The sequence below is a fragment of the Niastella caeni genome (genome assembly GCF_004834005.1).
GTDB lineage: Bacteria > Bacteroidota > Bacteroidia > Chitinophagales > Chitinophagaceae > Niastella > Niastella caeni.
In genome coordinates, this window is the sequence record NZ_STFF01000004.1 from 519,042 (window position 1) to 576,712 (window position 57,671).

The following is a 57,671-nucleotide window of genomic DNA, read 5'->3' on the forward strand; positions in this document are numbered from 1 at the left end:
TCGTCAGGTGGTTGTCATAATTCTTTATATTTTGTACCAGGCGTTCTGCTGCCTGCGGTCGTAATGATTCGGGAAGCATATCAAATTGCAGCGCCAGTACATAGGCTGTCTGGGTGCCCGATACCAGGCGGCCATTGGGCGTAAGGTATTCTTTTGCAAAGGCCGATTTTATTTTTTCCAGTAGGGTCGTATAAGTGGAAACGTCTTCTGTGTTTCCCAATACTTTGGCGGCATTGATAAGTAATTGCACGGAATTGGCGTAGAAACACTGTGCAATTAAATATTTGTCGGTAACGGCGGCTTTGCCGTCATTGTCGTCAAAAGGCCGGTAAAAAAGCCAGTCGCCAAAATGAAAACCGGTTTGCCACAGATCGTTCCGGCTTTTGTTTTGCATAAAACCTACCCAGGCCTTCATGCTTTTATACTGTTCTTCCAATATTCTTTTGTCGCCATATGCCAGGTACAGGTTCCAGGGTAGAATGGTAATTACATCGGCCCAGCCGGTGGAGGCGCCGGCATCGGGGCCTAGTACATTGGGAACTACAAATGGTACTACACCATCGGCACGCTGATCGGCCGCTACATCGTGCAGCCATTTGGCAAAAAAATTATTGACGCCGAAATTAAAGGTGGCGGTTCGGGAGAACGCCTGTGCGTCGCCTGTCCAGCCGAGGCGTTCATCACGTTGTGGGCAGTCGGTTGGTACATCCAGGAAATTGCCGCGTTGTCCCCATTGAATATTATGTTGTAACTGATTGAGCAGTGTATTGGAGCATTCGAAGTTACCGGTTGGCGCCATGTCTGAATAAAGCGCAACGGCCGTGAAATTCTCAGGTTTTATTTCGCCGGGATAGTCTTCTACCTGAATGTACCGGAACCCAAAGAAGGTAAAATGTGGTTCTAGAACCTGTTCCTCCTTTCCGTTGAGTATGTACGTAGCGGTTGCTTTGGCAGTGCGCAGGTTTTCCGTATAGAAATAGCCATATTTATCCATCACTTCTGCATGCCGGATAATGACCGAGTCGCCGGCCTGTCCTTTGGCTTTTACCATTACCCAGCCTACGAGGTTCTGTCCAAAGTCAAGCACGGTTTGTCCACCGGGCGTGGTGAGTACTTTAACGGGCTTGAAGGTTTCATGTTTCCTTACTGGTTCATTGTACGTGGCTATTAGCACCTCTTTTGAATAATTGCCCGTCTGTACTCCACTCCATGCGGCATCATTGTATCCGGCCTTCGTCCAGCCGGTTTTTTCCTGCCTGGTATCGATTATTTCTCCATGGTATATTTCGGTATAACGGATAGACCCGGTTGAAGATTTCCAGCTTTCATCAGTCACTACAAGCTCGGTAGTTCCGTCGGTATAAGTAATGGCTAACTGAAACAACAGGGCTATATCGCTGCCAAACGAATTTTTATTGTTCGACCAGGCTAGGTAACCACGGTACCAGCCATTACCAACGGAGACGCCTACTGCATTTTGCCCGTTCGCCAGCAGCGATGTAACATCATACACCTGGTATTGCAGGCGTTTTTTGTAGCTCGTCCAGCCAGGCGTGAGGTATGCGTCCCCTACCCGCTGCCCGTTTATCTGCGCTTCATACATGCCATGTGAGGTAATGTAGGCAGTGGCCGATTTTATTCTTTTGCTTACACCAAATGCTTTTCGAAAAAGAACGGCCGGCCGGTTTTCTGCATCTTCCGTAAAACCGGGGGTGATCCATTGGGCTTTCCATGCATTGGCGTTTTGCAAAGCTGTCTGAAAAAATGCCGGGCTGCTCCAGGGCGTTACGCGCCCGTTGTTATCCCAGGCGCGTACCTGCCAGGTATACCTGGTGGCGGGCTGCAAGGTTTTACCGCCATACGGCACCTGCACCGATTGGTTGGCGACCACCTTTCCGCTGTTCCATACCAAGTTCTTTCCTTCCGTTACTTTTATTTCCCAGGCGGATTGTTGTACGTTGCGTTGACTGCTTTCAAGCTGCCAACTGAAACGGGGTGGTGTGGTAACGTCGATACCTATGGGGTTTACCAAATTTTCCGTGAGCAGGTGTTGTAAGGTCATTTGTGCTACTGCTCCCAGTGTGCTTAACAGGATGCAGCAACCAGCTATCATCAATTCCTTTTTCATTGGCAGAATTTTATTTAGGCCAATTAAGGTAAGGAAAACCGGGGATGATCTGTCCTGCTTAATCCTGCTCACGGAAATTCATGCTGTTTTATTTACCGCTAAGCGTTCTTGTATAGGTACCCTCTGTTTCATGAGAGAAGGTTGTGGTAACTGTTTTTTCGCCATCGATAAGACCGTTTAGTTTTAATGAAACAGTAACTGTAACCTTAAATTTCGCTTTTACCGTTTCTGCTTTAACATTATCACTAATACTAACAGCCTGATTGCCCGAATTGGTAACGGAAGTACCTACATTAAATTCTGCCTCCGCCGAAACGCCATCCTTTTCTACCCCTCCTTTTGTGGATACCCCTTTACTTTTATCGACTTCCTGGTCAGCGTCTGTATTTGTTGATACGCCTCTATCTGATTCATACAATACTTTTTCCGAGCCTTCCAATACCTCCGTATGAATGTCCACTGTCAAACCATCATCTTTACCCAGGAGGCCATCAGATAAAACATACTCTACAATGCCGTTTCCGGATCCCTGCAATGTTGTTTTTGCAAAATTATCCAGGCTTTTTTTCTCCTGTACCTCTTTGCCGTGGTTCTTAACAATCTTTATCACTTCTCTTGTTACAGTAGTACCATTTACATCATTTAAGTTCAATGAGTTTGTAGAGGAAGGTAATTCTTTGAATTTTGGATCCGGCTTATCCTGGTTTACTGGTTTGCCCTCCATTCCATCAGGGTCAATAAATCTGATGGGGTTATCATAAGCATATGTATATGGGCTCCAGCGGCGGCTTTTCTCAGAAAGCGGATCAACCACGCTCCACCTTCCAATTTGCGCATCATACATTCTGGCGCCATAATCGTACCACTCCAACCCACTGCCATCGCTGAATTCCTGCTGCTGTTTTTCCTTACCATTATACAGGTACCTGTTGCTTTGTTTACCGGCGGCTTTTGAGCTGATCGCTGCCATGGTTAATCCGAACGGATAATAGTGCGTTTCTTCCAGCACCGGCCCGGTATAATGTTTTATGGCCAGGTTATCGAAGAACACATCCCTGCCTTGTGTTTCGTTACTTACATACACATACAAATAACCGTTTTTAGTGATGTTGATCCCTGTATAGGCCAGGGTATTTAAAACATCTGCCACGCCTACCGGCAATGCACCGCTTTGCGGATAACTGCTTACATAATGAAACTGGTCATCGAGCAATATCCAGTTTAAGAAAGCTTTTGGCTTGCCACTGATATCGGGGTTCTTGTCGGTGCGGAAAAGATTCAATGGGCCCAGCAACGGACTGGTGCTGCTATTGCTTAACTGGGGAAGCGTTCCTTTTATATCGCCTGAAACGGTTACAATACCACCTGCCAGCGAAGTCAGGATATCAGTGAGGGCGCTGCTATTCCCGGTACTGGTTTGTGAGCGGTAAAACGATCTTATGGCTACATCAATAACATCGCCCGACATTACTTTCAGTACAATGGAGGGTCCTACTTTCTGGCCACTGCCATTTAGCCTGGCTACGTAATTATTAGGGTTGGTCAGCGAGGTATCAGTAGGGTAACCCCCGGGCACACTTGCTGCTGCATAAGCACTTGCTTCTATGTTATTGAACAGTGCTTTTTCTTTATTGCGGATGCCATTTCCCGTACCCAATTCCATAGTAGCGTAGTAGCCGGAAGTATCTTTTTGTTCAGTCAATACCATTCGCGTATTGCCCAGATGATCTTTTATAAAGTAGTCGTAGAAAAATGCATAGGTGCTGTCGCCGTTAAAGAAATATTTTTTCGAGTACCGCAGCCTGCCTTCTTCATGAGCAATGAACTGGAGCGTATCGTTTTCATAAACAGCGTTGCCCATATATAATGTGGTCTTGTTGGGCTTGCCTGTTTCCCGTACGATCTTTTTAAGTTTGTTACCTGCCGCATCGTATATATACATTATGCTGCCTTTATTCTTTATGCGTACAACAGCAGGCAGGTTCAAATGATTGTACTCAATGGCAGCGCCGGTTGTATCTATATCCTTGTTCAGGTCTTTTATCATGTTTCCGTTGGCATCGTAGGTATAATCAACGGCTGCTGCGGTTTTTGTTCCCCCCAGCGTTGTCATATAGGTTGATGAACTTCTGAAATCGCCTAACTGGGTTGCCGTGTCATTCACTGCATCAATTACATTTTTGAGTTGGTTGCTGTTCGTATTATAATTGTAGGTCAGGTTGTCAATGGTAATATTGCTGCCGGCCTTCCACCCTTTTTGTTGCATCGTCAATATATTGCCATTGGCATCGTAACTGATATTGCTTACGCTGAAATCGAGCTGGGTATTGTTCCAGGTAGTACCGCTCGTGTTCTCTACATAACCGGCGGCTGTTAACCGGCTTATATTGTCATAACTATAATCGTATTTACGATTAATGCCATCGCCCTTACTTTTCCAGATAGCGCCTGCAATATTGCCATTATACTGTGGATTCAGAAACGTAGTGGAGCCTGCTGCTGTGGTGGTGTTATCATACCCAAGTTCCAGTCCAAAATATCCGGCAGCAGTACCTGCAACAAAATTCTTATTGATTCCGGTTATCCAGTTCCTGATATTATAATCATATACCAGACTGTCGAGATTGTTCCCGATGCTTTTCTTTTTTAATTGTCCCAACTCATTATACTGAAGTGTTGCCAGTGTTTTTTCCGGTGTTGTTATCGTTTTTCCATTGATCACGCTGTTGGTTGTTTGCGTTACAGATAACAGTCTGTCTGCATGATCATAGTTCATTTTCGTGAGTATCGTATGCGTTTGCGCATTTGGTGTGTTCTTTTTAAAGATGCCTAATTTGCGCAGCACCTGCCCGCTGAAATCGTATTGCATGGTAACGATATCTTTTTCTCCGCTCACATTTACCGTTTGCGTTTGAATAACTCTTGACCGGTCGTCATAGAACTGAACGGTATAAATATATTGAGCGGGGTTGCTGCCCAGCACCTTTACTTTTGAACCGGTAGGTAAACCTCGTACCAGGTAACTGGGTGCAATAGCGACCGCATATACAGGTGCACTGTTATAGGTGGTAATAAAATAACTGCTATTGGCTGCATTGGTAAGGTCCATTGTGCTGCCCAGGGTAGTTCCACTGCCGGCAACCCAACTGTAATTATCGTAATAATTTTCTGTTAGTATTTCGTATCCGCTGCTCGTAGCGGGATAAATTATTGAGGAAACGGCCAGGCCCTGATGATAGGCGCGATTGTTGGCGTTTGTTAACAGTCCGGTCCTGCGTAAACGGTTCTGGTTATTTTCATATTCCATTACCTGCCATTTTCCGGCTGCCCGAAGCAGGGAATCCTGTGTCATAACAAGCCTGTCGCGCGCATCATATACCAGATGCGTTTCTCCGGCGCCCGGTACTTTTTTGATGATCATATGGTTTTCATCATCGTATTCATACCGGAAACACAATGCAGCGGCGATGGCGGTAGTGATCGTCCAGTTAGACCTGATAAGTTCCGTAGCGCGTGGTTGTATTACAAAGCGGAGCCGGTTGCGGGTATCATAGATATAGTAGGTGCATAACCAACCGCTATGCCCGGCTGCAGGTGCGTTTGACAGTTGTGCTTTCTTCAAAATGATCTGTCCTTCCTTATCCTTATACTCAATAACCTGTTTGCCGTGTTCATCTGCCGTTACGTTCTTAAACAATACACCGGCGGCATAAGCGGTTGTAGATACCGGTATACTGCCGATGGCATCGGCAACCGTCCATATTCTTACGCTGTCGGTTAGTGCATTGAAAAGATACTGCTGCGTAACAGCGCGGTTGCTGCCCATCCAGTTATTGCCAGGCGCTGTTTGCGAAAGCGCCCGGTTCAATGGCGATGCTTCGTAATTAGTTTGTGCATAATAAAATTTTTCTGCCGGAAAAGCACTGCTGTTAAAACTGTTCTGACCATTTAAAGGGTTCATCTGGTAATGTCCTGTATTAATTCCGGCTACATAGGGCAGGTATTTAATGACCTCCCTGCCAAATTCATCGTATGCTACAGGCTGCACCAGATCATATTGCGAGGAGCTTGCTTTTTTGCTGACTGTTTGCGTAAGGTTACCCAAACCATCGAAATACTGTGCGGTTTGTTTTACGGCATAAACATTACTTACGGTATCGGCAACAGCGATCGTGGTTACTCCGGCACGCGTTATATCGCGTACCCGTACAAGATTCAGATCACCTGTATTGATAGCGCTTAAAACTTTAACCAATGACGGTTCTGTATAAGAGGTGTCTGTACCACAAATAACCCGGCGACGGTACCAGGTGGTGGCGGTAAGACTATTGACTGCATATTGCAATCCCGTTGCGCCCACGATGTTGCTGTAAGTAATTCCATTGGTTGATGATTGCCATTGATAGGTAAAGCTACCGGCACATACTCCACCGCTGGCCGGGCCGGCGGTTATTACACCGGGGCTGCCACCGGAAACCACTGCATATGCCACCGGTGAAACAATACCGGTTGCTACATATGGATTTACTGTCACTGTAACAACTGGTGTATAGGCTATTTCAGCGCCGCAGGTTGTTTTCCGCCGGAAATACGTTTTTACGCCCAGATTACCGGGCAAATAGCTTTGGGAAGATGCATTCAGAATATCAGTATAAGTTGAATTGTTGGTACTTATTTGCCATTGATATGTATAATTGGTGCAAAGTCCACCGGTGGCAGCGGTGGCTGTTAATGTACCAGGCGACCTGTTATAATTTACCGTTATTGTTACCGGGCTCACCGTACCACCGCCGAGCGCCGGCTTTACTGTAATGGTGATCACACTGGTATTTGCTGTATCACTACTGCAGGCAACCTGCCGGCGGAAATAGGTAGTAGCCGTAAGTGCGCCGGGTGTATAATTGGCCGCCGTAGCGCCGCTGACATTATTAAAGGTTACATTATCAGTACTGCTTTGCCACTGGTAAGTATAGTTGCCGTTGCAATTACCTCCGGTTGCCGTTCCGCCTGAAAGCGCTCCGGGTGATGTATTATATGCTATTGTTTTAGACGTGGATGGTGTTCCGGGTTGCAGAGCGGGGTTCGTATTCGGTTGTACAGTTACCGTAACCGAATTGCTATAAGCCGATTCTGATCCGCAGTTTACCCGGAGCCGGAAATAGGTGGTGGTGGTTAAAGGCGCCGGTGTGTAGTTTTGCGTTGTAGCATTAGGAATGTCACTAAAAATGCCTGCCGAAGTGCCGCTTTGCCACTGATAACTATAGCTGGTGCAGATGCCTCCGGTTGGATTCGTACTTGTTAATATGGCTGGTGATGTATTATAAGGTATGGTTTGCGTGCCGGGTGATACCGTGCCGGGTGCCAAATGCTCAAATACACTTTTGGTTACCACATTCGAATTGTTTATTTCTGTTCCGCATTTTACCTGGCGCCGGTAATAAGTGGTGGCATACAACGGCCCCGGCGTATAGTTAAGGGTGGTTGCATTGGTAATATTATACCAGCCCACATTGTCGGGTGAATTCTGCCATTGGTAAGTATAGCTGGTGCAGTTACCGCCTGAGGGAACCGGGCCACTTAACTGACTGGGCGTATTGCCGGAAAAAATGCTCTGGTTGCCAAAAATCATATTCCCCTGGATCTGGGCTTTACCTGGTATTGCTGTAGCCAATACAAACAGAACAAATATTGCTTTTATCAATTTTTTTGGGAAAGGCATAAGAAAGATGTTAGGTTCAATCAATCAGACTTACTAAAATACTGGCGTACCCGGTTGTCCGGTACCGGACGTATAGTTATAGTCAATTGTTTTAATGATGTTTTTATCCTGGTCGCGAACCAGCTTCAACCGGTTGTAACCATCGTATTCGTAGTAAACGATGTAATTGTTGGCATCACAACGGCTCGTCATGCCGATCAATGGTACATACGTATACGTGGTCATTTGCGCTTCAATGGGATAAACTCTTAATTCATCAATAGATTTGGCAGTTGCCGTGATCGTTACCAGAGAAACACCTGTAACGGTATGTTCGAAATACGTCCAGCCGCTAACTGTTTTACCCTTAACTGCTGTACCCTGTGTGCCCGTAATGGTAAGTGGCGTAGTAGCATTGTTTTTTTGCCAGTAGCTAACAATATAAGTTTTGGAAGCAGTGAGTCCTTGCTTTACGATATTATTGCTACCGGTAAGTGCGTAACACCGGTTGCCTGTAGGGGCTGTATTATCAACCGTAGTAGTTCCCGTAAAACTGAAATTACCCTGGCCATCGCCCTCAAATGATGTATAAGCAATGTCATTTACGGCGGCGGCTGTTACTTCAGCAACAGGATATTTTTTTTGATAATCCCACAAATAAGCTACTGGTATATGATTGTTGTGGTGCATTTGGCGAAGCCGTGCTGTTTCATCATACTGATCGAATATAATTTCATTCTTCCAGCCGGAGTTTTTATAATATTTCTGAACCATAGCCGGCAGGTACATAGCGCCCCCCTGCCCTGTATATTGATTGAATTGCGTATAGGTTCCCTTGTTATCTGTTCCGTTGAATTTTTCCACTTCTCTTACCACAGTACTCTTTATGTTGTTTTGCAACATGCTGTCATATACAGCTGTACCCGTAAAATCGCGTGGATATTGCAATTGCTTTGCAATAGAATCGCCGCGGCTGTTTACAATTACCTGCCTTGTAAGCAACAAATGCGGGTTTGTGGCTGCATTAACAGCATCATAGTCGAATTTTGTAATTTGGTTTAACGTTAACCCATTGGCATAATCTGTTACAGTTGTTTGCCTTAGCTTTTTTGACCAGGTATTGGTAATAACATCGAAATATTGAAACCGGAACCTCGCTTCTGCAGCACTGGATGCTGAATGTTCTAATAAAGGGTAGCTGAAATTTTTAAAGACATTAATGCCCGTGATAACGGTTTGCGGTTTATAAAACTGGTAGGTGTTGACTGTTTTTTTAATGAGTGTAAAATCACCGTTCGGTTCACGGCGGTACACCCTGCTTTCTTTTAATGGCCCGCGCGACCAGCTTCTGCTAGCTGAATAGTACCCATATCTTGGATAAGTAAAGGTGACGGGATAATTATAGGTATTATCCGGTGTAGGCAATTTAACATTGGTGGCATAAACACTATCTTCTTCGGCTTCAAAATCATATTCCGTTTTGCCAGTATTTTTTTCGCTGGTTCCGTTATATTCAATTACATTTTTATAAAACACCGTATTGCTGTTATAGGAAAGCGGCAGTGTAGGCGAAGAAACATAAAAATTCCTAACAACCAACTCATACACAGCCGTAACATAAACTTTTGCTTTCGTGTATACGTAGTTATTCGGCGAATATTGGTAACCGGAATAACCGGTGGTATAACAACCCCCGTATGCATAACTTTTTGTTACCGGAGGTGCAATGGAGTCAACATAATTGTCAATTTGTTTTATGCGTAAGCCGCCCATCGGGCTTCCACAGGCATTGGATTCGTACGTAAAAACAGTTCTGCCGCCGGTAGGGAACCTGATCTCCTGCAAGATGCCTGCCTGGGCATGAGTTGTAGAAACACTCCGGTTGGCAGGTGCAGAAATACAGGGTGCGGTATAATGTAATAACCTGCTGTTTGTAAAAACCCCATTATAATATCCCCAGAGGTCCTGGCCAAAATAATAAGTGGCGTTGGGGTTCGTTGCTGCGTAATAGGCCGGCAGTACCGTATTGTTGTAGTGCAACGACCAGGCGGCTGCTAACTTGCCGGTTTGATCTAACATTTTTACACTATCAAGGCGTAACCGATATGCATGATTTTCATAATTGACGGTATCGATGCTGGCAGGCGTAAAGGAAGTGTAATTACCATGTGCCAGCTGGATCCAGTTTTTTAATCCCTGATTGTTGTCATATACTTTAATATCTGATAACCGGTACTTTCTCTTGTCTATTCTGTCGCCTTTACAAATAAAAGATACATAGCCACCGGCAAAGGTTATCTTCTGCAAGATACGCGTACTTCTGTTTGCGTTTACATCGAGTGTAATTCCACCCTCATCATCACAATTGGTAAATTCACTCAACGATACATCACCATATTGCCGTCCGTCGGTAAAGTATTCAAAATAAATGGTGTCGGTTTTGTCGGCAGAGATCATTTTGCTTAAATAAAAAGCGGTATTAACCGGATGCTGGTCATTGTGCCAGGAGCTTTCGGCAACGTCGAAAATATAGGTGGTACCATTGTCGGAAATGATGGTATAATTATTACCCGGGTTGTCGATTATTTTATTATCGGTAAGCGGCACCTGCAGTAACTGTTGATCCTTTGTATACATAAATGTTCCGCTTATGCCATTGGCGTTATAGGTATACATATCGGATTCACTATCAATTATGCCTTTACTCCTTGGGTCCAGGTAACTGTACACAGAATCAGGGCTGGTACTGAGATCGACTTGCCGCGTTGTCATAAAAAAGTTCAGGTAGCCGCCTAATTCATCGGCCCTGCCGCGCACAGTACGGGTTACAACGCCGGTGGCATTCAGCACCCAGCCTAGTCCTACCCAACTGGCAATATCATCTATCTTATTACCTCCGGCATGATATGACAAACTAATTGGAAGTTCTAATGATCTTGATTTGATGGTATACAAAGGGATCTCAATTTTAGTGAGCCCATTGCTTAGGTCGGTTGGAAACTCACCATATTTTCCAAGTGCAGCGGCATCTGGTGATGGTGGAATGATTTGCGGAGCTGCAATGTCAGCCTGGGAGAAAACGGTATTGCTCCAGGCAATTGCCAGTAAAACAGTAATTAAACAATTTCTCATCGGTAAATATTTATTGCTTAAGGCCAAATGGTAATCTGGCCGGAGAAAAGCCATATATATACATGCGTAATTGCGTTCGCACATTGCGAACGGAACGAATGATAAATCGGCAGGTGATTACGCTTACGCTAGTAACAGCTATAAGTGGATCGTGAACTGATAAATAATTGGAATGTTGTTAGGGATGCAGTATTAATTGGCCCTCGGAAAATCGGAGCGATTACCAGGATGCGGTTCTTTCTCATGAACAAAGTTTGGTTGTTGGTAAAGATTTGCGTTCTAAAAGTAAAGAATTCTATAAATAAGTATGCTACCAAAATAAAAAAAGCTATCTCCCGGGCAGGAAGATAGCTATTATACCCATTTACATTGATCGATCTGAATTTAAAAGCAATGCCGGCCAGGTAATTTACGTTCGGGCATTTTTTTTTAGTTCCTGTTTCTTCCCTCGCGATAATTACGTCGCAAGGATCTTCTACAACTCAACCAATTGATCCTCTATGGATGCATCATTTTTGGTATAAGTAACGCCGTCAACTTTCTGATTTGAAATTATACCGTCCGTATTTTTACCTTTTTTGATTACGTTTTTGTTATTAAAGCCTTATCACACTTCCAGCCCATTGGTATCGGTAGTAAGCACTTCGCTCATATAATCAAAGAAGGGGCGCATATTTTTAAACGTTTGGTTGGCTTCTTTCAAAAACGAGTCGCTTAAAACTTCTTTGTCTGAAAAATGCCTGATAAGCAGGAATTGTTTATAGCGCAACAGGTCAATGGCTTCGTGATCACCCTCGAAGCCTTTAGGCGCTGTTTTTAATTGTTCGCCTTTTAAAGTGCCGAAAGTAGTGGTGAATGTCTTTTGCTTTAAGATCTTTCGCAGTGGTGTGGCGTCAAAAGCAATGTCGTCCCTGATGCGTTTCAGGTCTTGTGGGTTTGGCGCCCAGAAACCGCCGGCAATATAGCTGTTACCTGGCTCCAGGTGAAAATAATAGCCACCCCGGCGGTATTTGGTTGCGCGTTTAAAATTTCCGCTCCAGTTTGTTTTATAGGGCGTTTTATCGCTCGAAAAACGGATGTCGCGGTAAATGCGGTGCAGACTTTTTTTACCGGAAGGTGTTTCAATTTCATCGTGCCTGTTGAGCTCGCGCAGTAATGCTTCTGCAAAATGCTCAACCAACTCCAGTTCCTGCTGATAAATGGCCTTATTGGCATTGAACCAGTCGCGGTGATTGTTCTTTTTTAACTTCTGTAAAAACCCGAAACCCGATTTTGTGATGGTGGGTATTGCCTGTTGTTGTTTTGCCATGCGGCAATTTAGCAATTGCGGATCAATTGGCGTTATCGGTTTTATACTCCTTCACCTGGTTCAGTAATTCAATTGATTTAAGCACGGGCGTCCATTCTTTGCCATCAAAGATCAGCCGGAACCATTTTTTATCCTTGTTCTCATATTTAATGTTCCTGAAAAGCCATATGGCTACTAAAGTGAAGGAAAGGGTAATTACAATTTGAATAAGGTACAGGGCCATATTCCCATTCTCCAACATGCTTTTGTTCCAGTAAAAGGTTGTCCATACCGGCAATTGTAAAAACAGGATACGGGTAACTAAAATGGTGGTCGATTTTAACCGGGCCAATTTGTGTTGGGTTTCCAATACCGGTTCACTAATATCAGCCTTGTAAATAAGGATCAACTGGTACAGGTAGATGATGATCGCCAGTTTGGTAAGTAATACCTGGATACCTGCGGAAATGATAAAGAACCAATTGGCTGCCGGAAAAGCTTTGATGATCATCAGGTCTATCGCCCCTACCCATATAATGCCTGCTGCAATGGTAAAGATCTTTAATGGCTTCATAGAGGCGAGGAACGACTTTACTTTTAACCGGGTGATATCTTCTGCATTTTTCCGGTTGAGCTGCAGGTTTTCTTCCAGCTTTTGACCGTATGATCTCCAAAGATTGATGATTTCATTGTCTTCCATGGCTATACTTTTAAGGTTGAAAATTTTTGTTTTAATATTTTTTTGATCCGTCCTATCCTGGTCGATACATTGGTTTCTGAAATGCCGGTGATCTCGGCAATTTCTTTATAGCTTTTTTCTTCAAGATATAATAGCATCAGTGCTTTATCCAACTCTTTTAACCCCGCAATGAATTGCTTTAAATAACCGATGTTCTTATCGGTTTCAAGAGCGGCATTTTCATCAACCAGTTCCAGGATGTTATCCGATAATGGATCTGTAAATTGTTTGCGGCGATTTTCCTTGCGATAAAAAGAGATGGCGACATTCAGCGAAATGCGGTACATCCAGGTGGTATATTTATACTGATCGTTATACCCATCGAACGATTTCCACAATTGTACAATGATCTCCTGTATAAGGTCTTTTCTGTCTTCTGCATGCAGGCAGTAAGCATTAGCTACCTTATAGATAATGCCTTTATTTGTTTCAATTACTGAAAGGAATATGTCTGACTTATCTGTTTGCATTTGAATAATAATAAGGAACCGGCTTTTCTTATTATTCGCAGCAAGTTCAAAAAAATCACACTTTAAGCGGGAAATTTTTTAGGAAGAGTTCGTTTTATATGTTTTCTGACGGCTGATTTTTCAAAAAATCGCCATCAATGATCAAAAGTTTAACGCCATTTTCAGAGACAGAACGATGCGAGCTAAGGTCGTCAGACACGATATACGTCATGCCTTTGCTTAATTGGAATGATTCACCATTTTTGAGCTCACTTACAAAAGCCCCTTCCAGGCAATGCACAATATGGCCCTTTTCGCACCAATGATCAGCCAAATAGCCTTTAGAATATTCTACCACACGCACCCGCAGTCCACTGAATTGTAAGGTTTGCCACCAGGCCATGCCTGATTCCCCGGTGTGTTCGGTTTTTTTAATGGTTGTCCAGTCGATTGTTTGAAATGGAATATTGCTCATAGATCAGGTTGTAAGACAAATGTAATTACAAAATACTTCTGCTTTGCCTATTTTTATATTACACATTCCCAAGAACCATATGGCAAAAAAATACAGACAAGGGGCAATTGGTGCATTGCTGGATATATATGAAAACGCTATTTCAGAACTAAAAGTGACAGTCAAAAATATTCCTGACAGTGCATTAACAGTTATTGTTGACCCGCATACTAAAGACGACAATTGCAGGTCGCTACAAACCGTTTTATCACACGTGGTAAGTTCGGGTTATGGGTATGCTACCAGTATTCATAATTTAAAAGGCAATAAGGCGCGGCCCGAAAAAACATTTCATTTGACTATGGCGGAATACCTACATGATCTGGACGATGTATTTTATTTTACTGAAAATGTATTTGCAGCATTTACAGATCACGAACTGGAACAATTTGACAACACATTAAAGATAAAAGCCGGTTGGGGTCAGTTATACGATATAGAACAAATGACAGAACATGCCATTGTTCATATCCTGCGCCACCGGCGGCAAATTGAGAAGTTCAAAATGCAGTTGGGATATTAAATTATAAATGATTTAACAAGGATTGTTATCTATATATTTTTGAAAAATAAGGTTTTGCAATAATAAAGGTTTCTGGGTAAACTTGGTTGTATGCTGAATTTATTTAATTGTTTGTAATACATATATTATAAAAAATAATAAATTTGCGCTTTTTTTAATTCGAAGAAAACCCCCAACCAAAACCCCCAAACCAATTGAATGTGAAAATGCAACCATTTTTTACACGAGCATTCCTGTCATCTGTCTTTCTGCTCTCTTTGTTCACCGATTCTTACAGCCAATGCGGAGTAGCGCCAACGAGCGGCACTACTACCATTGCATCAGCTAACCAGATCGTAAACTCATATTATCCCGGTACAGGCAATCCTATCATTGGTGCTACCACATTAACAGTAGGTACTCTCGATGCCAGAGGAAGCGCTACAGCCCTGGCTAATGGCGATATGGTACTGATCATTCAAATGCAGGGCGCTGATTACAATAGCACCAATAGCGATTCTTATGGCGATGGTATTTCCGGTGGCAATGCCAGCGGTTATTTAACCAGCAACCTGGTAGCCGGCCGGTATGAATACAATATTGTATCCAATTTCAACAGTGGAACCGGTGATATAACTTTTTCTTATACCCTGGCCAATAATTATTACACACAAGCTTATTCTGCCTCTACCGGCATCCGTACTTACCAGGTAATTCGGGTTCCGCGCTATTATGATCTAACCATCAATGCGGGCGGTTCAATTACTGCGCCTACGTGGAATGGAAGCACCGGTGGAGTTATTGTGCTGGAAGCAGCCAATGTAATTACCATAAATGGTTCTGTAACAGCCAATGCCCTGGGTTTCAGAGGTGGCGGTGGCAAACGTTTCATTGGTGTTACTGCCGGAAATACCAATGGAACCGGTGCAATAACAAATACTGATTTCCGCTGGGCATCTCCTGTTACTGTAGCTGCCAATACTACAGGCGGTGCAAAAGGGGAAGGTATTGCCGGAACGCCAATTTATACTTTAACCAATGGCGCAACCAACGCCACTACAAATGCCGTGGAAGGATATATTGATGGCACCATGGGAAGAGGCGCACCTGGTAATGCCGGCGGCGGCGGCACCGATGGTGATCCTGGTCAAAATCGATTCAATCCCGGAGGCGGTGGCGGCGGTAATGGCGGCGCTGGCGGAAAAGGCGGAAGTGGTTGGGACAATGGCGCTGCTAACCCCAATACCTATCCTACAGGCGGATACGGTGGTGCTGCTTTTGCTCAAGGTTCTTTGCAAAGATTTGTTTTAGGTGGCGGTGGTGGCGCCGGAACCAGTAATAATAGTACAGCCGGTACAACCGACTATTTATCCAGTGGGGCTTGTGGCGGGGGTATCATTATTATACGAGGCAGATCTTTCAGTGGCAACGGTTCAGTTACAGCCAATGGCGCTGGTTCTAATAACGTGTCAGCAGCCGGTGTAACAGATGCGGCCGGCGGTGGTGGTGCTGGTGGTACCATTTTAGTGGCAACCAACCAGACCGGCAGTGTAGGTACACATACTATTACTGCATCGGCCAATGGTGGTAAAGGCGGCGATATGAGCAGCCATTGGGCGCATGGTCCCGGTGGTGGCGGCGGTGGCGGTTTGGTGATCTCTAATGTAATACCATCGGGTTCTATCACGGTTACCGGAGGCGCTAACGGACTTACCCGTTCTGCCAGTGGAGTTGCGGTTCCTGATATTCCTTATGGAGCTGTTGCCGGATCAAATGGTGTTATCGGAGTCTTAATCGGTCCAGTAGGCCTGGTGAATTCCAGTAATGGTACTTCACAATGTGGTGTATTGCCAATTACGCTGCATACGTGGAATGGCGTATATAAAAACAACAAAACATATCTTACCTGGCAAACCGACCAGGGTTCTAACTTTTCCCATTTTGTAATAGAGCATAGTACAGATGGAATTCATTTTTCATCACTCGGCCAGGTAGCTGCTTCGACTTCCACCGCTTCTACCCTTCAGTATTCCTTTGTGGATGCTTTCCCAGCCAGCGGCGTGAATTATTATCGCCTGAAAATGGTAGATATCGACGGACAATATAAATACAGTGGTATCATTACCCTTCGCCCTGATGCAAAAGGGGTCCGAGTTTCCGCTACACCGAACCCTTTCACCGATCATGTAGTGATCACCATTGAAAGTGCTACCGATGAAGCTGTACAACTTCGGGTATTCAACAGCGATGGAAAGCTGGTTTGGCGTAAAGCAAGTTTTGTTACTGCCGGAACCAATGCTCAATACTATAATGATCTGCAATCATTGCCCAAAGGCATTTACTTTATAAAAGTCAATAAACAGAATACGGTTGCTGAGATAAAAATCATAAAACAGTAAACTGAATCATTTCGATCGCATTCGAAAAAGACCGTTTCCAGTTTCGGAAACGGTCTTTTTGTTTCGCTTTTGCAGGTTTATGCGGCATATATATGCGAAAATTAAACAATGCAATCGTTTGCGTAATATAATTAAAGAAAACTGACTTAAAAAAACTTAAACATTTAGTAAAACAACTTCTTTTCAAATAGTACATTTGGTTGCTAAGTTTGCACCATATGAATATTCAGCCAATTGTTCCCGAAGACGGCGAATTATTGCTGCAATTGAAAAAGGGGGACAGAATTGCTTTTGATGAAATTTTTAACCGGTTCGCCGATCCCATTCACACGTATATACGTTTACGACTGAATGGATCGGAAGAGGCCGATGATGTGCTGCAGGAGGTATTCTTCCGACTGTGGAACAAACGCCAGTCTATTGTGATCCATTCTTCTTTCCGTAATTATTTATATACCATTGTTCAACATTGCATCAGTGATCACCATCGGGCATCCAAAAGAAAAAGGTACACGTTGACGGCGGAAATGCCCGAGCACACCGAAGAAAGGCCCCTCCCCGATGAACAATACCAATACAAACAGGTATATCATATCTGGAAAAACGCCACCCGGAAGTTGCCCGGACAAATGCGCAGGATCTATGCCATGAAGAACGAAGAACAGCTTTCCGTAAAAGAAATTGCCTCTGAATTACAGTTGAGCGAACAAACAGTCAAGAACCAGTTGCATACGGCCGGCCAGCGCATTGTGAAAATGTTGCGGCAGGTACAGTTGTTCTTTTGAACGTTACCAGTTACCGGGTAAAAAAATTCGGAACTCCCGATTATTTGCAGGCTGCACGAAATTTAAGTCCTGGTAACCGGAAACCGGTAACCGGTACTCCTCCTGCCCGGTATGACCAAATTGTTAACTCCCACATTTTTCTAAATTTGCTCTAGTACCACTTTCTATTAACAACCGTCTATAACCTAAAGCTGTTTGCATGCCCCGTAAATCAAGGCGCAATAAGGATCATAATAATAACAACCCCGATGAGCAATGGCTTCAGGCATGGAGTAAGCCTTCAGCCATCGGCATGCAAAAAAAACAGATCTTATTGAATAGCATCAATGACCGCATTGACAACCGGCGACGCAGGAAAAAGCAAATGTTTTTTATTGGGTTAAGCGCTGCCGCTGCTATTCTGGTAGCGGTATTCATTAAGATACCTGGCAATAGTTCGGCTGTATCTGCCAACCCCTGGCAGGAACTGGCTACCGCAGACAGCTCAAAAAAGATCTTATTGGAAGATGGTTCAATAGTATGGTTAGCACCCTGGTCAACAGTGAAAGTGCACACTGATTTTTCAAAACAGCGCAGTACCGTGCTGTCAAAAGGAATGGCTTTTTTTAGCGTGGCAAAAGATGCGCAGCATCCTTTTACCATTGGCGTTAACCAGCAACGGATCACTGTGATCGGAACGGCTTTCACCATTCGTAAACTGGATCCGGTTGACCTGCAACTGACTGTAAAAGAAGGCAGGGTTGCGCTGAATAATACCGGCGGCAACCAACTGTTAACGGCCGGACAGCAGGTACAAACAGCACAAGCGGTCACCGGCATGGTACAGGTTATTGATCCGAATGCAGCAGACTGGTGGTTGCAACAACAGGTACGGTTACAAAATATTACATTGGAAGAGTTGCTCAATCGCATAGAGACATATTACCAGGTTAAGCTAACGCACGGCACTATCAATAAAAAATTCAAGGTATCGCTTACCTGGGACCTGACGATTTCTTTAAAAGAGAATTTAACGGTGCTGAATTCATTGACTGGCTACAATATTCACTAAGAATTCCTTATCAACAAACTTGTATTGTTCTGCTAAAAAAGCGGATGGCTATTGTATTGTTTATAATGTAAAGAATATATGGAATACGCAAAACTAACTAAAACACTTACTGCGCTTTTAATGTTGCTGTTGACAGGTGTCATTAACCTGCATGCGCAATCGAGCCAATTAAAATACCGGCATGGAGCAGGCGACCTCGCCACTATTGCCGAGAATTTTGGCCGCACATTCAACTTGCAACTGGCTTATGCGAATGATGAGTTGGCCGGGGCTAAAGTACCGGCTGCCTCTTATGAAGCAGGCAGTGTGGGTGAACTATTAAATAAAGTATTAGCTCCTGGTGGTTTTATTGCCACTGCCAGCGGTAATAGTTATGTGATCAAAAAAAGTGAGTCGCCAACTAAGAAAACACCCACTATAGTTTTGAAGGGTACGGTAAAAGAAGGCATGCTTCCTGTTGCCGGAGCTTCGGTAATTATTAAACAGGCCGGACAAAAAAGCGTGATCGCGATCGCTGATGATAATGGCAGGTTCAGTAAAACCATTGCCGCTGTAGATGGAACCGTTGAGATCTCTGCTGTAGGTTTCCTGCCCATGAAAAAGAATTTCAATGCAGAATCACAACAGGAGTTGAACATCAGTTTGGTGAAAGATGATCAGCAAATGCAGAATGTGGTGGTAACAGCGCTGGGTATAAAACGCGCAGAAAAATCGTTGGGTTACGCAACCACTACCATTAATAATGAACAACTAACCGATGCGGTTTCCAATAACTGGACAGATGCCTTATCTGGTAAAGTAGCTGGTTTGAACCTGGTAAGATCAAATGCGGGACCAACCGGAAGTAATAAGATCATATTGCGTGGTGAAAATAACCTGACCGATAATAATGAAGCCCTCATTGTAGTTGACGGCGTAGTAATTAATACGGGCAGCGGCCGCAGGACCGCTGTAGGTGGCGAAGCAACGTATGGAACCGGTTCTGATAATATGCCGGCCGATTATGGCACCAGTTTAAATGACCTGAACCCGGAAGATATTGAATCGGTTACCGTGTTAAAGGGACCAGGCGCCGCAGCCTTGTATGGGCAACGGGCCGCTAACGGCGCGATCATTATCACTACCAAATCAGGTGGTAATAAGAAAAAAAGCCTGGGTGTTAATTTCAATTCCAATGCTAATATTGAACAGGCTAACCGCTGGCCCGATATGCAATTTGAATATGGCCTGGGCCTGGATGGCCAGGCAGATTACGATTATGGCCGGTCTGCCAACTCAGCCAGCAGCTCCGCTTATGGTCCGCGTTTTGATGGACAAATGTTCTATCAGTTAGACCCGGTTACCCAGGCCCGTGCTACAGTACCAACTGAATGGAAGCCGTATAAAAATAAATTGCGTAAATTCTTTACAACGGGTAATACCATTACCAATACAGTGAGTGTTGATGGGGGTTCTGATAAAACCACGGCCCGTTTTTCGTTGACGAACGTGCAGAACAAATGGATCATTCCGAATACCGGCTATAAACGGAATACGGCTTCATTAGCTGTAAACTCCAAAGTGAATGATCATTTACAGATCTCTTCCAAAATAAACTATACCAATAAATGGAGCGATAACCTGCCCGGCGCCGGTTATGGTAACCAGAGTATCATGTACTGGTTCATTTTCTGGCAACCCAATGCAGATCTTGACTGGTTAAAAAATTACTGGAAGAATGGCCAGGAACAAAAAGGGATCTTTTATCCATACAGTTCCTTCCCCGAAAATCCGTATGCGGTAGCTTATGAATTCCTGAATGCCTCCAACCGGCATGTAGTAACGGGTAATGTACAGGCTACTTATACATTCAATAAAGAATTAAGCCTGCAGGTAAGAACATCGTTAGACCTGAGTAACGAACAACGTTCACAAAGGCGGCCCTATGATGCCGGTACAAAATTTGCGAAGGGAAGCTATCGCACACAAAGTATATTTACCCAGGAAGCTACTACCGATTTCCTGTTGAAATATGCCAAAAAAGTAAATGCTGATTTTGACTTCTCCATTACAGCCGGTGGTAGTGCGTTGAGAAACACTTATAATAAGGATGAAAATCGCGCCGACTCGCTTATTTATGCCGGTGTATATACATTGCCAAATGCAGCCGGCCCGCTGGCGACTGTTCCTTATAAAAGCAAATACGCTATTAACAGCTTTTATGGATTGATCACCGCTGGTTATAAAGATTTCCTGTTTGCAGATGTAACAGCAAGGCAAGACTGGAACAGCGTGCTGGCTACGCCCGAACGTACAGATAATACCGGGTTCTTTTATCCTTCTGCCAACGTTAGCTTTATAGCCTCTGAAGTATTTAAATTACCCGTAGTAATAAACTATGCCAAATTAAGATTCTCGGCATCAGGTGTCGGTAGCGGTCAAACCACCCCTTATCGTACGGCATCTAACAATTATCAATCTCCGGGCAGTTTCTGGAGCGGCGCCTTGCAAAATCCTACCACGCTTACCAATCCCAACCTGCGGGCTTTGCGCACTGTAACATATGAAGCCGGGATTAACGCTAAAATGTTTAAAAACCGGTTAGGTTTTGATGTAGCGATGTATACAGGTAATACCAGGGACCAGATCCTGGAGCGCGTAGTAGACAGAGCATCTGGTTATGCCCGGCAAATAATTAACCTCGGTAGTGTAGTTAATAAAGGTATTGAAGTAGCGCTGAATGGAACTCCGATCGTTACGAAAAGTGGTTTTAAATGGAATGCCAATATCGTATTCTCCGCCAATAAAAATACAATTAAAGAACTGGCCGATAGTTCAGTGGTATTGCAATATGGCCCTGTTGGTGGCGGACAGATAGTTGCCAAAGTGGGTGGCAGCATGGGCGACCTGTATGGAAGAGGTTATGTGCGTTCTCCTGAAGGTGAAATAGTGTATGATGCCAATACCGGTGTAGCATTCATCTCCCCGGAAGTTCAATACCTGGGCAATACCATTCCCAAGTGGAGGCTGGGTTTCGGCAATGATTTCAGTTATAAACAATTCCGGTTAAATGTATTGTTCGATGTGCAGTATGGCGGTGTGGCACATTCGCTGATGCATTATAAAATGGCCGAACAGGGAAAATTGACAAAGACACTTCCCGGCAGATATAATGGTATCATTGGTAATGGTGTTATTCTGGAAGCTGATGGTAAATACAGAAAGAATGATGTCACTGCTACAGACATCGATGAGTATTACCGTTCACATTTTGGTGTAGACAACGCGGAAGGCAGCACTTTCCGCACCGACTATATCAAATTCAGAGAGGCCCGGCTGGATTATACCCTCCATCCGAAGATTACCAAAAAACTCGGATTGCAAAGAGCCACATTCGGTATCTATGGCCGTAACCTGTTCATCTGGTCGCCATGGCCCATGTTCGATCCTGAATTCGGGACCATTATGGGAAGCGATATTTTGCAAGGTTTTGAGATCGGTCAATTTCCCTCGACCCGTACTATCGGATGTAACCTGGTTGTTGGACTTTAATTAATTGAAAATATGAAGCTGATCATAAATAAATTCACAATTGTTATAGTGTCATTCAGTTTGGCTGTATCATCCTGTACAAAGGATTTCACGGAGATCAATACCAACCCGAACACAACGCCCAACGCGCAGCCGCGACAGTTGCTGGCCCCCGCGCTCACCAATACACTTGCGTATAATATGATACGGAACCGCAACTTTAATAATGAGCTCATGCAGGTGACGGTAGATATGGGTGATGGAGAAGGAAAAGTATTCCGGTACGATTACCGTTCTACCTGGGCCGATTATCTTTACAATGGCTGGTACACAGAGCTTACCAATTTTAAAGATATCTACAAGATCGCGAGTGGCGACCTGAACTATAATAAATCCTATATGGGCATCTCGCTGATCTGTCAGTCATGGATATACTCTCTGCTTACTGATACTTACGGCGATGTACCTTACTTTGAATCTAATAAGGCGAAACCTGAAGATGGCAGCATCATTGAACCTGCTTTTGATCGCCAGAAGGATATTTACCTGGATATTTTCAAAAAGCTGGAAGAAGCCAATACATTATTAAACGGAGGGCCAAATATTGAAGCAGGCAGCGATCCGGTGTATGGCGGTAATGCTTCCAGATGGCGCAAGTTTGGCAATTCGCTGTATTTACGGTTGTTGCTGAGGATCTCGGGAAAAACGGAAGTAGCACAACTGTGCATAGACAAAATAAAAGAGATCGCTGAAACCAATAAAGCCAATTACCCGATCATAGCAACCAACGATGAGTCTGCTATTTTACGCTGGACCGGTGTTGCTCCTTATATCTCCCCTTATGTTACCTCTGTACGGGAACAGGACTGGAGAGCGCCAGGCCTTGCCAGTTTTTTTATCGATAACCTGGTTGAATGGTCAGACCCGCGCATTGATATAAATACTTATGGTACCAATGGAGTGAACAGATGGCGTATTGTTCCCTCCTCCGCCGGTTTTGCCGGTGTGCCCAGTGGCTATGCTCCGGGAGAAAATCCAACAAAGAGATCTTATTTCTACTCAAATGCCCAAACCGTAAATAATGTTACGGCTGCCAATTTAATGACCGAGCCAATGACCGGTATGATGATGAACTATGCAGAAGTTAATTTAATTCTGGCTGAGGCTGCTTTGAAAGGCTGGATCAGCGGGTCAGCAGAAACTTATTATAATGAAGGTGCTAAAACAAGTATCACCCTCTGGTTACCTGCCTGGAGTGTTAACGTAGTTACCTGGCTTACCGCAGCCGGTATAAACTGGAATAACAGTTTTACGCCGGACCAGAAGATGGAACTTATCCATTTGCAAAAATACTATGCCCTGTTCCTGGTAGATATGCAGCAATGGTTTGAATACCGCCGTACCGGCCACCCGGTATTGCCCAAGGGTGCTGGTTTAAGGAACAATGGTGTAATGCCGGCCAGGATGACGTATCCTGTATATGTTCAGTCGACCAACCCAACGAATTACCAATTGGCTGTTGATGCGCAGGGCACTGATGTTATATCAACGCAGGTTTGGTGGCAGAAACAATAAAAGAGATTGTTGATTTAGAGATTTTGTGATTTGGGGATTTCTTAAACTACAGATTTAATAATAACAAAATGAAAAAGTCATTAGCATATACTTTCTCTCTTTTATCATTGGTTGTTTTATGGGCCTGCAAAAAGGATAATTATCCCGGTGGGGAAATAAGTCCTTACCTCGCTATATACGATGTGAGGAACCTATTTAAAGGTAATGACGTAGTTCTTTCAAAGGACAATATGTTTGGTTCAACGTCTATAACAGGCGTTGTGGTTTCGGATCACTCTGGTAATAACCTGCCGAATGGATTGCTGATCTTACAGGACAGTCGCCGCCTATCGCTGTTGCGTGGCATTTCAGTTGCCATTGGCGATGCGGCTGCCAGTTATAAGCCAGGTGATTCTGTAGTTATAAATGTAGAAGGCGGTACGTTGACCAGAGTAGATGGCATTTTGCAGATCACCAATCTTACCAATGATGTGGTTACAAAAGTATCTTCCGGTAATGTAATTCCACCCAATCGCATACCGATCAATCTCATTATTCAAAATCCGGATAATTATGAAAGCACTTTAGGGATCATTGTAAAAGCGAATTTCAGTCCATTGTCAACACCTGCCGATGTGCTAGCTGGCGATAAAACTGTAGATGATACATTTGGCCAACTTACATTGCATACAGAATCAAACGCCACATTTGCCAACAATGAAGCGCCTTTTTATTCCAATTTTTGCGGAATTCTTTTTAATAAGACCGCTAAAGATGGTAATCGCGTGCCCCAGTTCCGCTTGCGTACCGGAACAGATGTAGTGAAATTAAGCTCCGCAGTTAACGTAACGCCAGTTTTGATCACCGGCTTTATTAGTGATGTAATAGGTACCGATGCCGACTACGAGTACATGCAATTTATGGCCACCAGAGATATTGATTTTGCCGTTACTCCTTTTTCTGTAGTTACAACCAACAACGCCGGCGCTTCCACGCCAGCCGGCTTTCCTGCCAATGGATGGGCTACCGGTGGTTTGCGTACGTATAAATTCAATCTTACTGCAGGTAAGGCTACCAAAGGCTCTTTCTTTTATGTAGGGGGAACTAAAAAACTGATCAATGGGGCCAGTTCTACCAACATAAGCTCTTCCAACTGGATAAGAGCATACGCATACGGGGGAACCGGTGAAGGCTTTGGGACTGGTACCACCAACCTACTGGCCAACAGCGGAAATGCATTTGGGATGGCAATATTTGAAGGCACGAACGTTACTGCAGCTTCTGTTCCCGTAGATGTGGTGTTCATTGGAACCGGTGGCAGTTTATACAGTGCCGGTAAAGGTTACCCCATTTGTAACAGTGATTATTACGATATCAAAAATCCTATCACCCTTGCTGATCAACCGTATTATCAGAATGGTACCAATACCCTGGCTTTTAGCTATTATGGGGCAGACCTGGGTATTTTTAACAAACTGAGTGGTACATACGATCTTACATTAGGCAGGTGGACAAAGGCCAGAACACAGGTGCCTGATACCTTAACAAAAACATCGCCCGTGTCACAGATAGAAAGCAACAATGTGACAATACTTAAATAAACGATCTGTACTGTATAATTCAAAAGGCTGTCCATATTTCGGGACAGCCTTTTTTAATCATGTAGCTACCTGTATTATTTAATAAGGAGCAACAGAAAAGACGCTGATGGCATTGGTACCGGTTACTCCTGTGAGCCCTTTTATGACCAGGGTATGGTTATGAAAGCGCGTATACGACAAGGTAAAGCTGGTGAGCAGCGTGCTGGTTGCAGCATCCCTCACTTCAAATTGATAGTTCGGGTTCGTGGTCTTTGCTGCATATTGTTTAAACGCGGTGATCTGCTTATAACCAAGATTGTTCGCTTCAAGCTGTGTTGCATTGCCTTTAATATTAACTTTTATTGCATTGCTGTTAGGCGATAAGTTAACAAACCTGATCCCGATCAGGCTATCGGTGTAATTACTCATCTCTTCACGCACCCAAACTGTATCCGCCTGCGGATATTGACCCGTCAGGTACAAGGAATACATTTCGCCGGCGCTGGTAAATAATTCAGCGTTGAATAAAGGTTTGGTTGTATCGGAGGAAGCTACGATCGATAACGGCGTAGCGTCGCTGGCAACCAGGGAATACAATTTAAAAGCACCGAACCTGATGGAATCGGTATAACTGGTATAGGTTATGTTGGAACCGGTTGTATTTACCTTGATCGCAGATGCATTGATCACCGCATGCACCACATTTACCGAAGTGAGCTGCGGAATGACGGCGTCATTTTTTTCGCAGGAGGATGTAATTGTCAGGGTTATGGTGAACAAAATAAATAGCTGTAAATATTTCATAACGTTAGTTTTTTTGAATATATAGTAATGCACTTACGCATTGCCAATTGCCTATTGTCTATTGCCTGTTGGTTAACACCTGTTCCAGCTTTTTGGCTACCTCCTCTCCTCTTAAATTACGCGCAATGATCTTTGCATTGGGATCAATTAATAAATTGGTAGGAACGGTGGGCACATAATAGCCATGCAGTACCCCATTTGACCTGTTCACGGCCGGGTCGATCAAATTTGTCCATTGCATATCGTCCTTGCGAACCGCTTGCAACCATTTCGAGGTATCGTTGTCTATTGATACACTTATAATAGTAAAGTTCTTGTTGCCGTAGTGCTGCAAGGCTTGTTGTAAGAATGGGGTTTCTTCACGGCAGGGTAAACACCAGCTAGCCCAGAAATCGAGCAGCACATATTTACCCTTGAAATCCTGTAAGGCTACCGGTTTGCCGGCGGTATCGGTCAATGACAGGTTGGGCGCTGTTTTTCCAATGCCATTAAGATCATTGATCATTACCTGCTCCTGCATTTTCTTTCCGATGGCATTGTTGATGGCGGTTGGCAATAACTTTTTAAACAATGCTTCGTGCTTTTCTATCCTGTTATAAAAATAACGGGTCGATAACAACCACACGCTGATGGGCGATGACCGGTGCGACAGGATCCATTGATCGGTCATTTGGCGGTTCACAGAATCTGTTTCGCGCAATTGAGCATACAGTTGTTTTAAAGCAATGCTGTCCTGTTTATTGCGGGCCTCCTGTGCCTGTTTGCTTAAAGCGGCAGTAGCTGTTGCGTTGGCTTTTATATATTGATGGAAATGGTTCCAGTCGTTAATAAAAGACGGGCCTGTTAAACGCACATTTTTGAAAAGCGGACCATTCCCTTTGATGAGAACGGTCCCTTTATCGAGGTACAAATGAAGCGTGGTATTATCCATGCCGTTTGCTTTGCCTATCTGCAACAGGTAAGTGCTACCCTCTCCTTCTGCTATATGGAAGTTGAATGCAAAGCCATTTACCGTTGATTCAGTGGAATCGATCGCCTGATAACGGCTGTCTTTGAGATAGATCTTTTTCCCGGCTTCCATGCCGGCTATCGTAGCTTTTATATGTGTATTGTTGGTCTGCGCCTGCAGGCCCAGCGGAAAAATACAAGCTGCTATGATAAGTTGTTTCATGTTCTTTGGTTTAGTCTTTTCTTTCCAGCGCCTGCTTAATTCTGTGCGACAGGTCTATCAAATGGTCCTTGCTTAATTTATCAGCCATGGTTGGCAGCGCCGCATCGATCTCTCTTTTTAACTGCGATAAATGCGCGCGTACAGCAGTTGGTGCATCTGATCCGGAAAAATCGATTGAAATACCAGATCCCGGGCCCCCTATCGGTACTTTTAACTGCATATATTCTACCAGTTCCTTTATGAATTGTTTTTGGGATGCACGACGCCAGTAGGTGATGCTTTTTTTACTTGTAAGTTCAGAAAAGATGCCGGTCTTCAGATCGGTCATCATTTCTCCCATGGTGTAATTATTCGCTTCAGGAAACCGGTTCTCCATTGTCTCCAGCGTCATTAAAAGACTACTAGTGCCATCACGGCCCAATAATTCATGCATGGTCTTTGAAATAGTTGTCCATATAGTGGCATGAAGGGGATACCTGACCTTATTGGCGATGTTTTTATCCAATAACCATTCAGGTGTTTCAAAAACATTTTTATTTATAAAGGCAATAGCTTCTTTTTGAAGCGCCTTTGGAGCTGGTGTGTATACCAGGCCGTCCTGTTCAATGCTCTTCCTTGTTTCATAGGTGCCACCAATGTTTCTGACTACGTGTGCTATGTAACGTGTATATTGATCGGCCACCCGTACGTACATGTGGTTCAGGTTTTCATACAGATCGCCTTCTTCTTTTGTCCACTCAGGTAAACCGGCCAGCACTCGTTTTAAATTCTTAATGCCATATTCAGCGGCTTTCATGGCATTATTGCCCAGGTCTTCGGTTTGAACGCGCGGGTCGCGTACCTGAAGGCCCTCACCCGCAAACCAAAGGCGTGGATTTGCTTTCAGGCTGTCAACGATCCAGCGGTTGGTTAATTTTTTATCTTCTTCCAGTTTGGTAATGCCTGTATAGCGGTAGCCCCATTGAATGGCCCATTGATCGTATTCACCAATTCGGGGAAAAAGGCTTTCCTGCGGAATGTTGTCTTCCGGTTGCGCTACATAATTGAAGCGGGCGTAATCCATTATGGATGCCGTATGGCCATGCGCTGCCAGCCATTCCTTGTCGCGTAGTTTTTCAACCGGTGTCTGGCTGCTGCTGCCGAAATTGTGGCGAAGTCCCAGGGTATGCCCTACTTCATGTGAGGATACAAACCTTATCAATTGCCCCATCAGTTCGTCATCAAATTTCATCTTGCGGGCTTTGGGATCTGTTGCTGCGCATTGAACCATGTACCAGTCGTGCACCAGTTCCATAACATTGTGATACCAGCCAATATGACTTTCGAGGATCTCACCACTGCGGGGATCATGTACATTGGGTCCATAGGCATTGGGTATGGGAGAAGCAAAATAACGGAGTACGGAAAAACGGGCATCTTCGAGGCTCATCGTGGTATCGTTCTCCGGCCATTCTTTGGCCATGATGGCATTTTTGAAACCGGCTTTTTCAAATGCTTTTTGCCAGTCATTGATACCGGCCATCAGGTAAGGCCGCCATTTTTTGGGCGTGGCCGGATCGATGTAATACACGATCGGTTTGGCCGGTTCAACCAGTTCGCCCCGTTTGTATTTTTCCATGTCTTCGGGTTGGGGCTCCAGGCGCCAGCGAACAATGAATTGTTCATCATCTGCTTTCTGCTGATCATCGCTAAACAACATATAACTATCGCCAAAAAAGCCTACACGTGGATCGAAGCTCCGTTTGCACATGGGCGTTTCAGGCAACAGCAATAAAGAGGTGTTTATCTCCAGCGTAACAGCGCCGGCTACTTTGGCTACCGGAAAAAAGCCGGCGCCAAAGGATACAGATTCTCCTATAGTAGAGGTATACGTTTTAACAGTACGGATCTCTGTATTGATGGGATAAGTAGTAATGTTCTGGATGTAAGAACGGTCTGCCGCCAACGCACCTAACGTGTATCTTTTTTTGATAGCGGCATCAATGCTTACCGATGTATTATCGCCTTTAAAGAACTCGGTTACATCGATTACCGTACTATGCGCACCGGTGTTATAAGCGGCTACAGGGAATGCGGCTGCAATAGGGTTCAGGTTGGAGTTTGTTACGGCTTTATAAATATCATTGGTAGAATCGGCCTGGCTGATCAGCGCTACTACCCGTAAAAAAATGTTATTCGAAGGCCCTTTTTCAAACAGGATGGTTTGCTGGTTCGCAATTTCTCCCCCATAAGCACTTGAGCCGCCGGCGGTTTTAGTGAACCGGGTAACAGCCAGGATCTCACGATTCAATATGCTATCGGGAATTTCGAAATAATACTTTTCCTCTACTTTATGTACGGTGAACAATCCTTTCTTTGTTACAGCGGCTGCGGTTATTACGTCTTTATACGGTTTGGGCGCTTTCGGTGTTGTTGTCGTCGTTGCCGGTGGTGTGGCGCCTGTGGTGGCCGGTTGTTGTGCCATTACGCTACACACAGATACAATACAGGACAGAGAAACAAAAAATCGCTTCATAGTTTGAATAATATGCTTATTTGATAATGTGCTAATGAAATACAGCTGCAAGCTTCACGCTGCAAGCTGCAAGCAAGAAAAACAGCCACTTGTATTTAGCTTGTAGCTTGAAGCTTGCGGCTTGTAGCTTTTCTTAATACCCCTCATTCTGTTCCAGATTAATATTGCTGTTCCTGGCGGTTTGCGGTATCGGGTATTTTGCTGCATACGGGTTCCATAAACCAGGTTTGGCAGCGTTCATAACGGCGTCAATGGTATTGGTCCTTTTTAAATCGAACCAACGGTGACCCAGCTCTGTAAAAAGCTCCACCTGGCGTTCTTTATAAATAGCATTTAACAGGTCATCTTTGGTGGCGGCAGTTGTATTGGCCAACCCTGCCCGGTTGCGAATGGCATTCAGATCGTTTTGCGCATCACCGGTCTTGTTTTGCTGTGCGCGTGCTTCGGCCCTGATCAGGTATTGTTCGGCCAGCCGTAATTGCATATAATATTCAATACCGGTAGTGGTAGTAGTGGGTTGTTTGTATTTATATGGATAATAATAAAGAGTGCCCGAAACAGTAACGCTGTTCACCCAGGTGGTCTTACGCTTGTCGCCGGTTTCAAAAGCATTCAATAACTGGTTGGTGAGAACGTATCTGGGTGTTGCCGGAGTAGAAGTAGTTGGCAAAAAGGAACTTCCCAATTGTGTGAAACCATTATTACCCTGTGAATACAGTTGCCAGATGGCTTCGCCGCTGTTGGCCAGGAACACATTGTTCATACTGGCTGTTGGCAGCAGGTTGTACAAGCCGGTATTACCAAGCACGGCGCTGGCCTGTGCTTCTGCATTGGCCCAGTCGCCCGTGTATAAATATACCCTTGCCAGCAAGGCGGTAGCCGACCACTTATTGGCCCTTGTTCTGTTGTTACTGCCAGCATTGGCCGTGTCGAGCAGGCTTTGTGCATCTTTCAGGTCGGCAATGATCTGTTCATATACCGTAGCGGTGGCAGTACGGGGCGCCAGGGCGTTCTCATTTACATTGGTGGTGGTAATTAATGGCACATCACCATAAAAATTCACCAAGGTAAAGTGCATAAATGCCCTGATAAATTTCGCCTCGCCAATGGCGGTATTCTTATAAACTGCTGACATACCTTTACTGGGTTGAGCGCCTTCAATTACCGCATTGGCATAATAAATATTCTGGTACAGCTCCTGCCATATACTATACACGGTACCATCTGTAGCTAAAATGGAATTATAACGAAACTGATCCATTGAGGTATTGGTATAAAAATACAGTTCATCGGCAGTTAACGCAGGTATAGCGGTTGTAAACAACCTGCTGGCCTGAATACCGCCATTTACCATATTATTATACATACCGGTTACTGCCAGTTTTGCGGTATTGTCGTTTTGAAACACAACGGGCGTAAGCAATTGGTTGGTAGGTTTATCTACTGTTACCAGCTTGTTACAGCCGGTGAACATAAAGCCTGCTGCAATAAGAAGTGAAATATATTTTTTGAGAGTGGATTGCATAACGGGAATTTTTAGAAGGTTAACTGGATGCCGGCATACAGCGTTCTTAACAGGGGCGTAACCCTGCCGGGCGTTTCGGGATCGTATCCCTTATATTTTGTGAACGTATATAAATTCTGGCCACGCACGTATATCGCACAGTTTTCCATTCTTATCCGTTTAATAAGATCATGCGGAAAGTTGTATGATAAGGATACATTCTTCACACGCATGAAAGAAGCATCGGAATACATGGCTGTAGAATTGGTATAATAGGAAAAAAAAGTAGTATAGTTGCCGGTAAGGCCTGCTCTTGGTATATTGGTTACATCACCTGGCTTCTGCCAGCGGCCCATTGCGCCCACATAGTTGTTGTAACTATTGCCAATGGTGTTGGTTTGCATAGCATTTTCGTTCAACCCTAATTGTTTTACAAACTGTAATAGAACGTCCAGTTGGAAACCCTTCCAGGTAATGGTATTTTTTATGCCACCGTAGTATTTGGGGTTTGTGGTGATAGCTACCTGGTCGCCTTTGCCATTCGCCAGAAAGCCGAAACTTATTCTACCATCCTTATTGGCGTCGAGTATGGTAGCATTGCCGGTTAACGGGTCTACCCCGTTAAATACAAATTTGGGCTGAATGTTCAGCGGCTCTCCTATTATATACTGACTGGTGCTATAGGATGATGTGAGAAAATTGGGAAAGTCAACCAGTTTGTTATCGGGAATGGTGAGGTTAATGGAGGTTGTCCAGTTAAAGCTTTTTGATTTAATGTTCGTTGTGCTTACATCAAATTCCCAACCGGTGTTTTGTACCAGGGCGGGCAAATTGGCCGTATAGCCGTTGAACCCGGTTTGTGCGCTCAGCGTATAAGATACCAGCAGGTTATTGCTGCGGTTACGGAACCAGGCCGCATTGATCAACAACCTGTCGTTGAATAAACCCAGTTCAAGCGCTGTTTCCAGCTTACGGGTAACTTCCCATTGATAATTGTGGTTGGAAATGCGGCTTGGCGTAGCTGCTGCTTCAGGTCCGTAGGTAGAACCCAGGATGGTATAGGTTGATAAATACGAATAAGCGCTTGCTGCATCGCTACCGGTAGAACCATAACTGCCGCGCAATTTTCCATAGCTCAACATGCCAAAGCGTTCTTTAACCGGCTTTTCTTCTGAAAATACCCAGGCTGCGCCAACAGCGCCAAAATTGCCGTACTTGTTATTATCGCCGAAGTTGGAAGAACCATCCCTTCTCCCACTGATATTCAAAATGTATTTATCGCGCCAGTTGTAATTGATTCTACCGAATACCGAGGCGAATTTTGACGCAGTGGCTACACTGGAGATCGTTGGATTTATAGCGCCGCTTAACATACTCAGCAAAGCATCAGAGGGGTATGTGGCATTGATCACATACGGTTGTTCATTCTTTGTATGCTGCCAGGTACCGCCGGCCAGTGCCGTTAACTTTCCGCTGCTTATATAACGGGTATACTCAGCCTGTGGTTCCACTAAAAAGCTTTGTGATACGTTATTTGAAAGCAGCGCGGAAGGCTGTGGATTAAATGCAGGATTTGCTCCTGTAGTGGGACTAAGCCGTTTGAACGACATTTCAATGCGATTGTACCCGAAGTTCGATTTAATGTTTAATCCCGGCAATACCGTATAGCGCAGTGATATATTCGATACCAGGTTGGTTGTTTTGTTTTCGGTGGTGTTGTTCCCGGTTGCTATTGGGTTGGCGGTATTGCCACCCCAGTATAATTTACCGGTAGAATCGTACAGGGGAAAATTGGGCGCCAGGTTAAAGGCGATATTGGTAAAGTCGGAGCCCGAGATATTATTTCTGTCGGTTGTATAAAAAGTAGACAACGCCGCGTTGAATTTTCTATCCAGCGAAAAGTGTTCCATGGTGGCATGCACCGATCCGCGTTTATAACTATAGTCGCCGGGAAATATGGTTGTTTCGTTGTAAAAGGAGCTGGCTAACAGAAAACGGTTGCGGCTATCGCCTCCTGAAACGGAAGCAGACAGATCCGTTGTTTTAGATGTTCCGCCGATCAACTCTTTTTGCCAATCGGTATATTTCGTATTATCCCACACCAATACATCAGGGGCGAAATTGGGCGTAAATGCAACGGTAGGGTCATTGCGATACGCTTCGCGGCGCAGCGTTACATATTGTTCTGTATTCAACAGATCAACAAAGCGGCCGATCTTTCCGGCGCCCGTAGTTACATTAAGTGAGAGTTTTGTTTTGCCGGGTTTTCCGCGTTTGGTAGTGATGAGGATAACGCCATTCGCTGCTCTTGATCCATAGATGGCTGTTGCATCGGCATCTTTTAACACTTCCACACTTTCAATATCTGAAGGATTGATATTAATTAATGGCGACAAAACGCCTGTGGCTCCTGTATACGTTGTAGTACCATCCAGTTGACGCTGGTTTACCGGCCGGCCATCGTAAGGGACGCCATCAATTATGTATAATGGAATGGTATTACCGGAAATGGTATTTCTTCCTCTAATGATCACATTGGGGTTAGCGCCTGGTAAACCATTGTTCTGGGTAATAGACAGGCCCGGCACCAGCCCTTCCAGGGCTTGCAGCACATTGGGAACGGGTTGTTTCTGTAATTCAGTTGCCGTTACCCGGGTAATAGCGCCGGTGCTGCTACGGCGGGTGGTTGTGCCGTATGCCTGTATCACCAGTTCATCGAGTTTGTTTTCGGCCACCTGCAAAATAATAATGTGATTGCTGCGGTTGTCTGCTTTTACATCAAACGTGGCATATCCGGTATAACTGAACGAGATAATATCATTAGGGGCCACATCATTCAATTGGAAATTACCTGCGGCATTGGTTTGGGTGCCGCGGCCAGTACGTTTATTAGTGACATTCGCACCTGCGAGCGGTTCGCCCTGTAAGTTGTTCACACGTCCTTTAAATTCACCGGTTGGGAATGAATCAAGTTGTGCGGAAGGTGCAGTAATGCGCGGTTGTATAATAATGGTTTTATCGAGTATGGAATATGTGAGGGGTTGGCCTTTTAATAATTCATCCAGTGCTTTTTGCAGGGGAACATTGTTGATGTCAATTGTTACAGGGGATGCATTGCTTACCTGTTGCTTTGTGTATACCACATTGAAACCAGATTGTTTCCTGATCTCCTGCAACGCTTTTTCAAGCGGTGCATTTTTTTGTTTCAGGGTAATGCCCTGGGAAAACCCATTGGCGCTTACCTGCAATGCAGCAGTTAATAATAAAATGGCCGTCAGCTTCATGATCCGCAGCAGTTGTTTTACGGTTAACTCCCGCCTAACATGCGGGATGGAATAAAGAGCCGGCGCCTTCGTTTGCACACAAAGGCGATTAGGCAACTTAAATTGCATAACTTTGTTTTAGTTTGGGTTAACAATAATTACCTCCTGATCTGTCAGGAGAAAGCAGTCTTACCGGACTTTTAATTGGAGTGAACCCGAACAATTGGCCACTTCGGGATCCAGCCGAGGTGGTTTTTTTTCAGGCCCACTCCTTGGGTTTTCATGGCTTACTTACAATGATCTTCTTGTCTTCAATATGAAAGCGAACCGCTTTGGTTTGTTCCAGGATTTTTAAAATTTCTGATACATTGGCCTGACGGGAAGTTCCTCCCATAAAATTATCGGTAGGTTTAGCGCCTCGGTACTCTATTTGAACATTGTACCAGCGTGCTACCTGTTGCATGATAGGTTCAATGGTATTACCCGCAAACTCGAAGCGACCGTTCTTCCAGGCCATTACTTCTTCGAGATCGGGTGAATGGTTTATGGTGAGTGGTGAGTGTTGAATGTTCAATGGTGAATGGTAAATGGCGGCTTGTTCGCCTGGTTTTAATATTGCTGATTGTTGACTTTGACTGCCGGCAGGCAGGTCGCTTACTTTAACCTTGCCTTCTAATAACGTGGTTTTAATGCTTTCTTCATCATTATAGGCGTTGATGTTAAAATGTGTGCCCAGAACTTCCACGCGCGCACCCTGAGTAACAATAACGATGAATGGTTTGCCCGCATTCTTCGCTACTTCAAAATATACTTCGCCGGTCATTTCAATATTACGTTCGTTCCCGGTAAATGCAACCGGATAGCGAAGTGAGGAAGCTGCATTCAACCAAACCTTACTGCCATCTGCCAATACAATGCTAACTACCTGGCTACCTCTTGGAACAGTAAGCGTGTTATAGGTAAGCGGTGCATTGTTTGCTGAAGAAGCATTATAAACGATCTGGCCGTTGGCCAGCTTCATAATGTTAGCGTTTTCCTGTTGCGCTACATTACCGGTTGCCGTTTTGTTTAATTCAATCTGTTGGCCATTTGACAGGGTAAGTATTGCGTTGGCAGAACCAGGCGCTTTTATATCTGCTATAACAGGTGCGCTTGTGTCGGTGCTCTTGCTTTTACTATTATTATTCAAATACAGTATTGTACCGGCGCCTAACAGTATTATAATAACGGCTGCAGCTACCATACGCCGCCAATTCATTCCGCGTACGAGCGGAACCACCTTTGCCGGCTGGCGATGCAATCCTTCAGATGTAGTTAGAATATTATTGAACATTACATCAGCCTCTGGTTGTGGAAGCTGATCAGTTGTTGTGAACTGCAGCCAGGCAGCCGCCAGTGCTTCTCGCAGGGCGCTGTCTTCATTGGCATTTTGTACCAGGGCATCAAATTCTTCCAGTTCAGCGGGTGTTGCCTGCTGGGCCAGCTTTTTTTCCAGTAAATAGTTTATCCTGTTTTGCGCCATAGCTTTACAATTGCCGCTGTTCACAATAATTTAAAGGTACATTAGCGATAAAGTAACCCGGGTTTACTACAAGACTAACGAGCTGAAAAAAGGTAGCAGTGCTTTTAAAAATATTTTTTTTCGCTATAACAGCTTTTCCAATCCCAGGATAATGAGCAGGATAGCCCAATCATCGGGGAAAGAATTTTCCAATGCCTGGCGAATCGTCTTTTGTGCTGCGGTCAGGTGTTTTTTTACGGTGAGGCCCGAAATGTTCATAAGGGTTGCGATCTCCTGGATCTTGCGGCCTTCTTCCCTGCGCAACAGGAATACTTTTTTTTGTTGCGGTGGCAAGGTCTCGATGGCTTCCTGTAATGTGGCTTTTACCTGTTTATAATGCAGTTGTTGGTCGGGAATAATTTGCAGGGGTGATGGATCCTGATTGTCCTGTAAGATACTTGCTTCAACCGCCTTGCGTCGCAAACCTGTTAAAACACCATTCTGCGCTACCCTGAATAAATAGGCATTGAAATGTTCTACCCTGTCCAGATTATCGCGGTTCAACCAGATCTTTAAAAAAGTATCCTGCAGAACATCTTCTGCTACTTCTTTTGACAGGGTGAGCCGGAAAATAAAAAAGTAAAGGCGGTTGCGATAGGCATCAAAAAGCGAACGAAAGGCACTTTCGTTTCCTGCGGCTACCTGAACCAGCAAGGCTTTTTCGTCATATTCAAATGATGAATGCACTATATCCTTTCGGTGACTTAAAGCCTAAAAGTAATAAAAACACGTCAAACTGTGGAATGCAGGTAAAAGGAAGAACTTGTTAACCTTCTATTGCTCGTAGTAAGAAACATTTTCTATATGAATATCCGACGCATTTTTGAGCTTTATTCCTGTAGGGTTGTCGGCCGGCCGAACCATTTTTACCCCTGAAATTTGAGCGCCGATCACATCATCCAGCAACAGCGCATACCTGCTGTCGGGTTTTTCATACCGGAATGAGCTTGCTTTTACGGTTAAATCTTTTACATGCCGCGCCCAAAGACCAAATGAGGGCTGTACTTTAAGGTTGGATGCATTGTACTGCCCAACGCCCAGTTCAGGCGGCGTGGCCGCGGTATCTGCTAATGGATTGCCGCCTTTCACCAGCACATGCACATCATTGAAAACAACATTTTTTATGTAACCGGTATGTTTGCCGTTGGGCAGGGTAAAATTCAAACCACCGGTAACCTGTTCGGTTGCTGGTAAGCTATACCCTGCAATGATGGGTGTTGCCCTGCGTTGTTTTCCATCGTACCCGGCCCATCTTTTTCCATTGAAAGAACTGCCTGCGTATACTTCATAAATATCTATTCCATTCAATAGTATGTTTTCTACCTGGCCGATGTTTACATTTTTCACCAGCAATTCATTGTGCGGTTCGCCATTGTCGGTAAACGCATATTTTCCTACCTCGGCGCCTATGATGCGGCCGCGATTGGAGATCGAAATAAAAAATGGCGCAAAGGTGCGGTACATTTTTGACCGGGCATGCAGCGAGCCGGTATGACCACAGTTAAGATGAATATTCTTTATATACCCGCCATCGTTGGTTGAAATGGAAAAGCCGGCTTTGTTTGAACCGAGGATGTAGATGTTGTCTACGCAAATATCCATGATGTCATCGGCTGTTTCGGAACCTATTTGAAACAGGTTACAATTGGTGTCGCCGATAACATTGCGAACTTTATAATCACTTGCCGGACGGGTAAAGCCCAAAGAGCAATCGGAACCCGGTTTTACAATATCATCAGAACTTACTTTTGAATAAATATTGGTTACGGTAACATGACTGCAGGCCATGAAATCGTATATATCGCGAACGTTCGACGTGCTGTGCTTCGAAAAATAGGTGTTGTGCACATTGATGAAATCGGTGCCGGTGGCCAGCAAAGCAAAATGCCCGCTGCGGTCAATGTGCAGCATATTATCGGTATTGAAGTCTTGCGAACCGTTTTTGCTTATATAATAAGGTTCGTCTTTACTTGAGTCATACCAAAGATCAGCATCGCGGTAAATACCGCCTATTTCAATATTGGTGCATAATTTAAAGGTGAACATTTTATCGGCACGGTTGTCAGGCGCATTGTCCATAACCCGATCGCCGGTAACAATGTTACCATTGCCGGTAATGCGTCCATTGCCAATGATCTTAACATTGTCGAGCCTTTCACCAAAGAACATGGAGTTCCTGAAATAGTGATGCCCTACGTCCTGCTTGGTGAGATAATTTTCGGGATCTGCATACGGGCCTGCATCTGTAGGCGATAATCCCGACCGGTATTTTTTATCGCTGAACCAGGTGACTTCAGGCGCATCGGCGCCTTTCAATGCTTTAATGGTAGCTTCTTTATCAATGTACAGGTATACGTTGCTTTTTAAATGAACGGTTCGAACCGAATACACGCCTTTACTAAACAGCAGCGTGCCGCCGCCTAACCGGCTAAGGTATTCGATGGCATAATTGATCTCCTTCGTGTAATCCTTGCTGCTGTCGCCCGCAACATCAAAACTTTTTATATCCAGCTTACCGGAATAGTATTCAATTATATTCGAAAACCCTTTATGCTTACCATCTTTAACCAATAACCGGAATTTATACCATTGGTCAGGTTCTAACCCGGTAACGGTGGCGCTGCCTGTTTTTATGTCAATGGTCGCCCGGGCGGGTCCATAGTGGCACGAATTATTGACTGATTGCAGCAATACCACATTGGAAGCGGGCATGGCGCCCCAGGTAAAATGAACGGTATTATAAGTTGTTGCTTCTTCCCTGTATTGAAGCGATCTGCCGGCAACTCTTGCAAAATCTGAAACGGTTGGCGTTACTTCAAGCGTTGTAGTTTCTGTACCTGTGCCTGCACTGGTTAACACTTCCGGTTTTGAGGTGGTGTAAGTTGCTTTAAAAACATAGTTGCCGGTTTTGGGTAAACTAACATTGCTGATCACCATTTTAAGGTCAGCGCCATTGGCCGGACGAAGATCAAGGTGACTAAAAGTGAGCAGTGAACCGCCATTGGTCAATGGGGTTATAGTAACTGCGCCAACTTTTGAATACGAATACTTCGTTCCTGTACGCCCGATGGATTGCTGGCCGAGTTCTTTTAAGGTAACATTTCCCCGGCCGATCACATTCACCGTGGTATTTTCCATGGTAGCATGAATACCAGCCGGCAGGTATATTTTAACGGTAGCATCGGGGCTTCGCTGACCGGCTGTAAAATAAAGGGTGAGGTCTTTTTTAGTATTGACGGTTATGGATTGTTGCTGTAAATTAAGCTGACCGCTTAATGCTATCTGCCTTACATCGAGTTGGTATATTTTCCTGGCTTTCCCATTTTCCGAAGTCACCAACAACCGGTCGCCGGATATAATATCGCCTTCGTTTTTCGCGTTACCGGCTTTATCTATAATGGCATACCGTTGGATAGAATTGTCTTTAGAAGTTAGCTGCTGCAGCAATTGTTTTACCGTGGGCCGGGTTGATACCAAGCCCTGGTCTTCGGGCGTATCAACAGTGAACCGGAACGTGCTTCCTGCTATTACCACAACCTTATCTTTTGTTATGCCTGCAATATGACTGGCCTGCCGCGTAGCTTTAATGTCAGTAGAAAATGGCGAAATGTCAAATGCAAATGCGGTATGCGAAATGCTTACGCTGGTTGCAAAAAGCAGCAACAGTATTTTTCCTGGTACAAACATTTGGTGCAAGGGCAGTAAAATGGGTTTGAAGTTCTTCACCCAATAAAAATAATGTCTTTGCCAACACCACCATTAAAATGGGTTAGCAATTCATGCATTGATCTTTACATGAATAAGCTACAGCCATCCAGCCATAAAGAAGTGAGGATGGCTTTGGGGGCAGGCACCGATAATACAGTTATTGCTTTTCTGTCACCGGAAACGGGCCATCAGCAAATTTTTCTTCATGATAGCCTTTAGCGCCTATCTGTATAGCGAGGGAACTGCGCAGGTCGTTGGTTGCTTTTAACCGCTCAATGATGTGCCTGAAATCGTATTTGGGTTGCCAGCCTAACTCCTTGCGGGCGCGTTCGTTTACGTATACTCTGTCAATTGACGGAAACATTTTCCAGCCGCGTTGCTCATATTCCTCAACGTATTCCGGAACCAGCCGTTTTACAACGTCCGTTGCATGAATGCGCAGGTCCCACAAATCGGCAGGTAAGAATGGCGTGGTAGCGCTGATGATATACGTGCCAAAGCCAATGGCGTGTGCCCGCTGAGCGGCTACCAGGTGAGCGCTTACTACATCTTCAATTTCTACCCGGCGATACAAAAATTCGTTTACTTTTAAATTGGCATCGGAATAGATCGCCCGCATTTTACGGTTGTCATCTTCTTCCGGAAAGAACCGAGAAGTTCTCAGCACAATGCAGGGAAGTCCGAAATTGCGGTAATAGAGTTGACAAAGATTTTCCGCGGCTGTCTTGGTAACCCCATAGATGTTTTTTGGTACTGGTGTAACATCTTCCGTTATCCATGCGGCAGGAGCGCCCACCGGTGGTATCAGGGCATCGCCAAATACGCTGGTGGTGCTGGTAAAAACAAAAGCATCAACGCCGGCAGCTACTGCTTCCTGTAATAAATTGAGGGTGCCGGTAATATTGGTATCAACAAATTGTTGCGGACTATGTGTAACCACATGCGGTTTGTGCAATGTGGCGGTATGCATAACCACCTTCACGCCCTGCATGCATTGTTTTACGAAATCGCGATCGGCTATAGTGCCAGTATGTGTGGTAAAAGCGGATGCCAATATATCTATTCCAACAACATCATATTTCATTTCCTTCAATGTGCGCATCAGGGCTTCGCCCAAATGTCCTGCACTGCCGGTAACAAGCACTTTCATAAGTATTAAAGATATATTATTAAAAAATAAATTGGACTGGCACCCTCCCGGCCTCACCCGGGAATTTTTAAACGAAAAGCATTTTCAATTTTTATTCTTCCTTCACATTTTTATAAACATTCTTTTTGTATTCCTTCAGGTCTTCCAGTGTTGAGATCTCTTCAAACCTGTATGATTGACCGTTAGAATTCTGTCGAACCAGCGCCACTACTTCCCCGCCTACCACAGCGCTTTGGGCTTTGCGAAAAATAGCATCCAAAGCCTGCCTGTCGTTCAACATCTGGTATTCTTCAATTTGGCCTACGTAAATGATATATTCTGACATATGAAAAATTGATGCAAAGATAGTTAAATACAGCTACAAGCTGCACGCTGCAAGCTGCAAGCGAATACAGAATACAGCTACAAGCTGCGAGCGAATACAGAATACAGAATACAGCTACAAGCTACAAGCTGCACGCTGCAAGCGAATACAGAATACAGCTCAAAGCTGTAAGCCGAAAGCTAAAAGCAAATACAGCTACACACTGTATTCAACTTCAATATTGGAAATTGAACATTCGATATTCTTCTGTTTTCTGCCTTCCCTTTCTAATTACTTATTCCTCATTTTTCATTCTTCATTTCCCTGCCTTGTTGGCTTATCTTACTTTTGCTCCATTCATTATTTCAATAGACATGTGATGATTAAAATAGTAGTAACCGACGGCTATACCCTGAACCCGGGCGATCTGAGCTGGGCGCCAATTGAACGATTTGGTGAACTGACTGTTTATGACAGAACAAAACCAAATGAAATTGTTGACAGATGCCGCGATGCCAATATCATTCTTACGAATAAAGTACCGTTCAATGAAGCTACGTTAGCTGAACTACACTGGTTAAAAATGATCGGTGTAACGGCCACCGGTTACAACATAATCGATGTACAGGCTGCTGCTAAAAGAAAAATCGTAGTCTGCAATGTGCCGGCATACGGTATAGCTTCCGTTGCTCAACATACAATTGCCCTGCTGCTGGAATTAACCAACCAGGTGGGTAAACATGCTGCTTCCGTAGCGGCAGGCGAATGGGTGAAGGCGCCGGATTTTAGTTACCAAAAAGCACCCATAACCGAACTGGCCGGTAAAACACTTGGTATAGTTGGCTGGGGAAATATCGGCCGTCAAACCGCCCGCATCGCGCAGGCATTTGGGATGGAGATCGTGTATTACAATCCTACCCCAAAATCAAATGCCTATGGCCCATTGGTCACTTTGCCCGAGCTATTTGCCAAAAGTGATTTTATTTCTTTGCATTGTCCACTTAAGCCAGAAAATACAGGTTTTGTTAATAATGAGCTCATCGGGTTAATGAAACCGTCGGCCTGCATTATTAATACCGCACGCGGGCCATTGATCAATGAGCAGCACCTGGCCGATGCCCTGAATAGCGACCGCATTGCCGGGGCGGCGCTGGATGTGCTGTCGACGGAACCGCCTTCTGCCCAAAATCCCCTGCTGACGGCTAAAAACTGCATCATTACTCCGCACAATGCGTGGATCAGCAGGGAAGCACGCCAGCGGGTGATGGATATTACGGTAGAAAATATCAGGGCCTATGTGGTATCCCTGTTACCGCAAAATGTGGTAAATTAAAAGTTGCCGGTTACCAGTTACCAGTTTCCAGGACCCGAAATGTCAATCACTTTACCCTTAATCGGAAGCTCGGAATTTTATACCCGGCAACCAGTAACAGATCCTTTATTCAGGATTATCCGTTACAACCTTGTAACTCATTAATAACGAGAACACAAAACTTAAAACAGAAAACCTTATCTTCGCTCAACTTTTTGAGAATGAAGATTCTAATTCAACAGGTTACAATTACCGATCCATCATCCCCATTTAACGGAACAAAGCAGGATGTCCTTATAGAATCAGGTATTATCAAGGATATTCAACCTGCTATTTCAACAGAAGCAGATAAAGTGATCACAGGCAACCAGCTGCATTTGTCGCCAGGCTGGGTTGATGTGTTTGCCCATTTTGCCGATCCTGGTTATGAGTATAAGGAAACGCTGGAAACAGGTTCACGCGCTGCAGCGGCAGGCGGTTATACCGATGTTTTCGTGATCCCCAATACCAAACCGGTAATCGACAGCAAAACACAGGCAGAATACATTAGCCAGAAGTCGAAGTCGCTGCCCGTCAATGTGCATCCTATTGGTGCTATTTCAAAAGGCACGGAAGGAAAAGACCTGGCCGAAATGTACGATATGCGTTCCAGCGGCGCTGTTGCCTTCAGTGATGGCCTGAACCCGATCCAATCTGCCGGTTTACTGTTGAAAGCGCTTCAATATGTAAAAGCTTTTGAAGGCACCGTTATTCAAATACCCGATGATAAAAGTGTAGGGGCCAATGGCCTCATGCATGAAGGTATTGTTTCAACCCGGCTGGGCTTGCCCGGCAAACCTATGATGGCTGAAGAACTGCAGGTAGCCAGGGATATTAAGCTGGTGCGGTATTCAGGATCAAAACTACATTTCACGGGGGTTAGCGCTCCCAAATCGATCGAATATATTCGCCGGGCAAAAGAGGCGGGTTTGGCGGTAACATGTTCTGTTACGCCTTATCATCTTTTCTTTACCGACGAAGACCTGATGCAATACGATACCAACCTGAAAGTATATCCACCATTGCGTACCAAAAGCGATGTGGAAATACTAAGGCAGGCCGTGCTGGACGGAACCATCGATTGCATTGCTTCGCACCACCTGCCGCATGAATACGACAGCAAGGTGCTGGAGTTTGAATATGCCAAATATGGGATGACCGGACTGGAAACTTCGTACAGTGCTATAAAGACTGTACTGCCGGGCCTTACCGAAAGCCGGTGGGTAGAACTGGTTAGCATTAATCCCAGGAAGATATTTGGTTTGGAAAGCCCGGTGATCAAAAAAGATGAGCCGGCCTGCATTACCATTTTTGAACCTGGCGTACCGGTAACCATAACAGCGGCTTTGTTCCGGTCAAAATCAAAAAACTCTGCTTTTACCGGTAAAACCCTTAATGGTTCTGTAAAAGGGATCATCAATAAGGAGACCTTATTTCTAAATTAATACCATTATTTTATGACAACTGCGTCCTCCGGCAAAAGTTCCATCTTGCTGTATGGTGTGCTTTATGGTGTAACAAGCATTGCCTATACAGTGATCCTGTATTTAGGTGGCGTTGCAGCTTATATGCATTCGGCTAATAAGTACATAGGAGTAGCCATTGCCCTTGTATTTGCCATCCTGCCTGCATGGCACCTGAAAAAACAACAGGGCGGTTATCTTGAATTTTCCGATGCTTTGAAATCAATATTCAAGGTGCTGGTTATAGGGATATTTTTATCAACATTGTTCGATTATATTTTGTTTCATTATATCGATGTGCCGTTCCGTGAGGCTTTGACGCAAGCTTCCATTGATGCCATGGTGAAGGAAATGGAAAACAGTGACATGTCTGATGAGAAAATTGAAGAGACGGTGGAATTCATGTCGAAATTTAACAGTTACGGTTTGGCTGCACAGGCGTTGGCTTTTGCAATCAGATGTATCTTACATTTCATCCTTGCATTGATCGTTTCTGCAATCATGAAAAAGAAACGGCCGGTGTTTGAAAATACATTTAACCAATAAACTATGGATATTTCCATTGTAGTGCCTTTGTTGAATGAAGAAGAATCCCTGCCCGAATTGTGTGCGTGGATTGAGCGGGTGGTTACTGACAATAATTTCACTTATGAAATTATTATGATCGATGATGGCAGCGATGACAGCTCATGGCAGGTCATTGAGCAATTACGTTCTAAAAATCCCAATATAAAAGGAATCAGGTTCCAACGCAATTATGGAAAGTCTGCCGCGTTGAACGAAGGTTTTAAAGCCGCATTGGGTACAGTGGTGATCACAATGGATGCCGATATGCAGGATAGTCCGGATGAAATCCCCGACCTGTACAAAATGATCATGACAGATGGGTATGATATGGTAAGCGGATGGAAAAAGAAGCGGTTCGATAATACCCTTACCAAGAATCTTCCGAGCAAGTTTTTTAACTGGGCTACACGGCGCATGTCAAAGATCCAGTTGAACGATTTTAATTGCGGGCTCAAGGCATATAAACATAAGGTCATTAAAAGTATTGAGGTGTATGGCGAAATGCATCGTTATATACCCGTGCTGGCGAAATGGGCAGGTTTTAAAAAGATCGGCGAAAAAGTGGTGGAGCACCGCAAACGCAAATATGGTACTACCAAATTTGGCTGGGAGCGTTTTGTAAATGGTTTTCTTGATCTGGCTTCTATAACATTTGTAGGTAAATACGGTAAAAGACCCATGCACTTTTTTGGCTTGTGGGGCTTTGTTTTTTGGGTTATAGGTTTTTTGATGGTGCTGTACATGGCTATTTCCAAATTCATAGAACCTGAATATGGTATCACCAACCGGCCTGTGTTTTATATTTCGTTAACTGCAATGATCATTGGTTCGTTGTTCTTCATTGCAGGATTTTTGGGAGAACTGATCTCGCGTAACTCACCCGGCCGCAACCATTATTTGATTGAGAAGAAAACAGGTGTGGAATAATTGTTTGACGGATTGATAGTTTGATGGTTATAGCAGTTTATTGTTAAGCCTGTTGAAAAGTTGTTTTGCGGGTTGCCTTTTAAATGCAATCATTTAGCAATCGAACAATCAAGCCATTCAGCAATGTATCTATTTAATTCAATGTCTAATAAAAATATCGTAATAATAGGACCAGGTCATCCGTTGCGGGGTGGATTAGCCACCTTCAACCAACGGCTGTGCAAGCAGTTTAATGATGAGGGTCATTCCTGTAGCATTTATTCATTTTCGCTGCAATACCCTTCCTTCTTATTTCCCGGTACTACGCAATACTCTACCGAGCCTGCACCAACAGATGTTGAGATATATTCTGTTATTAATTCTATTCAACCACTGAACTGGTTGCAGATAGGCAATGCATTGAGGCGAATACGACCCGATATTATCGTGGTGCGGTTTTGGTTGCCATTTATGGGGCCTGCTTTGGGAGCCATTTTGCGCAGAGTAAGAAAAAACAGGCATACCCGCATTGTTGCCATCACCGATAATGTAATTCCACACGAAAAAAGACCTTTCGATACCTCATTTACCCGTTATTTTCTCAACAGTTGTGATGCTTTTATCACTATGAGTGAAAAAGTTATGACAGACCTGCGTCAGTTTGAAAAAATCAAACCGGCGCAACAGGTATTGCATCCGTTGTACGACAATTTTGGCGAGCCGATCTCAAAAGAAGAAGCCAGGAAAAAGCTGGGTCTGAATTGCAACGATAAAATCATTCTATTTTTCGGATTTATTCGAAAATATAAAGGGCTCGATATTTTGTATGAGGCTATGAGTTTGTTAAAACAACAAACCATAAACAACAAACAACAAACCATTAAACTGTTGGTGGCCGGTGAGTTTTATGAAGATGTAAAACCTTTCCAGGACCAAATAAAACGGTTGGGAATTGAAGATAGCCTCATCTTAAGAACGGATTTTATTCCAGACAGCGAAGTAAAATATTATCTCTGTGCGGCGGATGTGGTAATACAGCCTTATCGAAATGCTACGCAAAGTGGCGTTACTCCCCTGGCCTATCATTTCGAAAAGCCGATGATCGTAACCAATGTGGGCAGCCTGCCAACCCTGGTGCCTCACGAAAAAGTAGGGTTGGTATGTGAACCTGAGCCGGCCTCCCTGGCTGCCGCCATTATCCGGTATTTTGAACTTGGAGAACAATATTTTATACCGCATCTTCGCACCGAAAAGGAAAAATATTCCTGGCATAACCTGGTAAATACGATCCTGGAAATGTGAGCATTAGTTAAATAATTAATGGAAATATTTTAACATCCTATAAATGATCTACAGAAGTAAAGCGCCCTTGCGCATTGGTTTGGCCGGTGGTGGTACCGATGTTAGTCCCTACAGCGACCTGTATGGCGGGGCTATTCTGAATGCTACGGTGTCATTGTATGCTTATGCCAATATTGAACCTGTTTCAGAAAAAACGATCCTGCTTCATGCAATGGACAGGAATGAAGTGCAACAATATGACTGGAGCGCAGCATTACCGATAGATGGCAAGCTCGATCTGCTAAAGGGCGTGTATAACCGCATACAGAAGCAATATGGCATGCCGGAAACGGGCTTTAAATTATCCACTTTTGTAGATGCGCCGGCCGGTTCTGGTCTGGGTACTTCTTCTACCCTGGTGGTGGCTATCGTAGGAGCATTTGCTGAAATGCTGCGGTTGCCGTTGGGAGAATATGATATTGCCCATCTGGCGTATGAAATTGAACGTAACGACCTGAAAATGGCCGGTGGTAAACAAGATCAGTATGCGGCTACTTTCGGTGGCGTGAACTATATGGAGTTTTATGGTGATAATGTGGTGGTAAACCCATTGCGCATTAAACAACAATACTTGTTCGAACTGGAGAACAACCTCGTGTTGTACTACACAGCAACCAGCCGCGAATCGGCCAGGATCATTGAAAAGCAAAGCCAGAATGTGGTATCGAAAAAGGAAAAACCGATCGATGCCATGCACCAGCTAAAGCGCCAGGCCCAGTTAATGAAAGAAGCCTTGTTAAAAGGACGACTGCATGAAATTGGCGAAATCCTTGATTTTGGTTTTCAACAAAAGAAGCAAATGGCAGAAGGTATTTCCAATACGTTGATGGATGAGATTTACGAAGCCGCTAAAAAAGCTGGCGCAACCGGTGGTAAGATCTCCGGCGCCGGTGGAGGTGGATTTATGACCTTTTATTGCCCTGCCAATACCAAGTATAATGTAATTGAAAAATTATTACAGTTTGGTGGTATTGTAAAACATTATCAGTTTGTTGATCATGGACTTACTTCCTGGACGATTTAAACTAATGTGCAAAAGGGAAGAAACTTTTTCATTTTCACATTTTCGAATTTGCAATTTTCTAATTAAACAATATCTATGAGTAATAAGATCACTGACATTATTAAAGCATCGATCGGTACCAAAGAAAGCATTCTTAAAGATCCGGTGTTGTTGGGTACTATTGAAAAGCTTGCGAATATCACTACCAGCGCGTTGCGCAATGGCAACCGCGTTTACTTCTGCGGAAATGGAGGAAGTGCAGCCGATGCACAACACCTGGCCGCTGAATTCTCTGGTCGTTTTTATACCGATCGTGAAGCATTGCCAGCAGAAGCATTGCACTGCAATACGTCCTATTTAACAGCGGTGGCCAATGATTACAGTTATGATGTGGTATATGCCCGTTTAATTAAAGGCATTGGGTTGAAAGGCGATGTGTTGGTTGGTTTATCAACTTCAGGCAATTCAGCCAATATTGTAAAAGCATTTGAAGTTGCCCGCGAAAAAGGAATTATAACCGTAGGTTTTACCGGTGAAGGCGGTGGAAAAATGAAAGAATTGAGTGATTACCTCATAAATGTTCCATCGAAGGATACTCCCCGCATACAGGAAAGCCATATTATGTTAGGGCATATAGTATGTCAACTGGTAGAAGAACAATATTTTGGTAAATAAAATAAATTACCAGTTGCCAGTTACCCGGTAACTGGTAACCGGTAACCGGTAACTATAATGATTAAAGAGTGCATCATTCTAGCCGGTGGCCTGGGCACGAGACTACGCAGTGCTGTACCTGATCTGCCCAAATGCATGGCGCCGGTAGCAGGTAAACCTTTTCTTTCGTATGTGATCGACCATTTCCGGCAGCAAGGCATCGAGAAGTTTATTTTTTCATTGGGCTATAAGCATGAGATCATACAGGCGTACCTGGATGATAAGTATGCCACTTACAATAAGCAATATGTAATTGAAGCGGAACCGCTGGGGACCGGCGGCGCCATTCAACTCGCATGCCGGCAGGCCACTGAAAAAAACGTGCTGATCCTGAATGGCGATACCTTGTTCTCTATTCAATTAGCGGCACAGACTGCCTTTCATGAACAACACCAGGCTCATTGTACGCTGGCATTAAAACCCATGCAAAACTTCGACAGATACGGTGTGGTTGAATTGCAGGAGAACGGCGCCATAAAAAGCTTTAAAGAAAAGCAGTTCTACGAAAGCGGTTTGATCAATGGCGGCATATATGCATTACAGGTAGCTGCGTTTTTGAATGAAGGATTACCCGATAAATTCTCCTTTGAAAAGGATTACCTGGAAACATTATATAAAGAACGGCCTATGTATGGCATTGTGCAGGATGAATATTTCATTGATATTGGCATTCCCGAAGATTTTGAAAAGGCGAACCGGGATTTGATGGTTTGATGGTTAGATGGTTGGGTTTAAAATGCGAGCACTCGGCGGGAAATAAGGCCGGCTGAAATTGAAGCAATGTAACCATCAAACAATTCAACAATCAAGCCTTGGAAATATAGGTAAAAAATAATTAGGTGTAATGTTAGACCTTAAGCAAATAGATAGATCCTGGACTTTATTTCTCGATCGTGATGGTGTTATTAACCATGAAAAATACCAGGATTATGTATACAATTACGACGAGTTTATTTTTTATGACGGCGTTCCCGATGCAATAAAAACGTTGAGTGAACTTTTTGGCCCTGTAATTATTACTACCAATCAACGTGGCATTGGGCGTGGATTGATGACAGAAACCGATCTGCTGGATATTCATACCCGCATGATCAGCGATATTGAAAAAGCCGGTGGCCGTATCGATCGCATTTATTATTGTGTTGCCAATGATGCCAGCCATCCCAACCGCAAGCCCAACCCCGGCATGATTTACGAGGCCAGGCAGGATTTTCCTGTTATTGATCTGCAAAAATCCCTGATCGTAGGGAATAATATGAGCGATATGGAATTTGGACGCAATGCCGGCATTCATACCGTTTTTGTTAAAACCACCAACCCTGAACAGGCGCTTCCCCACCCTGCTATTGACCTGGCATTTAATTCATTACCCGATTTTGCAAAAGCTTTGCAGAATATATAAAATTTTATCAACCCTTTCACGTTCCAGTACGGGAAACCCGGATAGGCTGTTTGTAACTTTGTATGGTAGGTATTGAGGAAGTACGCTACAGGTTACTTAGGAGGCAGTTTATGGTTTGTGGTTTATTGTTTGTAGTTCTTTATTCGAGATGCTTGATTTTATTCGAGTTTCACGAAATGTTCACCACCATTGACCATTCACGATTTAATTAATTTATGAATCACCGTTATAGCAAATACTTTATGGCCTTCTGGTTGTTAATGATCGGCTTATTGAGCATTGCGCCTGCATTTGCTCAGCGAATATCAACCGCCGATAAAAATGAATTGAAGAAAAAAGAAGATACTTTAAAAAAGTTATCTGCCAGTATGGTGTTCAGTGAACAGGCGGCTGATCGTTTTCGGTCAGACAGTTCGTTTACCCGCGCTTTTGTACGGGCGCTGAAAGTAAAGAACGCTTTTTATTACCCGTTCGATTCATTGAATATTTCAAAACTGTATGCGCCCGATAGCACTTTTCGCATATTTACCTGGCAGTTAAAAAAGGATGAGTATGTGTACCTGCAAAAAGGGGCCATTCAAATGAATATGCCGGATGGTTCGCTGAAGCTGTTCCCGTTATTCGATGTTTCCATGTTTACCTCAAAACCGCTGGATTCTGTACGTACGCGTAACAACTGGATAGGCGCTATCTATTACCGGATCATTGCCAAGGAATTTAATGGTAAGAAGTATTACACCTTGCTTGGTTTTGATGATTATAGCGTAAGCAGTAATAGGAAATGGATGGAAGTATTACACTTCAATGAGCGTGGAGAGCCGGTGTTTGGAGGTTCAATGATCTCTTTTAAGGATGATACTGCTAAAAAAGCGGTGCAATCCCGCTTCAATATTGAATATAAGAAAGAAGCCAAAACATTTTTTAATTATGATCCTGAAAAGGACATGATCGTTTTTGACCACCTGATCTCTGAAAGCAATGAGCCTGAGAGAAAATCTACCTATATACCTGACGGTGATTTTGAAGCGTTCAAATGGCAAAATGGGCAATGGGTGCATGTAGAACGGCTCGAATTTGAATTAAAACTGAAAGATGGCCAGTTCCCCACCGAGTCAACCATTTTGGATGATGCGGGGAATATAAATGAGCGACAGTTGGAAGAAGCTTCCCGCCGTAATATGGAGAGAGAAGCAGGCTCACCGGAAAAAACGCCTGCAACGCCAAAGAAAAGTACACAGCCTAAAAAGAAAGGATAGTTTAGTTTATGGTTTGTTGTTGGCGAAACTCGCTATTAATGGGTAACAGATTTTAATTCAAAGTTTCCATAAAGTATTACGCCCCTGCAACAGCGGGGGCATTTTTGTTAGCTTAGCAGTTTGTTCTTCGCTTTAATATATTCTTCTTCGGATATGATTCCCTGTTGTTTTAACTGGTGTAATTTTTCCAGTTCGGAGGCAATGCCTTGTGAAGAGGGCGCCTGGTATTTTACTTCTCCGGCCTGAATGCCCATGGCAGAAGCCATATGCTGCGCCTGGTTGGCCAGTTGTATGTTCTTGTATTCGGCTTGCGCCAGTGTTATGGTATCTTTCAGGCGTTTGGGGCCATGAACATTGTAATAATCGGTTGCGCCAACTTCCGCAGCCGTTTGAATTTCAACATGACCAAAGTTTAAGATACGGCCCCACAGCGTTTGATCGTATGACACATTGTTGATCTTTTCGAGCGGACTTTCCTTGGCAAAATGGTTAAGCAAACCAGCTTCATCGATGACCCGGTAGTTGGTGACTACCCAGATATTCACTTTCCAGGAAAAATACACTATTAAAAAGTACAGGGAACCAACCAATGCGGCCGTCCAGCCCCATTCTAAAAAGTTTAGGAAAAAGGCAGCTACCCAGCCAGCTATTGCAATCAATACCGGGACAATTAATTTAACCCAACTGGTATGGGTCACCAGTAATACCTGTTCGCCTTTTTGCAGTGGTGTGCGCATGTGTGTAATTTAGATACAATAAACAACGAATACTGCTAATTCTTCTTATAGAGGATAAAAATTTTTGAGGATATAATGTTTATTTGTAATTTTTTTTACAAATATGTAAAATTATTTTACATTTGTGATGGATCAGGCTGCGGCGTGGACCATACCGGTGGTGACGACTACCGGCTTTTTATTTTATATAGCTTCCCATTCGTTTACAATTCACCCATATTTCCGCTTTTTTAAATTTTAAATGCTCCTTGAATCTAGACTGTATCATTACTTCGACAGATTTAATATTTACCTCTTTAGCAAAGTAAATAATTAATGCATCTGCTTGTTCTTGTCCTTTTCTGATTCGGTTATCAATATTTATTTTTTTGTATGGCCATTGAGGCGACTCCACCTCCCAGTATTCACCATTAATCCTCAGGTCAGGGTTTTTATTCATTCTAACGCCTGGTAATACCTTTCGTCTGAAGTCCACATCTTTTTCATGCAACTTGGGTAGCAACTCAACTTTCTTCCCCTCATTGGCCAATACAGTACCAATTGCGATGAGCAATGGAAAATCGCTTTCGGTGTTGTCTATCAGTTTATGCACTAAAACAACACCTCCATTTGTATTAGAATAATGAAGGAAAAATTGTTGATGCAAAGGTTGCTGAAAGATCAACATGCGTTGATCTTTACTAATGTTCTTTGTTAACATAATTCCAATAATTTTTCAATTACCGGAATCCCCTTTGCTTTTACATGTATGTTAGGTTGTAGAACTTAATGCCTTAATCATCTAATTTCAAAACAGCCGTCCTTCGGCTTCGCTCAGGATTTGAGCTCACTGTTAATTCAAATTAATGCTAATCATCGAGCTTCAATACAGCCAAAAATGCTTCCTGCGGCACTTCCACGTTACCTATCTGGCGCATACGCTTTTTACCTTCTTTCTGTTTCTCCAACAACTTGCGTTTACGGCTGATGTCACCTCCATAACATTTGGCGGTAACGTCTTTACGCATGGCGCTGATGTTTTCGCGGGCCAGTACTTTGGCGCCAACGGCGGCCTGTATGGCTATCTGGAATTGCTGACGGGGCAGCAGCTCCTTGAGTTTTTCGCAGAGTTTGCGGCCAAAATCCTGGGAGCGGCCACGGTGAATAAGCGCGCTGAGGGCATCCACCTTATCGCTGTTCAGCAGGATATCCATTTTCACGATATCGCTTTCGCGGTAGCCGATAGGATGGTAATCGAATGAGGCATAGCCTCGGGTTTGGCTCTTCAATTTATCATAGAAGTCGAATACGATCTCTGTCAGGGGCATCTCAAACTGCAGCTCCACGCGGGTAGTGGTCAGATAGCTTTGGTTCAACAGGATGCCGCGTTTGCCCAGGCAAAGCGTCATGATATTACCAATGTACTCGGGCTTTGTAATGATCTGGGCCTTGATGTAAGGTTCTTCTATCCGGTCTGTCTTTACCGGATCAGGGAACTCTGTAGGGTTGTTTACGATGATCTTTTCACCCTTGGTAGTATAGGCGATAAAGCTAACGTTGGGAACGGTGGTGATCACCGTCTGGTTGAACTCACGCTCCAATCTTTCCTGGATGATCTCCATATGCAGCATACCCAGGAAGCCGCATCGGAAACCGAAGCCAAGGGCCTGGGAGGTTTCCAGTTCATAAGTAAGGGACGCGTCATTCAGTTGGAGCTTGTCCATACAGTCGCGCAGTTCCTCAAACTCATCTGTATTCACCGGAAAGATGCCTGCGAATACCATTGGTTTCACTTCCTGAAAACCTTTGATCATTTCCTGGGTAGGGTTATTTTTGAGGGTAATGGTATCACCCACTTTTACTTCTTTCGCATTCTTGATACCCGTAATGAGGTAGCCTACATCTCCTGCACTTACTTCCTTCTTCTCTGTCATCTTCAGTTTGAGGATACCTACTTCAGCGGCCTCGTAATCCATATCGGTAGACACAAATTTTACGATATCGCTTTTGCGGATGGTGCCGTTCAGCACGCGGAAGTACACGATGATACCCCGGAAGCTATTGAATACACTGTCGAAGATCAGGGCCTGCAGGGGAGCTTCGGGATTTCCTTTGGGAGCCGGGATGCGTTCCACGATCGCTTGCAGAATGCCATCCACGCCAATTCCGGTACGGCCGCTCGCCAGCAGAATGTCTTCGGGTTTGCAGCCAATGAGTTCAATGATCTGGTCCTTTACCTCTTCGATCATGGCGCCATCCATATCAATTTTATTGATAACAGGGATGATCTCCAGGTCGTTATCGATGGCGAGGTACAAATTACTAATAGTTTGCGCCTGAATACCCTGGGTAGCATCTACCAGCAGCAGGGCGCCTTCACAGGCGGCCAGTGCGCGGCTCACTTCGTAGCTGAAATCTACGTGACCGGGGGTGTCGATCAGGTTCAGGATGTACTCCTGACCGTCGGTATGTTTATAGTTGATTTGGATGGCGTGGCTCTTGATGGTGATCCCTTTTTCGCGCTCCAGGTCCATATCGTCCAGTACCTGGTCCATCATTTCCCGTTCGCTGATAGTATTGGTGGCTTGTAACAGTCTGTCTGCCAGGGTACTTTTACCATGGTCAATATGTGCGATAATGCAAAAATTGCGGATATTCTTCATTAAGTCGGTTGTCCTTTATAAATACCCGCAAAAGTAACTGATTTTAGCGGCATTATGGAGAGAAAGTACAGGTGTTTTTGCGGGTTGGGGCTTATGAAATGTAACGGCTTAACACCTGGGTGTAAATGATCTGGTTACGGGCGCCAACGGCGGCCATGCGAAAGCAATAATCTATGCCGAGCGGCAGGTTGGTGATCACTTTTTTACAGCGGGTGTCGGCGATACTTTGCCAAATGCTTTGCGAAGTCACCGGCGCCGGCGTCCATTGGTACAGGTATGAACGGGCGCCTTTTAATCCACGAACTTTCAGGATCATTTCACCCGGGTTTGAACCGGGGAGTATTTGGAAATCATTGGGATGTCTTAACTTTATTTCATCCACCGGTTTTGTAAGATCGAACCCACTGCCCCAGAGCAGTTCTTCTTTACCATTCGCTTCATTTTTAACGAATTCGCCTACCTGTTTTAGCTTTTTGATAAGTAGAGCCTTCACATCATTCTTGATTGCGATCTTTAACCGGTCACCCATGCTTGCATCTAACATGGCCTGATCAAACTGCCTGGAGATTTCACTTAGTTCAATAATGAGCATGCCGGGGTCGGGGAATTTTTCATTGCCATTCATTTTATGACATACGGTATACGCCATGATACTTAATTCGGGGTCCTTAATTCCTTTAAAATTCAGCTTCAGTCTCCTTTTCATAACTTTTTTACTTATAAGTGTTTGAAAACCGGCAATCGAATATCCCCTGGCCATTACTGGTAAGTTGAGTGCGCGCTGGGTCCCCTATTGACAACTGCTGATAAAAAGAGTGGCTTAACCTGGTGTGATATGTCAATTCATAGGATGGAATTGACTGTTGGTATTAAAAATAAATAATTTTTCTTAACAGGAAAGCATGCATTAGTATGGTTTTCAGGTGAAAAAGGTTCTGTTGCACTGAAACTTCTTAGAATAAATTCTCAATTCAGTGTTGCAAAGAAATAAAGATCAATTCATCATGTTGTTTACGCGGCATAGGTCATCACTGGAATGTGTTTTTTAGGGAAAAAACTTTTTCTGTCCGGAAATCCCAAAAGCTTTAAGGAAAGCATGAAATCTTTCAGGTATTTGCAAAATCTTACAGGAATAGAGAAAAGCTTTTAGGAAATCGTAAAACCCTTCGGGAAAAGCCATTTCCTTTCGGGTATTTGAAAAAGCCTACGGGAAAACCGGAAAGCTTTGAGGAAATCCCTTTTTCTTCCAGGAATTTGCTTTTCCCTTCGGGTAAGGGCGTCAAAATTGCAAATTCGGTTGAAATATTGACAACATATGGCTGAAACTTCACAACTTGTATCTGTAAATGATCAACATGGGAGCTCGCCGCATCAATCCATTCGTACAAATTGCAAACTATGACGAAATGATAATGAAATGAGCCTGATAAATGGCCAACTTACGTCTGTTTATTGTTTAATACGACGTATTTCATTCAACATGCAGCAAAAAAACGAATAACGAAAGCATTATTTCTATCAAACCTTTGCGCAAAGCATCAAACACAATCATCCCGTTTGCACAACCTGCACCTGATTCATGCAACAGTTTATGTATTCTCACCAAATATGCGCATAAGCGTTCATTTTACCTGCAATATCTGTTAATTCGGTTCGCATAAACTCCATTCGGTTATTACATTTGCGTATGGATTCCCTGCGGCCGTTACTTACTTCGTATGCATATAACATCCTCGGCTCTTATGAAGATGCAAAGGATGTCGTTCAGGATGTTATGCTTGAAATGATCAACCGGAACGTTGGTAAGATCGAAAATGAAAAAGCCTACCTCACCCGTTCTGTGATCAACCGGGCAATCAATGCGCGAAACAGGTTACAGAAAATGCAATCGGGTTATCCCGGCAGCTGGTTGCCCGAACCCGTTGCTACCGAAGGGGCCGATGACGACCTGCACCAGAAAGATATTCTCTCCTACTCCCTTATGGTGTTGCTTGAAAAACTGGACGCCAAACAGCGGGCTGTTTTTATTCTGAAAGAAGCATTTTCCTACGAACATGAAGAAATAGCCGAAGTACTGGATATTAGTGTAGAAAATTCAAGAAAAATACTCAGCCGGGCCCGCACAGCCCTTCAAAACGAGCATATTAAGGAAGTGGTTAAAACACCCGCCAATTACCTCGATAAATTCGTTGAAACCATTCGCAGCCGCGACCTCAAAAAGCTGGAACAACTCCTGAGCGATGAAATTGTGGTTGTTTCTGACGGTGGTGGTAAGGCCTCAGCGGCCCTGAACCCGCTGGTGGGCACCGAAAACGCATCGCTGTTCTTATCGGGTATTTTCAATAAATTCTATTCTAGCCGGGAATATGTGAAAACGGTTGTGAACCACCACCCTGCCCTGTTCTATTATGAAAAAGGGCAGCTGATAAATTGTATAATCTTCGAGTTGCGGGATGAGCGCATCTATCGGATATACATAATGAGAAATCCTGATAAATTAGTCGCTTTGGGAAAGTAAGAAGTAACCCATATGCCGGCTGAAGAGAACAGCGATGCTATACTCGATGAATTGAATAAATATTTTTCAAAAGAAGAGATCGCCCATCTTACAATGGCAATTGTTCAAATCAATTCATGGAACCGGCTCGTTCGGTCATTCGGTCCTGTACCGGGGCTTTACGAAGTGCCTGCAGTTGCTGTTTAGGGTTTATAGTTTGTTGTTTATGGTTGCATTGCGCTTTGAATAGTCTAATTAACATTCAGCCTCCTGTTTTAGCGGGTGGAAGAATATATTGGCGTGCCACGGTTTTGGATCCGTGGCACGCTTCTTTTTTTCATTCCTCTAATTTGCTTTTCTTTTCGCAGAGCAGAATATCTGCTATAATAATGACTATTCGAACTAAAGAACCACAACCATAAACCTCAAACCATAAATTGAATTTCCTTTTTCCTCTTTGCGTAAATTGATTTTCCTTTTTTG

General features: G+C 44.1%; 40 protein-coding genes (1 of these 40 only partly in view). 19 read left to right on the forward strand and 21 right to left on the reverse strand.

Going from position 1 to position 57,671, the window contains the following annotated elements:
- The 7 genes from FAM09_RS17030 to FAM09_RS17060 form a co-directional block, all read right to left on the reverse strand.
- A protein-coding gene (locus tag FAM09_RS17030; RefSeq protein ID WP_136578334.1) for an alpha-L-rhamnosidase crosses the window boundary here: on the reverse strand, positions 1-2,128 show its 5' portion. It extends 599 nt beyond the left edge of the window; the window shows 2,128 of its 2,727 coding nt (coding positions 1-2,128); the start codon lies at positions 2,126-2,128; its stop codon lies off the left edge, out of view.
- Positions 2,129-2,216: 88 nt separating this feature from the next.
- Positions 2,217-7,847: a DUF6443 domain-containing protein gene (locus FAM09_RS31085; protein WP_208025586.1), complete on the reverse strand. Its 5,631-nt coding sequence runs from the start codon at positions 7,845-7,847 to the stop codon at positions 2,217-2,219.
- 33 nt (positions 7,848-7,880) lie between these two features.
- Complete coding sequence (locus tag FAM09_RS17040) at positions 7,881-10,958, reverse strand: RHS repeat domain-containing protein (RefSeq protein ID WP_136578335.1); 3,078 nt, start codon at positions 10,956-10,958, stop codon at positions 7,881-7,883.
- 607 nt (positions 10,959-11,565) lie between these two features.
- On the reverse strand, positions 11,566-12,267 hold the full coding sequence (locus FAM09_RS17045; protein ID WP_136578336.1) for a DUF2461 domain-containing protein: 702 nt from the start codon (positions 12,265-12,267) through the stop codon (positions 11,566-11,568).
- Between the two features lie 22 nt (positions 12,268-12,289).
- Entirely contained in the window at positions 12,290-12,946 is a 657-nt protein-coding gene (locus tag FAM09_RS17050) for a hypothetical protein (protein ID WP_136578337.1), read from the reverse strand.
- A 2-nt stretch (positions 12,947-12,948) separates the two neighbouring features.
- Entirely contained in the window at positions 12,949-13,455 is a 507-nt protein-coding gene (locus tag FAM09_RS17055) for an RNA polymerase sigma factor (RefSeq protein ID WP_136578338.1), read from the reverse strand.
- A 94-nt stretch (positions 13,456-13,549) separates the two neighbouring features.
- The gene (locus FAM09_RS17060; RefSeq protein ID WP_136578339.1) at positions 13,550-13,909 is read right to left on the reverse strand and encodes a DHCW motif cupin fold protein; all 360 of its coding nucleotides are present in this window, start codon (positions 13,907-13,909) and stop codon (positions 13,550-13,552) included.
- A gap of 79 nt (positions 13,910-13,988) precedes the next feature.
- Here FAM09_RS17060 and FAM09_RS17065 point away from each other — a divergent pair, with 79 nt between their 5' ends.
- The 7 genes from FAM09_RS17065 (at position 13,989) to FAM09_RS17095 (ending at position 25,350) form a co-directional block, all read left to right on the forward strand.
- Complete coding sequence (locus FAM09_RS17065) at positions 13,989-14,471, forward strand: DinB family protein (protein ID WP_136578340.1); 483 nt, start codon at positions 13,989-13,991, stop codon at positions 14,469-14,471.
- A gap of 206 nt (positions 14,472-14,677) precedes the next feature.
- Positions 14,678-16,849 (forward strand): T9SS type A sorting domain-containing protein, encoded by a 2,172-nt coding sequence (locus tag FAM09_RS17070; RefSeq protein WP_136578341.1) that lies wholly within the window; start codon positions 14,678-14,680, stop codon positions 16,847-16,849.
- Between the two features lie 218 nt (positions 16,850-17,067).
- Positions 17,068-17,634, forward strand: coding sequence for an RNA polymerase sigma factor (locus FAM09_RS17075; protein ID WP_136578342.1), 567 nt, complete (start codon positions 17,068-17,070; stop codon positions 17,632-17,634).
- A gap of 199 nt (positions 17,635-17,833) precedes the next feature.
- Positions 17,834-18,685 (forward strand): FecR family protein, encoded by an 852-nt coding sequence (locus tag FAM09_RS17080; RefSeq protein WP_136578343.1) that lies wholly within the window; start codon positions 17,834-17,836, stop codon positions 18,683-18,685.
- Positions 18,686-18,763: 78 nt separating this feature from the next.
- Positions 18,764-22,216, forward strand: a complete 3,453-nt coding sequence (locus FAM09_RS17085) for a SusC/RagA family TonB-linked outer membrane protein (RefSeq protein WP_208025587.1) — start codon at positions 18,764-18,766, stop codon at positions 22,214-22,216.
- 12 nt (positions 22,217-22,228) lie between these two features.
- Positions 22,229-23,770 carry a SusD/RagB family nutrient-binding outer membrane lipoprotein gene (locus tag FAM09_RS17090; RefSeq protein ID WP_136578344.1) on the forward strand — a complete coding sequence of 514 codons (1,542 nt, stop codon included), beginning with the start codon at positions 22,229-22,231 and terminating at the stop codon, positions 23,768-23,770.
- Positions 23,771-23,838: 68 nt separating this feature from the next.
- The gene (locus FAM09_RS17095; protein ID WP_136578345.1) at positions 23,839-25,350 is read left to right on the forward strand and encodes a DUF5689 domain-containing protein; all 1,512 of its coding nucleotides are present in this window, start codon (positions 23,839-23,841) and stop codon (positions 25,348-25,350) included.
- Between the two features lie 78 nt (positions 25,351-25,428).
- Here the strand turns inward: FAM09_RS17095 and FAM09_RS17100 are convergent, their stop codons facing one another.
- The 10 genes from FAM09_RS17100 to FAM09_RS17145 all read right to left on the reverse strand — a co-directional run bounded on the left by FAM09_RS17100 (position 25,429) and on the right by FAM09_RS17145 (position 41,330).
- Positions 25,429-26,133 carry a DUF4397 domain-containing protein gene (locus FAM09_RS17100; protein WP_136578346.1) on the reverse strand — a complete coding sequence of 235 codons (705 nt, stop codon included), beginning with the start codon at positions 26,131-26,133 and terminating at the stop codon, positions 25,429-25,431.
- 58 nt (positions 26,134-26,191) lie between these two features.
- Positions 26,192-27,304 (reverse strand): TlpA disulfide reductase family protein, encoded by a 1,113-nt coding sequence (locus FAM09_RS17105; protein ID WP_136578347.1) that lies wholly within the window; start codon positions 27,302-27,304, stop codon positions 26,192-26,194.
- A gap of 10 nt (positions 27,305-27,314) precedes the next feature.
- Positions 27,315-29,819 (reverse strand): zinc-dependent metalloprotease, encoded by a 2,505-nt coding sequence (locus tag FAM09_RS17110; RefSeq protein ID WP_136578348.1) that lies wholly within the window; start codon positions 29,817-29,819, stop codon positions 27,315-27,317.
- A gap of 133 nt (positions 29,820-29,952) precedes the next feature.
- Positions 29,953-31,344 (reverse strand): RagB/SusD family nutrient uptake outer membrane protein, encoded by a 1,392-nt coding sequence (locus FAM09_RS17115; RefSeq protein ID WP_136578349.1) that lies wholly within the window; start codon positions 31,342-31,344, stop codon positions 29,953-29,955.
- Positions 31,345-31,355: 11 nt separating this feature from the next.
- Entirely contained in the window at positions 31,356-34,715 is a 3,360-nt protein-coding gene (locus FAM09_RS17120; protein ID WP_136578350.1) for a SusC/RagA family TonB-linked outer membrane protein, read from the reverse strand.
- 151 nt (positions 34,716-34,866) lie between these two features.
- Positions 34,867-36,108: a FecR family protein gene (locus FAM09_RS17125; protein WP_136578351.1), complete on the reverse strand. Its 1,242-nt coding sequence runs from the start codon at positions 36,106-36,108 to the stop codon at positions 34,867-34,869.
- Between the two features lie 123 nt (positions 36,109-36,231).
- Positions 36,232-36,834, reverse strand: coding sequence for an RNA polymerase sigma factor (locus tag FAM09_RS17130; protein WP_166437187.1), 603 nt, complete (start codon positions 36,832-36,834; stop codon positions 36,232-36,234).
- 87 nt (positions 36,835-36,921) lie between these two features.
- Positions 36,922-39,834 (reverse strand): endopygalactorunase, encoded by a 2,913-nt coding sequence (locus FAM09_RS17135; RefSeq protein WP_243751704.1) that lies wholly within the window; start codon positions 39,832-39,834, stop codon positions 36,922-36,924.
- A gap of 178 nt (positions 39,835-40,012) precedes the next feature.
- Complete coding sequence (locus FAM09_RS17140; protein ID WP_136578353.1) at positions 40,013-41,005, reverse strand: NAD-dependent epimerase/dehydratase family protein; 993 nt, start codon at positions 41,003-41,005, stop codon at positions 40,013-40,015.
- 91 nt (positions 41,006-41,096) lie between these two features.
- Positions 41,097-41,330, reverse strand: a complete 234-nt coding sequence (locus FAM09_RS17145) for a hypothetical protein (RefSeq protein ID WP_136578354.1) — start codon at positions 41,328-41,330, stop codon at positions 41,097-41,099.
- A 358-nt stretch (positions 41,331-41,688) separates the two neighbouring features.
- Here FAM09_RS17145 and FAM09_RS17150 point away from each other — a divergent pair, with 358 nt between their 5' ends.
- The 10 genes from FAM09_RS17150 to FAM09_RS17195 all read left to right on the forward strand — a co-directional run bounded on the left by FAM09_RS17150 (position 41,689) and on the right by FAM09_RS17195 (position 51,312).
- Positions 41,689-42,642 carry a D-2-hydroxyacid dehydrogenase gene (locus FAM09_RS17150; RefSeq protein WP_208025589.1) on the forward strand — a complete coding sequence of 318 codons (954 nt, stop codon included), beginning with the start codon at positions 41,689-41,691 and terminating at the stop codon, positions 42,640-42,642.
- 200 nt (positions 42,643-42,842) lie between these two features.
- Positions 42,843-44,105, forward strand: coding sequence for a dihydroorotase (locus FAM09_RS17155; RefSeq protein ID WP_136578355.1), 1,263 nt, complete (start codon positions 42,843-42,845; stop codon positions 44,103-44,105).
- A 12-nt stretch (positions 44,106-44,117) separates the two neighbouring features.
- Entirely contained in the window at positions 44,118-44,669 is a 552-nt protein-coding gene (locus FAM09_RS17160) for a DUF4199 domain-containing protein (protein WP_136578356.1), read from the forward strand.
- Positions 44,670-44,672: 3 nt separating this feature from the next.
- A complete protein-coding gene (locus FAM09_RS17165; RefSeq protein WP_136578357.1) occupies positions 44,673-45,617 on the forward strand; it encodes a glycosyltransferase family 2 protein in 945 nt (314 codons plus the stop codon).
- A gap of 141 nt (positions 45,618-45,758) precedes the next feature.
- A complete protein-coding gene (locus FAM09_RS17170; RefSeq protein ID WP_136578358.1) occupies positions 45,759-46,898 on the forward strand; it encodes a glycosyltransferase in 1,140 nt (379 codons plus the stop codon).
- Positions 46,899-46,941: 43 nt separating this feature from the next.
- Complete coding sequence (locus FAM09_RS17175; RefSeq protein ID WP_136578359.1) at positions 46,942-47,961, forward strand: GHMP family kinase ATP-binding protein; 1,020 nt, start codon at positions 46,942-46,944, stop codon at positions 47,959-47,961.
- Positions 47,962-48,036: 75 nt separating this feature from the next.
- The gene (locus tag FAM09_RS17180) at positions 48,037-48,615 is read left to right on the forward strand and encodes a D-sedoheptulose-7-phosphate isomerase (RefSeq protein WP_136578360.1); all 579 of its coding nucleotides are present in this window, start codon (positions 48,037-48,039) and stop codon (positions 48,613-48,615) included.
- 57 nt (positions 48,616-48,672) lie between these two features.
- Positions 48,673-49,368, forward strand: a complete 696-nt coding sequence (locus tag FAM09_RS17185) for a nucleotidyltransferase family protein (RefSeq protein ID WP_243751693.1) — start codon at positions 48,673-48,675, stop codon at positions 49,366-49,368.
- Positions 49,369-49,498: 130 nt separating this feature from the next.
- The gene (locus FAM09_RS17190) at positions 49,499-50,056 is read left to right on the forward strand and encodes a D-glycero-alpha-D-manno-heptose-1,7-bisphosphate 7-phosphatase (RefSeq protein WP_136578361.1); all 558 of its coding nucleotides are present in this window, start codon (positions 49,499-49,501) and stop codon (positions 50,054-50,056) included.
- 215 nt (positions 50,057-50,271) lie between these two features.
- Positions 50,272-51,312, forward strand: coding sequence for a hypothetical protein (locus FAM09_RS17195; protein ID WP_136578362.1), 1,041 nt, complete (start codon positions 50,272-50,274; stop codon positions 51,310-51,312).
- 107 nt (positions 51,313-51,419) lie between these two features.
- On the opposite strand, the gene FAM09_RS17200 is transcribed toward FAM09_RS17195, so the two are convergent.
- From FAM09_RS17200 to FAM09_RS17215, 4 genes are all read right to left on the reverse strand, one after another.
- Positions 51,420-52,049: a PH domain-containing protein gene (locus tag FAM09_RS17200; RefSeq protein WP_136578475.1), complete on the reverse strand. Its 630-nt coding sequence runs from the start codon at positions 52,047-52,049 to the stop codon at positions 51,420-51,422.
- A gap of 178 nt (positions 52,050-52,227) precedes the next feature.
- Positions 52,228-52,749: a CdiA C-terminal domain-containing protein gene (locus FAM09_RS17205; protein WP_136578363.1), complete on the reverse strand. Its 522-nt coding sequence runs from the start codon at positions 52,747-52,749 to the stop codon at positions 52,228-52,230.
- 148 nt (positions 52,750-52,897) lie between these two features.
- Entirely contained in the window at positions 52,898-54,691 is a 1,794-nt protein-coding gene (gene lepA / locus FAM09_RS17210) for a translation elongation factor 4 (RefSeq protein ID WP_136578364.1), read from the reverse strand.
- A gap of 91 nt (positions 54,692-54,782) precedes the next feature.
- Positions 54,783-55,397, reverse strand: a complete 615-nt coding sequence (locus tag FAM09_RS17215; protein WP_136578365.1) for a hypothetical protein — start codon at positions 55,395-55,397, stop codon at positions 54,783-54,785.
- Between the two features lie 981 nt (positions 55,398-56,378).
- On the opposite strand from FAM09_RS17215, the gene FAM09_RS17220 reads away from it, so the two are divergent.
- Together FAM09_RS17220 and FAM09_RS30735 are read left to right on the forward strand one after the other, a co-directional pair.
- Entirely contained in the window at positions 56,379-57,209 is an 831-nt protein-coding gene (locus FAM09_RS17220) for a sigma-70 family RNA polymerase sigma factor (protein WP_136578366.1), read from the forward strand.
- Positions 57,210-57,221: 12 nt separating this feature from the next.
- Complete coding sequence (locus FAM09_RS30735; protein ID WP_153825461.1) at positions 57,222-57,395, forward strand: carboxymuconolactone decarboxylase family protein; 174 nt, start codon at positions 57,222-57,224, stop codon at positions 57,393-57,395.
- Positions 57,396-57,671: the final 276 nt, after the last annotated feature.

Coding starts and splice junctions, on each gene's coding strand:
- FAM09_RS31085 (WP_208025586.1), bottom strand. CDS start 7,847: ATGCCTTTCCCAAAAAAATTGATAAAAGCAATATTTGTTCTGTTTGTA.
- FAM09_RS17040 (WP_136578335.1), bottom strand. CDS start 10,958: ATGAGAAATTGTTTAATTACTGTTTTACTGGCAATTGCCTGGAGCAAT.
- FAM09_RS17045 (WP_136578336.1), bottom strand. CDS start 12,267: ATGGCAAAACAACAACAGGCAATACCCACCATCACAAAATCGGGTTTC.
- FAM09_RS17050 (WP_136578337.1), bottom strand. CDS start 12,946: ATGGAAGACAATGAAATCATCAATCTTTGGAGATCATACGGTCAAAAG.
- FAM09_RS17055 (WP_136578338.1), bottom strand. CDS start 13,455: ATGCAAACAGATAAGTCAGACATATTCCTTTCAGTAATTGAAACAAAT.
- FAM09_RS17060 (WP_136578339.1), bottom strand. CDS start 13,909: ATGAGCAATATTCCATTTCAAACAATCGACTGGACAACCATTAAAAAA.
- FAM09_RS17065 (WP_136578340.1), top strand. CDS start 13,989: ATGGCAAAAAAATACAGACAAGGGGCAATTGGTGCATTGCTGGATATA.
- FAM09_RS17070 (WP_136578341.1), top strand. CDS start 14,678: ATGCAACCATTTTTTACACGAGCATTCCTGTCATCTGTCTTTCTGCTC.
- FAM09_RS17075 (WP_136578342.1), top strand. CDS start 17,068: ATGAATATTCAGCCAATTGTTCCCGAAGACGGCGAATTATTGCTGCAA.
- FAM09_RS17080 (WP_136578343.1), top strand. CDS start 17,834: ATGCCCCGTAAATCAAGGCGCAATAAGGATCATAATAATAACAACCCC.
- FAM09_RS17085 (WP_208025587.1), top strand. CDS start 18,764: ATGGAATACGCAAAACTAACTAAAACACTTACTGCGCTTTTAATGTTG.
- FAM09_RS17090 (WP_136578344.1), top strand. CDS start 22,229: ATGAAGCTGATCATAAATAAATTCACAATTGTTATAGTGTCATTCAGT.
- FAM09_RS17095 (WP_136578345.1), top strand. CDS start 23,839: ATGAAAAAGTCATTAGCATATACTTTCTCTCTTTTATCATTGGTTGTT.
- FAM09_RS17100 (WP_136578346.1), bottom strand. CDS start 26,133: ATGAAATATTTACAGCTATTTATTTTGTTCACCATAACCCTGACAATT.
- FAM09_RS17105 (WP_136578347.1), bottom strand. CDS start 27,304: ATGAAACAACTTATCATAGCAGCTTGTATTTTTCCGCTGGGCCTGCAG.
- FAM09_RS17110 (WP_136578348.1), bottom strand. CDS start 29,819: ATGAAGCGATTTTTTGTTTCTCTGTCCTGTATTGTATCTGTGTGTAGC.
- FAM09_RS17115 (WP_136578349.1), bottom strand. CDS start 31,344: ATGCAATCCACTCTCAAAAAATATATTTCACTTCTTATTGCAGCAGGC.
- FAM09_RS17120 (WP_136578350.1), bottom strand. CDS start 34,715: ATGCAATTTAAGTTGCCTAATCGCCTTTGTGTGCAAACGAAGGCGCCG.
- FAM09_RS17125 (WP_136578351.1), bottom strand. CDS start 36,108: ATGGCGCAAAACAGGATAAACTATTTACTGGAAAAAAAGCTGGCCCAG.
- FAM09_RS17135 (WP_243751704.1), bottom strand. CDS start 39,834: ATGTTTGTACCAGGAAAAATACTGTTGCTGCTTTTTGCAACCAGCGTA.
- FAM09_RS17140 (WP_136578353.1), bottom strand. CDS start 41,005: ATGAAAGTGCTTGTTACCGGCAGTGCAGGACATTTGGGCGAAGCCCTG.
- FAM09_RS17145 (WP_136578354.1), bottom strand. CDS start 41,330: ATGTCAGAATATATCATTTACGTAGGCCAAATTGAAGAATACCAGATG.
- FAM09_RS17150 (WP_208025589.1), top strand. CDS start 41,689: ATGATTAAAATAGTAGTAACCGACGGCTATACCCTGAACCCGGGCGAT.
- FAM09_RS17155 (WP_136578355.1), top strand. CDS start 42,843: ATGAAGATTCTAATTCAACAGGTTACAATTACCGATCCATCATCCCCA.
- FAM09_RS17160 (WP_136578356.1), top strand. CDS start 44,118: ATGACAACTGCGTCCTCCGGCAAAAGTTCCATCTTGCTGTATGGTGTG.
- FAM09_RS17165 (WP_136578357.1), top strand. CDS start 44,673: ATGGATATTTCCATTGTAGTGCCTTTGTTGAATGAAGAAGAATCCCTG.
- FAM09_RS17170 (WP_136578358.1), top strand. CDS start 45,759: ATGTCTAATAAAAATATCGTAATAATAGGACCAGGTCATCCGTTGCGG.
- FAM09_RS17175 (WP_136578359.1), top strand. CDS start 46,942: ATGATCTACAGAAGTAAAGCGCCCTTGCGCATTGGTTTGGCCGGTGGT.
- FAM09_RS17180 (WP_136578360.1), top strand. CDS start 48,037: ATGAGTAATAAGATCACTGACATTATTAAAGCATCGATCGGTACCAAA.
- FAM09_RS17185 (WP_243751693.1), top strand. CDS start 48,673: ATGATTAAAGAGTGCATCATTCTAGCCGGTGGCCTGGGCACGAGACTA.
- FAM09_RS17190 (WP_136578361.1), top strand. CDS start 49,499: ATGTTAGACCTTAAGCAAATAGATAGATCCTGGACTTTATTTCTCGAT.
- FAM09_RS17195 (WP_136578362.1), top strand. CDS start 50,272: ATGAATCACCGTTATAGCAAATACTTTATGGCCTTCTGGTTGTTAATG.
- FAM09_RS17200 (WP_136578475.1), bottom strand. CDS start 52,049: ATGCGCACACCACTGCAAAAAGGCGAACAGGTATTACTGGTGACCCAT.
- FAM09_RS17205 (WP_136578363.1), bottom strand. CDS start 52,749: ATGTTAACAAAGAACATTAGTAAAGATCAACGCATGTTGATCTTTCAG.
- lepA (WP_136578364.1), bottom strand. CDS start 54,691: ATGAAGAATATCCGCAATTTTTGCATTATCGCACATATTGACCATGGT.
- FAM09_RS17215 (WP_136578365.1), bottom strand. CDS start 55,397: ATGAAAAGGAGACTGAAGCTGAATTTTAAAGGAATTAAGGACCCCGAA.
- FAM09_RS17220 (WP_136578366.1), top strand. CDS start 56,379: ATGGATTCCCTGCGGCCGTTACTTACTTCGTATGCATATAACATCCTC.
- FAM09_RS30735 (WP_153825461.1), top strand. CDS start 57,222: ATGCCGGCTGAAGAGAACAGCGATGCTATACTCGATGAATTGAATAAA.